The organism is Sporofaciens sp. SGI.106, from assembly GCF_050314255.1.
In the GTDB taxonomy this organism is placed as follows: domain Bacteria; phylum Bacillota; class Clostridia; order Lachnospirales; family Lachnospiraceae; genus Claveliimonas.
This window is the reverse complement of record NZ_JBNPMZ010000003.1, coordinates 173,015-230,685: the sequence shown is the minus strand read 5'-3', so window position 1 is coordinate 230,685 and position 57,671 is coordinate 173,015. Positions and strand designations below refer to the sequence as shown.

The following is a 57,671-nucleotide window of genomic DNA, read 5'->3' as shown; positions in this document are numbered from 1 at the left end:
CAGAGCTGAAGAGATAGATGATTCGAACACAGATAGTTCTGAAGAAACAGTGTATGATGTGAATCTTCCGGAAGAGAATGCTGATGAAGAAGAGGATTTTTCGATAGGGGAAGGATTAACTGATATTCAGGAAGAGGGAGACGATTCAGATGTTTTGAATTATCTGGCTGAGGATAATGACGCTCCGACAAAATTAAGGATTAATTTGCTGAGTACACCTCATGGAGTGGAAAAGAGTGCGCTTTCCTTTTCATGGAGTAATAGTATGGAAAATGGTATGGAGAGCCAGAAGGCGTACCGTATCAGAATTTTTTTAAGAACAGAGAATCTGACACAGGGGACATTTGTATATGATTCTGAATGGGTAGACAGTTCGGATAATACATCTGTGTTATATGATCTTTCACAGGAACTTGCTGATAATGAGTTGTACTATTGGCAGGTTCAGACGATGAATGAGGATGGTAAAGAGAGCTCTTTCTCAGAGCCACAGGCATTTTCAACTGCGGTCGGGTCAGAATGGGCTGGCAGAAACGGAATCTGGGGGAGCGATGGACAGAAGACGGTTTTTTTACGTCGTAAGCTGCAAAGACCTGACAATCTTGAAAGGGCAGTGTTAAGTGTGACTGCCACGTCTGCTGACGAAACAAAGCAATATGTATATAATTTATATGTAAACGGAGAGGAGATCGGACTGGGTCCGGTAAGAACGAATGGAAAAACAGCGTATTATCATACCTATGATATTACGGATTTACTGACAGAGGAAGAGAATATAATTGGTTCAATCTGTTATTCGGAAAAAAAGGCATCTTTTTTGTCTCAGATTACTTTTTTCTATTCAGACGGAACCAAAGAAATCATAGATAATACGGCGCGAGATACGGGTGCGTGGAAGGTGAAAAATGCTGATAATGTTTTCGTTGGAAATAATAACAGTTCCATCGGAACAAATTATTATACAGCAAGACAGGATAATCTGAACGTATCACAATATCCTTTTGACTGGTGTACTGCAGGATATGCGGATGGAGGCTGGTCAGTGCCGGTGGTGAAGGATTATTTAAGTAATTATGAATTAAAACCATCCGGGCTGGCAGGTATGAAGCGATATCCGGTGACTCCTCAGTCTGTGGAAAAGCAGGCAGATGGCTCCTGGCTTGTTGATTTCGGGAGCGAGATTGTTGGAGGAATAGAACTGAATATTTCTTCAGGCGGAGGTGCGATAACGCTGGAATACGGAGAAGAGCTGGATGAATCCGGTAATGCTAAATATAAGCTGAGCACGGGTAATGTGTATCAGGAGACATGGACTCTGAGAAGTGGATGGCAGAAAGTATCCGGTATCGGCATGAAGACTTTTCGTTATGTAACAGTCAGAAACTGTGCAGATAATATCGGAACAGATAATATAATGGGACTGACAATACGTCAGGAATTTGAAGATGAAGCCTCCTCTTTTTCTTCGTCAAACAATCTGTTGAATGAACTGTATAACATGATGAAATACACCAGCAAGATTACGGCCCAGGACTTATATGTGGATACACAGAACAGGGAGAGGAATCCTTACGAGGGTGATGCACTGATCACTACAATGAACAGTTACAGTTTTTCGGAAGCTTCGCCTTCTGCGAAGTTTACAGCAGAATATTTATTGGATAATACGACATGGCCTGCCGAGTATTCACTTTATAATATTATGCTAATATATGAGAATTACATGTATACCGGTGATATGCGTAATCTGGAACAGTCCTATCAGAAGTTGAAAGAAAAAAGTCTTGAGGAATATTTTGATTCTTCGGTGGGACTGATGGGAGATATTACATCTCCGAGGGTTTCGAATCAGAAAATCATGGTGGATTGGCCATCAACAGAAACCGATGGATATAATAAAGAAGAATCCTATTATAATACAGTATTCAACGCTGTGTGTGCAGGCGGATATGCTGATATGGCATCCATTGCAGAAGCTCTGGGTCACACGGAGGAGAGTGAGTATTATAAAGGTCTTTCTGATACGATACGCCAGAATATGATTAAAAAGCTGTATAATTCAGAAACAGGAGAGTATTATGACGGGCTGGATGTTAATGGAAAACAGGTGAAGCATTCATCGCAGCATGCCACAGCCTATGCACTGGCATTTGGAATCTATGAGAGTCAGAGCATGGCGGATCGTATGGCCGGGGTCATTGAACAGGATCAGGAAGTGAAAATGAGTGTGTATGGAACGTATTTCCTGCTTCAGGGATTGTATCAGAGTAACCACGGTGATCTGGCGAGAAAAATTATGAGCAATCCGGATGATATTCTGGGTGTAAAAAGCTGGGCATATATGATGTATGGACTGGGTGCTACAGTGACCTCAGAAGCGTGGAACAGCGATCTGAAGTCAAATATCAGTCTGTGTCATCCATGGGGAACTGCTCCCGGAAGCATGCTGTCCAGAGGTCTGTTTGGAATCAGACCCACGGAAGCAGGATTTGATTCTTTTCAGATTAAGCTGCAGCCGGGAGGAGTCAGCCAGGCTTCCATTAAGCAGCCAACATTAAAAGGTACCATAGAAATCTCGTATACGATGGATGGCAAAGGCGGAATTTCCTGTGATGTAACAGTACCATCAAATTCAAAAGCTGATATATATATTCCTGTTTCTAAAAACAACGCTGTACTTACTGTGGATGGAAAGCGAGTTTCCGCTTCGAGGGAGGATGGATATCTGGTATATACTTTGTCGGCGGGAAGCCATACGGTGACCGCAGATGCGGGAATATATGAAGATGCATCAGAACTTGCAATGACCGATGTTGTATATGATGTATATTCCGGGCAAAAATGGAATGGAGAAGCGACAAACGGTGTGAGAGTCGGAAAAACATCCGGAGAAAAAGTAGAAGCTGTAACGTTCCGCCTGATGAATCAGCAGAATGCGGGAAATGTCGAGTATTCCGCATATATGCAGAGCTACGGCTGGCAGGACTGGGTTTCTGAAGGAGCTGCAGGAAAACCTGGGGAAGGGAAGCGTCTGGAAGCAGTTCGTCTTAGATTAACAGGAGAACTGGCTCAGCAGTTTGATGTGTATTATCGTGTGTATGTGGAAGGTTATGGCTGGCTTGACTGGGCAGAAAACGGAGAACCGGCAGGGACTTCCGGATATGCAAAAGAAGTGCGTTCTCTTCAGGCTAAGATTGTTAAAAAGAATGATGAAGCGCCGGGGACAACTGAATGCCCATATAAATCCACCAGAAAACAGATAGAATACCGTACCCATGTTCAGAGCTATGGCTGGCAGGAAAAATGTGGTGACGGCGAAGTGTCCGGTACAGTAGGAAGCGCAAAACGTTTAGAGGCAATAAAAATCAATCTGGACGATACAGAGTATTCCGGAGGTGTCACCTATTGTACCCATGTCCAGAGTTATGGCTGGCAGAACTGGAAGCAGGATGGTGAGGAGTCCGGAACAAGCGGTCAGTCTAAGCGCCTGGAAGCAATCAAAATTAAATTAACAGGTCAGATAGAAGAATATTATGACGTATATTACAGAGTGCATGTCCAGAGTTACGGGTGGCTTGACTGGGCAAAAAATGGAGAACCGGCCGGTACGGAAGGATATGCAAAACGTTTAGAAGCAATACAGATTAAGCTAGTAAAAAAAGGAAATCAGGCACCCGGAAGTACGGAAAACTGTTTCCGAAAAGCCGGGATAGCATACCGGACTCATGTTCAGAGTTATGGCTGGCAGTCGTTTGTGTTTGATGGAGACTTATCCGGAACAGAAGGAGAAGCAAAACGTCTGGAAGCCATTTCCATAGTAAATAAAGATGCACAGACTTCCGGAGATGTCGAATACCGTACCCATGTCCAGACCTATGGCTGGGAAACGTCATGGAAACGTAATGGTGAGGTATCCGGAACGGAAGGGGAAGCAAAGCGTCTGGAGGCTATTCAGATCAGGCTGACCGATGAGCTGAAACAGAAGTATGATGTATATTACAGAGTACATGTCCAGAGTTACGGGTGGCTTGACTGGGCAAAAAATGGGGAACCGGCAGGTACAGAGGGGCTTGCAAAACGCCTGGAAGCTATTGAAATCCGATATGTGGCAAAAGGGGAAGCGGCACCCGGAAAAACGGCAACACCATATATTGATGGCAGAAATGAATCAAAAGCGGAATAGAAGTGATTAAATGGAAAAGAATAAAACAAAACAAAAATCAATAACAGTGAATCTGATAGCAAATGGAATTAAGACACTGATGAGTGTACTTTTTCCACTGATTACATTTCCGTATGCTTCCAGAGTATTGGGGGCATCGGGAATAGGAAAGGTGAATTATGCTAATTCTATTATCTCTTATTTTTCTTTGTTTGCCGCACTGGGAATCAGCACATATGCTGTCCGTGAAGGCGCAAGAATCAGAGATAATCAGGATAAATTTAACAAATTTTCAAAAGAAATGCTCCGGATTAATCTGTGTACAACATTTGCGGCGTATGTTGCGTTTGCAGTGTTTTTGTGTTTTCCTGTGCTTAGAGGATACAAACCGCTTTTAATCATTTTCAGTGCAGGAATTATATTTGCTACTATCGGTATGGAATGGCTGTTTATTATTAATGAGGAGTATGCATATATTACCAAAAGAGCCGTTCTGTTTCAGCTGGTCTCATTGGTTCTGCTTTTTCTTCTGGTGAGAAGTAAAGAAGATTACTGCTGGTATGCAGCTTTAACAGTCATCTCTTCGGGAGGATCGGCAATATTAAATTTGTGGCATTCCAGAAAGTTTATTGATTGGAAGAAGAAATATGATTATGAATACCGAAGACATCTCAGACCGATTCTTCTGATTTTCGGAACCAGTGTTGCTTCCAGTATTTATATGACGATGGATACAACTATGCTTGGGGCAATGAAGGGGGATACGGCAACCGGTATCTATACGGCGGCGGTGAAAATTAATCTGGTAGTCAGTACCCTGATTGGAACCGTTTCTTCGACGATCCTTCCAAGAGTGTCATATTATATAGGAAATGGTCTGAAAAAGGAATATGAACAGTTGATGAAAACATCCGTCAACATGCTGCTGATGATAGCAATTCCGGCATCTATTGGTATGATGTGCACCAGTGATATCCTGATCCTGTTGTTCAGCGGGGCAGAATTCATAGGGGGAAGCCTGGCAGCAAAGATATTGTCAGCAAAAGTAGTGGTTGCAGCTATTAACCGGATTCTGGCTTATCAGGTGTGTACACCTTATAAAAAAGACAAAGAGGTCCTGGTCTCAACTATTTTAGGAGCGGTATTTAATCTGATTGCCAATGCGGTGCTGATACCGTTATTTGGAGTCAATGGTGCGGCGATAGCGACTCTTGGATCAGAGGTTGTGGTATTTATCGTTCTTTCATGGTATTCCCGTCAGGTGTTTGAAATGAAAAGCCTGTATAGTTGTCTTCCAATATATTTGGTTTTGAGTGCTGGTTTTTTTGCAGTACGGGCTGCAGTTGATCATCTGGTCATTGGAACTCTGTTTCGGCTTACAGCGACGGTAGGTATCAGTGCTTTGGGATATTTCGGTATACTGCTGTTAATGAAAGACCCGTATTTATGTACATTTATGAAAGGATTTATTGAGCGATTCAAAAGAAAGATAAAGCGGGGTTAATGATAAGTTTATTGTACATGTTTCCTGTTATGTGGTATCATAACATCGAGTGAATGAAAGAACTGTGAGGAAAAAGCTATGGATGCATTCAATTATAAATATATGGACGAGCTGTTTTTGGAAAATTATAAAGCTATGGATCAGATGACAATCTGCGAAGACAGGGAGTTAAGGGTTGAAATCGTTGAAAATGGCACTGTTCTGCCGTATAAAGTTGTGAATGGCGAGAAAAGAGCAGGTGTTGTAAACGAAAATGGTGAGTATATAGAATTATCAGGTTTTGATGCCATTTCTCCGGTTGACCAGTGGGGGGGCTCCTATGAACCGGAGGAGAAGCCTGCAATGATTGATGAAGAAGTAGTATATTTTGGAAGATTCTGGAAACACTGGGGTCACTTTCTGATGGATATGGTATCAAGAATGTGGTATGTTATGGACAAAGAGACCTCCTGCAGAATTGTGTATGATTCTCAGATGGAGATGGAAGGAGTTTACCTGGAATTCCTTCATTTGCTGGGAATTAAAACAGAACAGCTGATCAGAGTGGATAAGCCGACAAGGTTCAGGAAGGTGATTATTCCGGAGTGTTCTCATAAGCCGGGAATAAGCTGTAATCAGAAATATAAAGAAATATTTGACAGGGTAGCGGAGAATGCACTGGTGAATTTTGAAAAGCCGGATCTGTATAAAGGCAGGAAAATCTATTTTACCAGGCGGCAGTTGAATCTTCGCGTGCCTCTGGAGATTGGTGAGGGAGAAATTGAAGAATTATTTCAAAGAAATAATTATTTAATCGTAGCTCCGGAGAAGCACTCCTTGTCAGAGCAGATAGCAATGCTAAGACAGGCGGATACAATTGCGTGCATTGCCGGTACTCTGCCACATAATATGATGTTTGCAAAGGATGGAACCAGGCTTGTAATTATCAGGAAAACGAATAAACCGAATTATCGGCAGGTGGATGTCAATGCAATCCGAAGTTTGAATGTGACGAATGTAGATGCACATATTTCATTGAAGGCTGTCGGACCCGCAGGTCCGTTTATTGTGGATTACAACCGGAATGTTATGAATTATTTCAGGGATAACCACATGGTCTGCGATTCCATAGGGATTAAGCAGCATTTGAGAAGACTTAAAAAACTGCTCTGGTATATACCGGTTTATATTCTGAGAAACAGAAATGCGAAGAGAGAAGTTCCCTTGTATGATGGCAGGGGCTTTTCAACTACAGAGACGGCAAAGAAGGAATTATTCCGCTTTTATATAAAAAGACTATAGTTCTTTGGTGAAGGGGATGAAATTTTGAGTGAATCAATAGGATTTGTAATACTTCATTATAATACGATAAAAGAAACCATAGACTGTGCAGAATCAATCAGACACAATATAGATACGGAAAAATATCATATCGTTATTGTTGACAATGCTTCACCGAACGGCACCGGCAGGAAACTGGCAGAAAAATATAAGAATTCTGACAGGATAACGGTTATCAGGAATAAAGAGAACCTGGGATTTGCAAATGGAAATAATATTGGATACCGTTACTGTAAAGAGGTATTGAACTGCAGTTTTGTATGTGTACTTAACAATGATACCCTGGTGATTCAGAAAGATTTTTTTGCAGTAGTTAAAAAGGAATATGCACGAAGCAGCTTCAGCATCATGGGACCTCAGATTATTTTAAAAAATGGAAAGATTAATTTATTGTATTATCGCTTTCCGGATGCGGAGCATTTTCGAAATGAGTTAAAGATGCATAAAAAGGATTATCTGGCTATGAAGTGGCATCTGAATTATCCTTATGTTGCATTTAAGCTTCTGAGAAATCAGGTGCGCAGAATATTTGGAAAAGAAAAAAAATCCCCATACAGACAGTATCAGTTATTCGAACATCTGGATCAGAGAAGAGAAGATGTTGTGCTTCATGGATGCTGCATTATTTTCTCACCGCAGTATGCACAGCATTATGAGGAAGCTTTTGATCCGCGCACTTTTTTGTATAAAGAAGAAGAGCTGCTGTATCTGAGATGCCGGAAAAGAAATTTAAAAATCGTATATAATCCGGAGTTAATGATAAAGCATCTGGAGGATGTGGCTACAAATTCAATTAATAGAAAAAGAAGAAATAAAATTATGTTCTGGCTGGAAAACCAGATTCGTTCTCTGGAAATCCTGATAAATGAATTAGAAGAAGGAGTGTAAAGGTATGCTGGTATCTATTATTATTCCAATGTATAACAGAGAGAAAACAATAAAGATGGCTGTGGAAAGTATTCTGGAACAGACCTGTCAGGATTTCGAGCTTATCATTGTGGATGACTGCTCTACCGATCGCTCGGTGGAGATTGTAAAAAATATAGATGATGACAGGATTCGTCTGATTATCTGTGAGAAGAATGGAGGAGCGTGTGCTGCCAGAAATATCGGTATAGAGAATGCGCAGGGTGAATTTATTGCCTTTCAGGACAGTGACGATTTCTGGCATGCGGATAAACTGGAAAAGTCGCTTTATTATTTGAAGAGAGAGGATGCCGATATGGTATTTTCTGCTCTTATGAGAGAAGAAGAAAAAAAAGGAAAGATCATCAGAAGTCGTCTGCCGGTATATAATCTGAATCAGGAGAGCGACAAGCTTGGACGGGTTATGTGGCAGAATTGTGTAAGTACACAGACAATCGTTGCGAAAAAAAGTTTATTTCAGGATGTATGTTTTGATCCTGTGTTTCCACGGTTTCAGGATTGGGATTTTATCATTCAGGTTTTACTGAAGCAAAAAAAAGTCTATTTTATCGATGAAGCACTTGTAGACTGCTATGTTGTTGAGAACAGCATAACATCTGACGGAAGAAAAGCTGTTAAGGCATTGAGATTGATGGAAAAAAAATATATGCATGAGTTTGGAAAAAGGCCGGATATTTACGGGAAATTCTGTGCAAAAGCGGGATATCTGATAGAAATGTCTGGTGGCAATGGCAGTTACTATTTTAAAAAGGAGTACAGCCTTAAAAAGTCACCGGGGAAAATAGTAAAAGTAATCCTGACTTCCATGAGATTGTATCGGCCAATTAACAGCTGTTTTGGCAGTCTGATTGAGAAAATATATAAGAAAAGACGTTAAGATAAAGATAGGAGAAATATATTGTGGATAACAGACGAAAAGTCAGTATAATAATGCCGGTTTACAATTCGGAAAAATATCTGAAAAAGGCAGTAGACAGTGTGTTGAATCAGGATTTTGAAGATTTTGAACTGATTATGGTGGATGATGGAAGTCCGGATAACAGTGGAACTATCTGTGATGAATATGCAAAGAAGTACCCAAATGTAAAAGTTGTGCATAAATCAAACGGAGGCATTTGCTCTGCAAGAAATGCAGGCCTGGAGGTGGCAGAAGGAGAGTATGTCGGCTTTTGCGACAATGATGACATTTATCTGCCGCATTTGATCCGGGATAATTATGAACTGGCAAAGAAGCATAATGTGGATTTGATGAGATATGCCAAGATCAAGCGTCTGGAAAAAGATGACGGGCGTATATGGGAGATACATACCCGTATTCAGGATATGTTTATTGAAAGAAAAGATTTTTATAAATTCTATCGAAATATCAGGCGGGAAGATACGATCTGGACAGCATTTTATCGTCGGGAAATAATTGAAAAAAATCATATTCGATTCGATGAACGTTTTAAGTACGGTTCAGAGGATCTGAATTTTAATCTGCAGTTTCTGATGCATTGTGAGAAACTTGGATTTAATTCCAAAGAGTATTATTCGTGGACACAGAGGGAAAGCCGCAGTACGTCCAGAAATTTTCAGAGGGATTATCTGGAAAAAAATATGATCAACATGAATCTGGAGTATAAATTTTATTCTGAGATCTGCCATAAAAAAGTAACAAACAGAATGAAAAATGAATTTCTGATCAATTCATATGTGTATCCGATCATTGATTATATGTGTATTCAAACATGTGATATGACTTTGAGTGAAAAAGCATCATATCTCAATCGAATGAGGAATCATCCTGTTTTTGATAAAAATATTCCGAAGAAAACATTAGCGTCAGTCCGGAAGGATAATCTTCGGGTATATATTACGATGAAGTATTTTTATGAGAGAAAATATAAAAGGCTGATTATTCTTATTGATAAGGGTACCGGCCTGCTGGCAAAATTTCGTTTTAAAAAAGTGTAAGAATGCGGCAGTACTGCATCGGATTAAAAGGAGTAATTATGTACGGAGAGTATGAACCAGAGGTTTTGGAACAGCTTCATCAGGCAGAACTGAATATGCTTAAAGATTTTATGGAACTGTGTGACAGGAACGGAATTGAGTATTTTGCAATAGCAGGAACAGCAATAGGTGCTGTCAGACATCAGGGATTTATCCCGTGGGATGATGATATTGATATTGCGCTTCTGAGAGAGGATTATCATCGATTTGTAAGAGCTATGAAAAAGGATAAAGTGTTCTCTGAAAAGTATGAATTATGGGGACCGGATCAGCCACACAAATACTATAATCTGCAGCCGACACTGATGCGCCGCGGTACAGTGTTTGTGAATGAATATGCAGCAGCAGCAGGCTTCAGACCAGGCATTTTGATGGATTTATTTATATATGACAGCATTCCGCAGGAACAGAAAAAAGCGGATAAAATTATAAAAAAATGCCGGCGGTATACAGTGCTCTACAGAATTCGGAATATTAACTTTTTCAGGCTTCTGCATGGACAGCCGATGAAGCAGAAAATAAAAAATATTATCTGTGGATTTATGCGCATCGGGCTCAGGCTTCTTCCAAAGAGCGATGAAATTCTTTATCGGAGATTTCTCCACTGTGCTACTTCCTGGCGTGGCAGGTCGGATAAGTATACCTGTTTGTTTGACCCGGGATCACATATTATGGATATCCAAAAAAGTAATGCATATCCAACAGTCAGGTATCCGTTTGAAGATACGGAAATCAGGCTTCTTAAGAACTACGATGAACAATTGAGGCAGCATATGGGTGATTATATGAAGCTCCCTCCGGTAGAGAAACGTACAAATCATTGCCCGGTAGAGCTTGAGTTTGGAGAGATAGAATAAGATGAAAAAGAAAAAGCAGTACAGAGAATATGATGAAAAAACATTACGCAGGATTCAGAAAACAGAATTGGGTATCCTGAAGGATTTTATTGATATTTGTGAACGTCATAATCTGACCTATTTTGGAATTGCAGGCACGGGTATCGGAGCTCTTCGTCACCAGGGATTTATTCCATGGGATGACGATATTGATATTGCTCTTCCAAGAGAAGATTTTGAAAAGCTCATCACCTATGTGGAAGAAGAGATGGGAGATAAATATCTGATCATGAATACGGAGCGCTATCCGAATTATCCGTTGATGACAACAAGAATGACACTTCGGGGAACCCGGTTTAAAGAGGAAGCACTCAAAAACATTAAGGCTCCAATGGGTATTTTCCTTGATATATATCCTTATGATAAGGTGAGCGATAACCCGAAAGAGGCGAAAAAGCAGGCGCGGGATGCATGGTTTTGGAGTAAACTGCTTATTCTTCGCAGCATTCCGTTTCCGATGCTGGGATTTTCCGGATGGAAAGCAAAAGCAGTACATGCAGTTTGTGGGATGATACATCTGGTTTTATCCGTGTGCCATGTGCCGAAACTTTGGATTTATAAGAAAGCCTATGAGGCGGAAACAAGATTTAATCATTATAAAACAACAAAGAAATTGAATTTTTTATGTGATACAAGTCCATATATGAACACGTATTATGTGAAAGATATTTTCCCACTGCAGAAATTGCCGTATGAAGACATTATGCTGAATTTCCCACATAATCTTCACGATAATCTGACGGGAATGTATGGGGATTATATGAAACTTCCGCCGGAAGAAAAAAGAAAAAATCATTATCCATATGAATTGAAGTTTCCAAAAAGGGAGAATTGATATGAAGTATTACGTGAATGAACATATAAAAAACACACAAAGAGTTTTTCCGGGACAGGGCAGATATGATTATTATCGTTATGATATGAATGAAAATCCGGAAGGGTTGCCAAAAGAATTCGTGGATTCTGTGTTAAAAGAAATCACACCGGAGTTTTTGTCAGTTTACCCGGAACCGGACCGGTTTCTTCAAAAATATGCTGACTATATTGGGGCAGAGTACGAAAACGTGCTCACTACCAATGGATCTGATATGGCAATTCGTTATTTGCTGGAAACTTTTGGTGAAGTTGGAAAAGAAGTGGTTACGGTATCGCCATCCTTTGAAATGTACTGGGTGAATTGCAGTATCCTTGGTCTGAAACATGTCCCGGTATCCTATGAAGAAGATCTGACAATCTGCATAGATAAAATTCTTGCGGCAATTACTTCGGATACCAGAATCATAGTATTGCTGAACCCCAATAATCCGGTCGGAAATGTTTATTCAGAGGAAGAGCTGGAACAGGTAATAGAACGGGCAAAAGAAGTTGGTGCCATTGTTATTATTGATGAAGCATATCACTATTTTTACCCAAATACTTTTCTCAGATATGCATTGAATGAAGAAAATGTAGTTGTTCTGAGGACATTTTCGAAATTAATGTCTTTAGCAGCATGCAGATTGGGAGTTATCATCAGTAATCCGGAGATTATAAACTATGTAAAAAAAGGAAGACTGACTTTTGATGCAAATTCCATTGCACTTTTGTTTGCCGAAAGATTAATCGATAATCCGGATATTATTGAACAGATGATCGATATTGAAAACAGGGGAAAAAAGTATACACTGGACAGCCTCAGGGAACATGGTTATGAGTGTCGTGACTGCAGAGGGAATTTTATTTTTGTGAAGCCAAATCATGACGCAAAAGAAGTTTCCGACAGACTGGCTGACAAGAAGAAAGTTCTTGTGCACCCCTATGGGAACCCGTTGTTGAAGAAATATATACGTGTCTCAATTGGTTCATGTGAAGCAATGAAGATTTTCTTAGATGCATTTTATGAAATCGATGCTTAGGAGAGTTATATGAAGAAAGTAATTACTTACGGTACCTACGATTTACTGCATTACGGACATATACGACTGTTGGAAAGAGCCAGGGCACTGGGAGATTATTTAATCGTCGGCGTTACGGCAGATGATTTTGATAAGACCCGTGGAAAGATTAATGGAAAGCAGTCTCTGATTGAAAGAATAGAAGCAGTGCGTGAGACCGGGCTTGCAGATGAGATTATTGTCGAAGAGTATCAGGGGCAGAAAATTGATGACATCAGAAGATATGGAGTGGATATTTTTGCTATCGGTTCAGACTGGGAAGGGAAATTTGATTATCTGAAGGAATACTGCCAGGTCGTATATCTTCCGCGTACAGAAGGAGTATCCAGTTCTGAACTGCGCAGCCGCAATCATGTTTTTCGTATAGGAATTGTCGGAGAATCGGCAATGGTGGACAAGTTTGTCGCAGAGGTCCGGTATGTAAATGGTGCAGAGGTCACAGGTGTATGCAATGGTTATGAGAAAACTGAGTATGAAGAACTGTTGAATAAATCAGATGCAGTATATGTGGTTTCAAATCCAAAGGAGCGTGCAGGCTTAGTGAAGCGAGCACTGCTGAAAGGAAAGCATGTGCTGTGTGAATCACCGGTCGCAGAGACGGAAAGTGATTGCAGATACCTTATGAATCTGGCTGAAGAGAAAAAACTAATTTTAATGGAAGCAATAAAGACAGCTTACGCTACGGCATATCACAGACTTTGCCTTCTTGCGAAAGGCGGAGTAATCGGCAAAGTTGTTTCTGTCGAGGCAACCTGTACAAGTATGCGGGAACAGGATACAGAATACAGCAGGGCAGAGCAGAGATGGGGAAGTCTGTCTGATTGGGGACCGATTGCACTTTTACCGGTTTTTCAGATGCTGGGAACAAACTATCTGAATAAGAGGATCGTTTCCTGGATCGAATCAAAGGCTGAAAGGTATGATGCATTTACAAAAATTGATTTTTTATATCAGAATGCCGTGGGTTCAATTAAAGTCGGAAAAGGTGTTAAATCAGAAGGAATACTTGTAATTACAGGAACAAAAGGATATATTTATGTTCCGGCACCATGGTGGAAAACAGATTATTTTGAAGTAAGGTATGAAAATCCGGAACAGAATAAGAGATATTTTTATCAGTTGGATGGTGAAGGAATCCGTTATGAGATTCTGGAATTCCTGCGTTCGGTTGAAACGGGCGTAAAAGGAACCTATCTGGACGATGAAATTGCACTGGCAATCAGTTCAGTGATTGAAGCGTATAACAGCAATGAAGATGTACTGACTATTGAAAATGCCTGATGGGATGGAGGATGGAGTATGAATGTTGCATTGATTTTTGCCGGAGGTTCCGGCAAAAGAATGAATTCAAAATCAAGACCAAAACAATTTCTGGAGCTCCACGGTAAGGAGATTATCATTTATACAATCGAACATTTTGAAAAACATCCGGAGATTGATGCCATTGCGGTTGTCTGTATTGAAGAATGGATAGATTATCTGAAATTGATTTTGAAGAAAAACTGTATTGAGAAAGTGAAATGGATTGTTCCGGGAGGCGCTACGGGACAGGATTCAATTTATAACGGGCTTCAGGTGATACATGAAAACTGTCCGGAAGATTCAGTCGTACTGATACATGACGGAGTAAGGCCGCTGATCAACGAGGAACTTATCACAGCCAATATCAGATGTGTGGAGGAGCATGGATCTGCAGTGACGGTTGCCCCGGTTACGGAAACAGTAATGCTTACAGCGGATGATAATCAGGTTTATACAAGTGTGGAACGAAGCAGATGCCGTATGGCGAAGGCGCCTCAGGGTTATTTTTTAAAGGATATCTATGCGGCACACAGGAAAGCAATTGCTGATAACATTCATGATAAGATTGATTCTGCAACGATGATGAGTGACTATGGGTATTCTCTTTATACAGTAGAGGGGGGACCGGAGAATATCAAGATTACGACCCCTTCAGATTTTTACATTTTCAGGGCATTAATTGATGCCATGGAAAATTCACAGATATTTGGCATTTAGAATGGAGAAAAAATGGATCACATTTTATTGGAAGATATAGAATATATTGCAAATTCAGCTGACATTGCCTGGGACAGGCTTCGGAATAAGGCAGTACTGATTACCGGGGCATCGGGTCTTATCGGTTCACAGATTGTATTTGCACTGGATAAATATAACCAGCTGTATGATGGAGAAATCCGCATATATGCATTGGTGCGGAATATAGGAAAAGCGGAAAAATTATTTAGAGACTGTACAGGTTTTGTGCATACAGTAACAGGGGATATTCAGGCGGATATTGATATCGAAGATGATATAGACTATATTATACATGGAGCCAGTATGACCAGCTCCAGGGATTTCGTAGATTATCCCGTAGAAACAATACTGACGGGAATGAACGGAACGGATAATGTGCTGAAATTTGCAAGGAACAAAAAAGTAGAAAGTATGGTATACCTCTCATCACTGGAAGTGTATGGCGTTACAGATCCGGATAAAATGAGTATCCGGGAGGATGAGTACGGTTATATTGACCAGCTTGTTCCGAGAAGCAGCTATTCTGAGGGAAAGCGGATGGCAGAGTGTCTCTGTATATCCTATGGAAATGAGTATAATGTTCCTGTAAAGATAGCGAGATTGTCCCAGACTTTCGGACCGGGAGTGTCCTATGGGGATAACAGGGTATTTGCACAGTTTGCAAGATGTGCAATAGAAGAAAAAGACATCGTGTTGAAAACAAAGGGGGAAACATACAGAAATTACTGTTACATCAGAGATGCAGTTATGGGAATTCTGTGCGTTCTCCTGAAAGGCAGAGACTGTGAAGCTTATAATATTGCAAACAAAGCAACAGGAATCAGTATTTGTGAAATGGCAAAGCTGGTTGCTCATGATATTGCAAAGGATAAGATTAAAGTTGTTTTTGATATTGCAGAAGATGTGTCAAAGCTGGGTTACGGACCGACGATTAAAATTGCTCTGGATACTGCGAAAATAGAAGAACTCGGCTGGAAAGCGGAAGTAGATTTGCGGGATTCGTTTGAACGCATGATTCAGAGCATGAAGAGTTTTGATTGACTAAATTAAAGAAATGGATGGAAAAATGCATAAACATACTTTTGTGATCTGCGCATACAAGGAAAGTCCATATTTGGAGGAATGCGTGAATTCACTGATTCGACAAACAAAAAAAGAGAATATTCTGATCATTACATCAACACCTAATCCCTACATTGAAGGAATTGCAGAGAAATATCAGATTCGGTACTTTGTAAATGAGGGAAAGGGAGGAATAACAGAGGATTGGAATTTCGGTTATAAGTGTGCAAAGGAAAAGTGTCACAGTGATTATATCACCATCGCACACCAGGATGATGTATATGAAAAAGGCTATCTTTCGGCGGTCCTCAGATCAGCGAAGCAGGCAGAACATCCTCTTATAATATTTGGTGATTATTATGAAATACGGGATGGGCAGAGAATTCTGAAAAATAAAATATTGAATATAAAAAGGCTGATGCTTCTTCCGCTTCGCATCAGAGGACTTCAGAGATCCAGGTGGGTAAGACGAAGAATTCTTTCATTTGGGTCACCAATCTGTTGTCCATCGGTTACTTTTGTGACGAATAATCTTCCGGAAGTTATTTTCGAGAATCATTACCGGGCATGTGAAGACTGGGAAGCATGGGAAAAGCTGTCCGGATTAAAAGGCGAGTTCGTATATATTCCCAGGCTGATAATGGGACACAGGATTCATGAGGATTCGGAGACTACGGCGGCAATCGGTGATAATAAAAGAACGGCGGAAGAGTTGGAGATGTTCTGTAAATTCTGGCCGGAGTGGTTTGCGCGGTTATTACTAAGACAGTATTCGAAAGGACAGCAGTCTAACGAATTGGAACAGACTGCAAAATAATATAGGTTATGAAAAAATTAATTATTATTCCCGCATATAATGAGGAAAGCAATATAGAAAAGACAGTAACGGCTATTCAGAAGAACGCAGCAGGATTTGACTATGTGATCATCAATGACTGTTCGGTAGACCATACAAGGGAGATCTGTGAGGAAAAAGGATATAATATCGTAAATCTTCCCATTAATCTCGGTATTGGGGGGGCTGTTCAGACCGGATATAAATATGCGTTAGAATATGGATACGACGTTGCGGTGCAGGTGGACGGTGATGGACAGCATGATCCGGAATTTCTGGATACGATGGCAAAGCATTTGATGGATAATCATTTGGACATGGTCATTGGTTCCCGGTTTATTGAAAAACAGGGATTTCAATCATCAAGGCTTCGGCGGGTTGGAATTGTTTTCTTTTCAAAATTAATTTTCCTTCTTACCGGACATAAAATTACAGATCCCACATCAGGGCTCAGAATGATAGGAAGAAATGTCATGCAGGTATTTGCAGCCGATTATCCAAGAGACTATCCGGAACCGGAGACAGTTGTGGCGGTTTTGAGAAGAGGGATGAAGATTGAGGAAATTCCCGTGATCATGAAAGAGAGAGAAGGAGGAGTCTCATCAATTTCATTGAAGAAATCGGTTTATTATATGATAAAAGTTACATTGGCCATTCTTATAGAAAGAATCAGAAAATATTAGAGGTGCGAGTATGATGAAGATAAGAATACAGATCATTGTTGCGGTAATCATAATTACTGCATTGTGCGTGATCATAAATATGATAAGAAGAAAAAGGCTTGAGCTCAGATATGCTTTGGCCTGGCTGATCGTAGGAGTAGGTATATTGATTCTGGACATCTTCCCGAATCTTATGAAATGGCTTGCAGTACAAGTTGGAATTGCCAGTCCGGTCAATATGCTCTTCTTTTTTGGATTCTGCTTTTCGCTGATGATCATATTCGTGTTGACGGTGGCAATTTCCAGAATGTCAATTCGTATCAAACAGCTTGCGCAGGAGCTGGCTCTTTACGAAAAAAAGGAAGCAGATAAGAAGAATGATGAGAAGTTCTGATATTTTTGGTTGAAATGGGAGTTCTTGATAGTTATAATATTCAATGTTATAATGATAGAGAAAATGTATTTAGGTCTGGAGGATTATTGTGTCAACTTATATTCAAAATTTTTTGCGGTTTATACCACTTTTGCAGGAATTGGTGGCGAGAGATATTAAAATCAAATACAGAAAGTCGATTTTAGGGGTTTTGTGGACGTTGCTGAACCCTTTATTTATGATGATAGTTCTGTCGGTTGTATTTTCTAATATTTTTAGATTTGATGTAGAAAATTTTCCGTTGTATCTCTTGAGTGGACAGGTTATTTTTAACTTTTTTGTGGATTGTACTACCAGTTCTATGACATCGATTATCGGAAGTGCTGCTTTGATTAAAAAGATATATATTCCCAAATATCTTTTTGTTATTTCAAAGGTGCTCTCCTGTTCCATTAATCTGATGGCATCATTTACAGCCCTGATCTGTGTGACACTTGTTATGAGAATGGAGTTACATGTGACTTTGCTCCTTGTAATCGTACCATTGATTTTCCTGGTTATGTTCTCACTGGGAGTAAGCATGATTCTTGCGTCTATGGCGGTGAAATTCAGGGATATTATTCATCTTTATTCTGTTTTCACAACGGCACTTTTGTATTTAACACCGGTTATTTATCCGATGTCCATACTGCCGGAGAAGATTAAAATGCTGGTAATGCTGAACCCTATTACAAATATTGTAATGATGTTCCGTAATTTGTATATGTATAATACGCTTCCAAGCTTTGGTTCATTTTTTGTTGCAGCAGCCGAATCTATATTGATTTGTGTGCTTGGAGCTTATGTATTCTGGAAGAAACAGGATGAGTTTATTTTGAATTTGTAGGAGTATATCATGAAAGATGTAATTATTAGTGTGGAAGATGTTTCAATACGTTTTAATCTTGCACGGGAAAAAGTGGATAATTTAAAGGATTTTTTAATTAGAAAGGCAAAAGGCAAGATTGCCTACGATGAGTTCTGGGCATTGCAGCATATTAATCTGGAGATTGAGCGCGGAAGTTCGGTAGGACTGATCGGTCTGAACGGATGCGGTAAAAGTACACTGCTGAAGACGATTGCGGGCGTTTTAAAGCCTACGACCGGAAAGGTTACCGTAAAGGGCAGTATGGCTCCGCTGATTGAACTGGGAGCCGGCTTCGATATGGATCTTACAGCGAGAGAGAATGTTTTCCTGAATGGAGCGATACTGGGTTATTCCAGAAAAGAAATGGAGCAGTACTATGATGATATTGTTGCGTTTTCTGAACTTCAGGATTTTATGGATGTACCAATTAAGAATTTTTCATCCGGTATGATCTCACGTATAGCATTTGCTATTGCTACAATTGGTAAACCGGATGTGCTGATCGTGGATGAAGTACTGGCAGTAGGAGATTTCCGTTTTCAGCAGAAATGTGAAGAACGAATTAAGAAGATGATGACACAGGATACGACGGTTCTTTTTGTATCTCACAGTATTGAACAGGTGAAAATGATCTGTGAGAAGGCAGCATGGATTGAGGCCGGACATTTGAAAATGTACGGGGATGTGCAGGAAATTTGTGATTTGTATCAGCAGTCGTAGTAAGAGGTGTGCAGATGGGTAAGAAAGTGAAATATGGTGTGAGCATAATCATAATGCTCATTTTGATAATTTTATACTCTTTTGTTGATAAGAAGTATCCGGTTTATGACGAGGATATACCGATAGAAGAGTATGTTTTGAGTGAAGAGCTGACGGACGGCGACAGTATTTCCCAGACTTTCCGCGCAGAGACAGAAAGTATAAAGGCAGTCAGCTTGAAATGTACTGTTAATGGAGATGCATCCAGTGGAGATTTTCTGTATACATTATATGATGAGAGTGGAAATGAGGCGGGAACAGGCCAAATTGCACTTTCTGATTTGAAAAGCGGAAAATTTAATATGTTTGAATTTGATACGATAGAGAATTGTCAGGGAAAAGATTATACATTTGAAGCAAAAGCAGAAAATGTCGGTGAAAACAGTATTTCCCTGTATAAGACTGTTTCAACGGAAGAGAATACGACCATGGAGCAGAATGGTGTTAAAACAGAAGGAACCCTTGTGATGCGAGAGGTGACACATGTGTTTGACTGGGAGACCTTCGTTGTGGTGTTCTGCTTTGCAATTTATATTATAGTGTTTATTAAGATGTTGTACAAATTCTTTAGTTAGGATAAAAGGAGGACAGGTATGAATTCTAAGAAAATTTTGGTAACAGGTGCAGGTGGTTATATTGGAAGATATGTGGTATCAACATTACTGGATTTTGGAATGAGTGTTACAGCGGTCGATATCCGTACAGAGGGGATCGATGAAAGAGCAGAATCACTGCAGTATGACATATTCAATGGAAAAGAATCCATTTATACGGATCTTGGAGAACCGGATGTATGTCTTCATCTGGCATGGAGAGATGGTTTTGTTCATAACAGCAATGCACATATGGAATATCTCTATGATCATTATGTGTTTGCGAAAAATATGGTGGAGGGCGGTCTGCGTCAGTTTGCCGCTTTGGGATCCATGCATGAGGTTGGATATCATGAGGGAGCAATTGATGAGAATACAGGCTGTAATCCCAAGAGTCTGTATGGTATTGCGAAGAATGCCCTGCGTCAGTCTCTTCAGCTTTTAAGTGAGCAGGAAAAGTTCTGTTTCCAGTGGCTGCGGGGATACTATATCATGGGAGATGATTTGAAAAATCACTCTATCTTTACCAAAATCCTGGAAGCAGAGAAGGAAGGAAAAGAGTTTTTCCCTCTGAATCTGGGAACAAACCAGTATGATTTTATTACGATTGAAAATATGGCAAGAGAGATTGCCTTAACAGTGATACAGGATGAAGTATCCGGTGTGATTAATTGCTGTACAGGAAATCCGGTATCTCTTAAGAACAAGGTGGAAGAGTTTATTGCGGAACGTAATCTTGCAATACGTCCGCAGTATGGTGTATTTCCGGAGAGAAGCTATGATTCCCCGATCGTCTATGGAGATACAAAAAAGATTTCTGCTATTATCATGAATGCGAAGGGCAATCAGGAAGTTGAACATGCAGTTTCCGTTCTGAAGGAAATTGTTGCAAAATAGGAGAGAAAAATGGAAAAGATCAGTATACAGATACAGTCAGTTTTATATCATAATGATCCGGAAGCAATTGAGAAAGCCATTGCAAACGTGGCTAATGCAATATCCGTTTATCAGAAAAAACAGGGACCGCTGGAGTGTGAATTCTATTATGGTGATGCTTCCAGGGAACCGGTATTTTCAGATGACGAGATGAGTAAGCTCAAAGAAAAGTATCCACAGTTAAATGATATCAGGTGTAATTTTTTTCATGAAAATACAGGAACGGCAAAAGGTCATAACCGTCTGGCAAAAGAGTGCAAAATGGACTATATTATGGTCATGAATCCGGATGTTCTGGTAACACCAAGATTCTTTATTGAGATGTTAAAGCCTTTTGAAGATAAAAAAGTAGGACTTACAGAAGCGAGACAGACACCGATCGAGCATCCGAAGGAGTACAGTGTACATTCTTTTCATACCAGCTGGTCAACAACTGCCTGTGTGATCTTCCCTACACATGTTTACAGAGAGGTACACGGATTTGATGAGGCATCATTTTTTATGTACTGTGATGACGTGGATTTTTCATGGAGAATCAGAATGGCGGGTTACAGGCTTTGTTACAGACCGAATGCTGTGGTATATCATGCAAAACGTCTGTCTGTAAGCGGAGCATGGCAGCCGACAGCGGCAGAGAGATATTATTCGGCAGAGGCTGCCTTGATGATGGCATATAAATGGTCACAGGAGGACAGACTCAAAAAACTGCTCTGGGATTTTAAGCGCAGTAAAGATGAAGTGTTTAATAAGGCAGCACAGGAATTTAGGAACCGTCAGAAATCGGGAAGATTACCAGAGAAGCTGGATAAGGATCATAAGATAGCGACATTCATAGACGGAGAATATGCAAAGCATCGCTTTGTTATGTAGAATTATCAGAGGAAGAAATTATGGAAAATGTGATGAAGAATATTCAGAGTGTTTTAAAAACACTGGGAATAGAAGAAGGGACAATAATAAATATTGCTGATCTTCCGGAGGATGGTTTTGGTGATTCCATCAGGACTGAGAAGCTTTGCTTTAATGATGTGGAAAGCTTTCTGGAAAATCATTCCGGGGTGAAAGGCATTATAGCAGATAAAAAGATTCTGGAAGAACAGGAGAAATTTATGTCTCAGAGTCTGCGTCAGAAAATGGCGGAGATGGATGTGGCATTGATTATTTGTGTGGAAAATCCGGTGGACAGACAGACTGTTTTCAAACTGCTGTCCGGTCAGGAAACTTCTCATTTGGATATTCACGGATATACAGGTGCAGGGGTTTCTGAGCTTATGCAGAAATCCGGATTTACGCTGGTTGCAGAAGAAAGTCTGCTGTCAGAGGTCAAAGATGAAAAAAGTGGGCATTCATTTCTGGCAGAAGGCAGTATGATACATCACTACCTGACGTGGCTGGATGAGTATGTAGGGGCAAAACTGGATGCAAAGTATCTGGTGCAGGCATATAGGGCGGAAAAAACAGATATTGTGGCGGACAGTACAAAAGAACATCCTTTCTTATCTATTATAACGAGAACACAGGGACGCAGACCGGAGGCACTCAGCGAGACATTTCTCTCACTGAATGGACAATCCTGTATGGACTTTGAAGTTCTGGTGATGGGACATAATCTGAACAGCGAAGAACGCGGTACTGTTGAAGAAATAATCGAAGAAACACCGGATTATCTGAGAGAAAAAATAAGATTTATTCCGGTAGAAGGCGGCAACAGATCCACTCCGATAAACCGTGGATTTGAAGCGGCTTTAGGAGAATATGCAGTTATTCTGGATGATGATGATATCGTGTTTGATAACTGGGTATCTTCTTTTAAAGAAAAGGCAGAGGAATGTCCGGGAAGTGTGCTCCATGCTTATGTGATTGCACAGGATTGGGCTTCTATCCAGATGCCGACCGGAGAAAATGTGCTGCGGGCATGCGGTTCACCGCAGAGTCAATTCTGTAAGGATTTCAACTGGATCAGTGAATTGAATGGAAATTACTGCCCGGTACTGGGACTCGCATTCCCACTGTATCCTTTTAGAAAAATGCATTTCAGATTTGATGAGACTCTGGATACGACAGAGGACTGGGATTTCCTGATGCGTGTTGCAAGTATCTGCGGAGTTGCAGATATAAAGGAGCCTACCAGTATTTATCGTCTCTGGAAGAATTCGGAAAATTCTCATTCTCTGCACACGCAGAAGGAGTGGGATGATAATCGGAAGAAGATTCAGAACAGATTCCGGAAGAAGCCGTTATTGCTGCCGGAGCGCTATGCGGATGAGCTGATCCGTCTTCAGGACAAGCAGCCGGGATTGTTTGGCGGAAAGAAGAATATAAAGGGTGTGATGACTCCTCTCTATTATGATAATGGATATGGATATACAGAAAAATGTGTTTCCAGAACCGGCAGCCGTGTGGAACTACCAAGTCTTCATTATGAATTCCTCGATTTTGAATCTTTAGGAGAAATATCCAGCATCCGCTGGGATCCGTATGAATTTGGAAATATTTACCTGGAAAACCTGAGAATTGAGATTTATACGGCAGATGGCAGAGTGATCGTAAAGAGGACAAATGGTGTCAGCACAAATGGTTTTAAAGCTGGGAACAGGATCTTCTTCTTCCATCCGGATCCGCAGGTCATTATTCGTTTCCGGAAAAAGCAGGTGATTAAAAAAGTGGTCATCACAGGAATGTTCAGTGATGAGATCACCGAAGATATGCACAATTATCTGGCAATGCAGTATGATGCCAATGTAGTTCAAAAGACGAAGAAGGCGGTTAAGATCGTCGGCAAGAAGATATTACGAAAATAAGAGATGGAGGAGTCAATAATGGGGATGATCTGGTTTTGCTTATGCTTTCTGGCACTTTACAGCTCTATTATTTGTGTAAATAAAACAGAAGAAAAACAAAATGGGGTAGTCTGGGGGATCATGTCCTTTATTGTTGTGTTGTGTTTTCATGGTTTTGCGGGGGCTATTCTGAATATGGTCAGAATTCCCCTCAATATCTGGAGTATCGGGGCAGCAGATATCCTGTCGGGTGGATTTATTTGGTTTCGGATTATCAGATCTGGAAAACGTCAGCAATATTCCTGGCGGAAACGGGACGGGATCGCGCTGATTATACTCATGGTTCCGGTCATCTATGCGGCTTTGTGTCAGTTTGGTCCCGGGTTGAATATGAATTATATAGCGTCAGACGGCTGTACACATTACCGTATGGCGTTGGAGGTTGTGAAATCACAGTCGGTCAAGAGCATGTTTTTTGCACCGTTGAACAATGCGCTGTTTTTGGAGATTTTTGAAAATTTCTTTAAGGCAACACAGCTTTATCGTGTATTTATCCTTTCGGATATTCTGATGTTCTACCTTGCAGGTGCTGTTTTTTATGCATTGCTGGCAGATAAGGCGAATACCAGGGGAAAGTGGGGACTGGCTGTCGGTATAACGATTATTTATATGATGGGATATCCGCATAACAATCTGGTGTATGGATTTAACTATCTGGGGATATCCATTATCCTGATCATCTATCTTGCATGGGTGATTCAGTTCTACTTTAGGAATGATATGGATAAAAACCTGTCCATTCTTTTGCTCTCACTGGGATGCTATGGAGTTGGAATCTGTTACAGCATGTTTGCACCGGTAGTGTTTATGGCAGTGTGTCTGGCAGTTTCATCCGGAATCTGGAAAAACCGCAGAGAGAACAGTAAATGGTTTGTGACTTTTATTGTGGATAACCTGAAAATATTTTTGATCCCATGTATTCTGGTGATTATTTACAGTCTGATTGCTCAGTTTGGATCCACCAATGTTGGTCAGTCCATAGGAGGCGGACTGGCAATGGAAGGTGGAATATACAGAGATTTATTTTCGAATTTTATTTTCTGGCTTCCCTTTGCTCTGTTTGGAATCTATCTGATCGTGAAAAACAGAGAAGATAATCTGATGATAAGCTATTCCATATTTCTGATTGGCTTCATGCTGATTCTGGGATACGGGGGCTTGAAGGGAGAGGTATCTTCCTATTATTATTTTAAAAATTACTTTTTTGCTTCCGCAATCGTTTTTTATCTTGCGTTTTGCGGAATTGCAGAATTGCTTGAGAAACACTGGCAGTACGTAGCAATGCAGTTGGCTGTGTACGGACTTCTGGCTTTCATGACCATTTTCCATGTGGAAGAAAAAATCCAGGCAAAAAATATATTATTTGCGCCGGTAAGTAAGAGCCAGTACTATTTTGATATTTACGTTACGAATCAGCAGCTGGCCGGGGGTGTGACGGATTATTCCCGGGATAAGCTGGACCTGTATGAGTATTGTTATGACGAGTTTCAGGATGAAAAAGCAATAATCGTATGTGGACAGGATTATGACGTGAATGTTTTCAGGGCTGTTACCCAGCGTATCAGTGGCAGTGATTTTGTAGCATGGATAACTTTGTCGGATCAGGAGAAAAAAGATCTGCCATTATATTCTGAGTCTGCAAAAAAGAAATTGAAAATAAAGGGAGACAGCGTGGATCTGGAAGCATACTATGAATCTATGCTGGAGACCCGGGATGATCTGGAGAAGGAGATTCCTTTTGTGTATCTATACAATCAGGAAGAGGATCTGGATAATCTTATGGCATTCAAGGGAGATGACATTGAAATCCTGTATGAGAATTCAGCCGGATTTGTTGCAATTATGAAAAACTGCAGTGAATAGAAAAGGGATAAAGAAAGGATAATAGAGTGATAGCAGATAGCAGAAAAAATAACTTTAATATTATACGGTTTGTGGCAGCTATGATGGTTGTACTGGGTCATATGTGTCATTTGATTGCCGTAGATGTAAGCCTGTTTTTAGGACAGGCTGTTTCTACAATAGGAGTGAAAATATTTTTCCTGATCAGTGGTTATCTGATTGCACAGAGCTTTTTAAATGACAGTAATATTTTCAGATATGCTGTGCGTCGGATCTTCCGTATTATTCCCGGATTAATAGGAGTGGTACTCTTTGCGGTATTTGTGGTGGGTCCGGTATTCACCGTTCTGCCGGTATCCGAGTATTTTGCAAACGGTATGACATGGTCATATTTGAAAAATATTGCATTGTACGTGCAGTACTTTTTACCGGGAGTATTTGAGGCAAACCCTTATCCGAATGCGATTAATGGTTCCCTGTGGACCCTTCCGGTCGAGGTGATGATGTATGTAGCGGTGCCGGTTATTTTTCTTTTGTTTAGGAAGGGGAACAAAGTGGTGATAGCGGGAGTGCTTGCGGTTGTTCTGGAGATTGCGAATCTGGCGATTGGTAAGTTCCGTCCGGATGCCTTTTATGTGATTTACGGGACAGATATGGTATCTGCACTGTCCATTATCCCATATTTTTTCCTGGGAATTGTATTTCTGTCTTCCAAAGTGAAGAAGTATCTGAATCTACAGCTTGCAATTGGAATTCTGTGTATAGCGGAGATGATGAATTTTTCAAGTCTGAAGTCAGAGATTATGGTGTTTGTGGTGCTGCCATATTTCATTTTTTCTTTTGCTTTTGCGGAGGAACCGAAGTTTGTGAAGTGTTTTTCAAAAAATGATTTTTCATATGGATTGTACCTGTACGGATTTGTCATTCAGCAGGTTATTGTGAAGATTTTGTGGGAATATCAGCTTACTTTGAATGTGTATTTTGTAATCTGTGCCTGTGCTACCACTGTATTTGGAATGTTGTCGTGGTTCCTGGTTGAAAGACCGGCGCAGCGTCTTGCTAAGAAGATATTAAAAAGCGAAAGGGTAGCAAAGCTTGGAAAATTTGATATAACGAAGATCGAGTAAAGGATAAAACAAAATGGGTAATCGGGCTATAGAGTATTACAGGCAATACGGATTGAAGTATTTCATTAAACATAGTGTAAAAAAAATCATGCGCTGTGAACAGAGAAGTTATGACCGGTTCCGTCGTCATACAGAACCATTGAAGGAAGAATTGAGTCGGCAGAAGGAAAAAATTTTTTCACTTATGCCCAAAATATCAATTGTTGTTCCGCTTTACAGGACACCGGAACCGTATTTTCGAAGTATGGTAGAGTCGGTACGTGCTCAGACTTATCAGAATTGGGAGCTATGTCTGTCTGACGGCAGCGGAAAAGACTCGCCGCTGCAGGGATTAATAGAGGAATACTGCAGAAAAGATGCGAGGATCAAAGTGGTGACCAGCTTTGACAGATTGAATATTTCCCGGAATACGAATCAGGCGCTTCGGATTTGTACCGGTGATTACATTGCGTTTATGGATCACGATGATCTGCTGTCCAGGGAGGCTTTGTTCAGAGTTGTTGAGTATCTGAATGCAGATCCGGATGCGGAGCTCCTCTATTCCGATGAGGACAAGGTGTCGGCAGATGGGAAGAAGTTCTTCCAGCCCCATTTCAAATCAGATTATAATAAAGATCTGTTGTTATCCATGAACTATATCTGTCACCTTGTTGTGGTGAAAAAGACACTTCTGAATCAGGTTGGAGAGATTCGTTCCGAATACGATGGGGCACAGGATTATGATTTCCTTCTGAGATGTGTTTCTGTTACCGATAAGATTGTTCATATACCGTATGTATTGTATCACTGGAGATCACATGAGAATTCAACCGCCCAGGGGCTGGACAAGAAAGATTACGCTTCTGATGCGGGGGAGAGAGCCCTTCGGGATTATTATCAGAATCAGCACATTGATGCGGTTGTGAAAAAGACAAAGTATCCGGGGATATACCGGACAAAATACAGATTATTGCAAAAGCCGGAGGTTACGATTATTATTCCGAATAAGGATCATGTGGAGGACCTGCGAAAATGTCTGGAAGCAATCAGGGAAAAAGCAGGATACGATTATTATGAAATTCTGATTATTGAGAATAACAGTGTACAGAATGAGACATTCTTATATTATCAGGAGCTTGAGAAAACATGTGAAAATATTCGTGTACTGTACTGGAAAGATAAATTTAATTATGCTGCTATTAATAACTGGGGAGCAGTTCATGCCAGAGGAGAGTATCTGTTGTTCCTGAACAATGATATTGAGTGGATCAGTAAGAACTTTTTAAGAGAAATGCTCTCTGTATGTCAAAGAGACGATGTGGGTATCGTGGGCAGCCTGCTTTATTTCCCGGATCATACGGTTCAGCATGCCGGTGTGATCATGGGATATTCCGGAATTGCCGGGCATGCATTTATCGGACAGCCAAGAGGACAGCAGGGTTATTTTTCAAGAATTGTCTGTATGCAGGATTACAGTGCTGTAACGGCAGCATGCATGATGGTGAAAAAGGAAGTATTCCAGGCTGTTAATGGCTTTGATGAGATGTTTGAAGTCGCATTTAATGATGTTGATCTGTGTCTGCGGGTGAGAGAAAACGGTAAACTGGTAGTGTATGACCCGTATACATGTGCTTATCATCATGAATCTAAGACCCGGGGCTCAGATGAAACACCGGAGAATAAAGGGCGGTTTGAAAGGGAAAAGTTATTGTTAAGGAAAAGATGGAAGAAATATATTGTTGACGGAGATCCTTACTATAACAGAAACCTGACACTTGACAGACCTGATTTTTCAGTGCGGGAGATCAGATAATGAAAAAAGAAGGTTATTATTCTTCAGGGGAGTTTGCGCGCATGGCCCATGTGACCCTGAGGACAGTTCGATATTATGATAAACAGAATATATTGAAGCCCTCGCTGGTTACGGAAGCGGGGGCTCGTTTTTATACGGATGAGGATTTTGCGAAACTTCAGCAGATTTTACTCCTGAAGTATCTGGGATTTTCGCTGGATGATATCCGGGAAATGACAATAGCAGGTGCAGACTGCCATTTTATGCTGAGTTCATTGAATATGCAGCTGAAGCTTGTGAAAGACCGGATTGAACAGATGCAGCTGGTAGAACAGGCAATTCAGAATACAGTCAAAGCGATTCAGACGGAAAAGACGATTGACTGGAGCAATATGCTGGATCTGATTCATCTGACCGGAATGGAAAAAAGTCTGAAGAATCAATATCAGGATGCATCGAATATTTCTGCAAGAATCAATCTTCACAGCCTGTATTCCAGAAATAAAAAAGGCTGGTTTCCATGGATTTATGAGAAAATGGATGTCCGTCCCGGGATGAAAATCATTGAGATTGGGTGTGGTGACGGGGAATTGTGGAAAGTAAATTTGAAAAAAGTTCCGGAAAGTGTTAGTATTATTCTGTCGGATATTTCAGAGGGGATCGTGCGAGATGCAAGGCGTGAAATCGGGACTGGAGATCGGAGATTTCAATTTCAGGTTTTTGATTGTCATAAAATTCCCTTTGAAAATGATACTTTTGATATGGTCGTGGCAAATCATGTGCTGTTTTATTGTGATCATATTGAACAGGTGTCGCAGGAAGTAAAAAGGGTGTTAAAACCGGGAGGTCAGTTTCTGTGCAGTACATACGGCAGCAGCCATATGAGAGAAGTCAGCCAGCTGGTTCAGAAATTTGACGACAGAATTGTTTTGTCTGCGGAGCGTCTGTATGAACGTTTCGGAAGAGAAAATGGGTCTCAGATTCTGGAAGCCTGTTTTGAAGAAGTCCGGTGGGAATCTTACGAGGACGAGCTGACGGTTACGGAACCGGAACCATTGATTGCATATGTACTTTCCTGCCACGGTAATCAGGGACAGTATCTTTCTAACAGATACAGTGAATTCAGAAATTTTGTCAAAAAAAAGACTGAGGGTGGATTTCATATTACAAAAGATGCAGGATTTTTTATTTCGTCGAAGAGGATTTAGATTAGGAGTGATGCACAAGATGAAGAAGAAAATATTGGCAGTTATGCTGGCATTTACGATGGTGGCAGGCTCAACCGGGACAGTCTGGGCAGCGGAAGAGAAAGAGGATGCTGTTGGGACGGAGGAAACAGCAGTTGAAGGCGTAGAAGAAGAGAGCTCTGCTCGGGATGATATTGCTCGGGATGATACTGTTCAGGGTGATACGGCTCAGGATAATATAGTCCAGGGTGATACATTAACGGAGACACCAGAAAACCTGGAGAGTGATTTGGCTTCGGTCAGTACTGCGGCACCGGATGTTACATACAGAGTACATGTACAGAGCTATGGCTGGCAGTCTACAAAGAAAAATGGAGAGAGTGCCGGTACGACAGGCGAGGCAAAGCGATTAGAAGCGATTGAATTAAATATTTCTAATTCCACATACGCGGGGGGAATCGAATATCGTACCCATGTACAAAGCTATGGCTGGCAGGATTGGGTTTCCGACGGAGCTTTAAGCGGAACGACCGGTGAGGCAAAGCGTCTGGAAGCAATCCAGATCCGTTTGACGGGAGAACTAAAGAATCAGTATGATATCTATTATCGGGTTCATGCGCAGAGCTACGGCTGGCTTGGATGGGCAAAGAATGGTGAAAAAGCAGGAACTGCGTCATATGCGAAGAGACTGGAATGTATAGAGGTTGTACTGGTAGAGAAAAATGGTCAGGCACCGGGAGAAACGGGAGGATCATACATCTGCCCGGGTGTTCAGTATCAGACCCATGTGCAGGAATATGGCTGGCAGGACTGGGTATCTGACGGAGAGATGAGCGGTACATCCGGTGAGGCAAAGCGTCTGGAAGGTATACGTATCCATTTGTACGATACAGATAGATGGGGATATGACGGTGGGATTGAATATCAGACCCATGTGCAGAGCTATGGCTGGCAGGATTGGGTAAGTGATGGAGAGATGAGCGGTACGAGCGGCGAATCGAAACGTTTAGAGGCAATTCGAATCCGTCTGACAGGGGAACTGGCAGAGCATTATAGTGTATATTACAGGGTACATAGTCAGAGCCTTGGATGGCTGGACTGGGCAAAAGATGGTGAGGCTTCCGGAACAGAGGGGTTTTCAAAGCGTCTGGAAGCAATTGAAATTAAAGTAATCAGCAAGGATTCACAGGAAAATGATATGGAAGGCGGCGAATCTTTTGTTTCTTTGATTCCTGACGAAAATGTCACTTTATTTGGAACAATCCTGATAGAAGATTCCGAGGATAATGTTATCGAAAATAATGAATTGTGCGTAACTGGAAATGGGCAGGTACTGGGAGATGCGGAAGGAAATCATAAGCTGGAGAGCTTTGGCATTGATCTGAGTACGGATGGCGGCAGCGTTCCGTCCGGTACAATTCTGTACCGGGTAAAACCTTACAATGGTGACTGGACGGCTTGGACCGAACAGGGCGGTTATGCAGGAGATTCTGATGATGAAAAGTATCTTCAGGTGATTGAGGTCGAACTTGCCGGTAATCTGGAAAAGCTATATCATGTATATTACCGGGTTTGCATGGAAACCTTTGGCTGGCTTGGCTGGACTGCAGATGGAGAACCGGCGGGAATGACAGGAAAGAAAAAAGGAATCAGTGCAATCCAGGTTCAATTAGTACCAAGAAATCAGAGTGGTCCGGGGATGGAAGAAAATGCATATCGGGAAGAGTCTGAGGCGGCTGCTTTATGTAACCCGTGTCCGGATGGAATCGTTACAAGTGAATTTGGCGGAAGGGATGCACCGACGGATGGCGCATCCACTAATCACAAAGGGCGCGATTATGCGGCACCGGAAGGAACTCCAATCTATGCTGCGGCGACAGGAGTAGTGATTGAGGTTGCTGAGAATGATGCCAGAGGAAAATATTTGAAAATTGACCATCAGAACGGATTAATAACCTTATATCAGCATTGCAGTGTAATAAATGTTGAAAAAGGTGATACTGTATTTGTTGGCGCCAAAATTGCCGAAGTCGGTTCCACCGGTATTGTAACAGGAGCTCATCTTCATTTTGAAGTGTGGGAGGATGGAACACCGGTAGATCCAAGATTATACCTCAGTGAATAAAAAAATTGAAAAAAAGGCTTGAAGGTGACCTAAGGTCACCTTTTATAATGTGGCTAAAGTGATAATCTATAGTTGTTTTGAATTTTACTAGGAGGTTTCAAATGAAAGGTATTATTTTAGCAGGAGGTTCCGGCACACGTCTGTATCCTCTTACCATGGTAACATCCAAACAGTTATTGCCAATTTATGACAAGCCGATGATCTATTATCCGATGTCCGTGCTTATGAGTGCGGGAATCCGGGATATTTTAATTATTTCTACTCCACAGGATACGCCGAGATTTAAAGAGTTGTTAGGAGACGGACATCAGTTTGGTGTCAATCTGACTTATGCGGTTCAGCCAAGCCCGGATGGACTGGCTCAGGCTTTCATTATCGGTGAAGAGTTTATTGGAGATGATACAGTGGCAATGGTGCTCGGAGATAATATTTTTGCCGGTCACGGCCTGAAAAAACGATTGAGAGCCGCAGTGAAGAATGCGGAATCCGGCAAGGGTGCAACTGTATTTGGATACTATGTAGATGATCCGGAACGCTTCGGTATTGTGGAATTTGACCGTGATGGAAAGGCTATCTCTATTGAAGAAAAACCGGAACATCCGAAGAGCAATTACTGTGTAACGGGACTTTATTTCTATGACAATAAGGTAGTAGAGTATGCGAAAGGGCTGAAGCCCGGTAAGCGTGGTGAATTGGAGATTACGGATCTGAACCGTATTTATCTGGAAGATAATCAGTTGAATGTGGAACTCCTGGGACAGGGATTTACCTGGCTGGATACAGGAACACATGAGAGTCTGGTAGATGCTACCAATTTTGTAAAAACGGTAGAATCCCACCAGCATCGTAAAATTGCCTGCCTGGAAGAGATTGCATATCTGAATGGCTGGATTACCAGGGAAGACGTTCTGGAAGTGTATGAAGTCCTGAAAAAGAATCAGTACGGACAGTATTTAAAAGATGTCCTGGATGGTAAATATCAGGAAAATCTGTACTAGGCTGGATATTTTTACTAAAAAAGTAGATTATAACGAAGAGGAGACGAAAAAATGACAATTATTGTAACCGGCGGAGCCGGATTTATTGGAAGTAACTTTATATTTCATATGCTGGATAAGTATCCGGATTATAGAATCGTATGTCTGGACTGTCTGACTTATGCAGGCAATTTATCAACACTGGCACCGGTAATGGATAATCCGAATTTCCGGTTTGTAAAAGAAAGCATTACAGACCGCGAAGCTGTATACAGATTATTTGAGGAAGAGCATCCGGACATCGTTGTCAACTTTGCTGCGGAAAGTCATGTTGACCGTTCTATCGAGAATCCGGAGGTATTTCTGGATACTAATATTAAGGGAACTGCAGTGCTTATGGATGCCTGCAGAAAGTATGGAATTACCCGTTATCATCAGGTATCTACTGATGAAGTGTATGGTGACCTGCCTCTTGACAGACCGGATCTTTTCTTTACAGAGGAAACACCGATTCACACCAGCAGTCCATACAGCTCATCCAAAGCAGCAGCAGACTTATTAGTTCTGGCATATCACAGAACTTACGGTCTTCCTGTGACCATCAGCAGATGTTCCAATAATTATGGACCATATCATTTCCCGGAAAAACTGATTCCGCTTATGATCGCAAATGCATTGAATGACAAACCGCTCCCGGTATACGGTAAGGGAGAAAATGTCCGAGACTGGCTGTATGTAGAAGATCACTGTAAGGCAATTGACCTGATTATTCATAAAGGCCGTGTGGGAGAAGTTTATAATATTGGCGGACACAATGAGATGAAAAACATTGATATTGTTAAGATTATCTGCAAGGAACTTGGCAAACCGGAGAGTCTGATTACTTATGTGACAGACCGTAAAGGACATGATATGCGTTATGCTATCGATCCGACCAAGATTCACAATGAGCTTGGCTGGCTGCCGGAGACAATGTTTGCAGATGGTATTAAAAAGACAATTCAGTGGTATCTGGATAATAAAGAATGGTGGGAGACCATTATCTCAGGAGAATACCAGAATTATTATGAAAAAATGTATGCAAACCGTTAAGCCGGTTAGAGAGGGGCAGATAGAATGACAGCTTTAGTGACAGGAGTAGGTGGACAGCTGGGCCATGACGTGATGAATGAGCTTGCCAGACGCGGCTATGAGGGAATCGGAAGTGATATTGCTCCGGAGTACAGCGGCGTGGCGGACGGTTCGGCAGTAACCACGATGCCTTATGTGCAGATGGATATTACGGATGCTGAGGCGGTGGAAAGAATTATTAAAGAGGCGGCTCCGGATGTAGTCGTTCACTGTGCGGCCTGGACTGCAGTGGATATGGCAGAAGATGATGACAAGGTAGAAAAAGTGCGTGCGATTAACGCAGGCGGAACCGCTAATATTGCTAAGGTCTGTAAAGAACTGGACTGTAAGATGGTATATATCAGTACAGATTATGTGTTTGATGGTCAGGGGGAAGAACCCTGGCAGCCGGACTGTAAGGATTATAAACCTCTGAATATTTATGGACAGACAAAGCTGGAGGGCGAACTTGCAGTATCAGAAACTCTGGAAAAGTATTTTATTGTCCGTATTGCATGGGTATTTGGTAAAAATGGAAAGAATTTTATAAAGACTATGCTGAATGTGGCAAAAACCCATGATAAGCTGAAGGTTGTTAATGATCAGATCGGAACACCGACCTATACTTTTGATCTGGCAAGGCTTCTGGTAGATATGATTGAGACGGAAAAATACGGCTATTATCATGCGACTAATGAGGGCGGATATATCAGCTGGTATGATTTTACAAAAGAGATCTTCCGTCAGGCAGTGGAACTGGGACATACAGAATATGGAGAAGAACATGTGAGTATCACACCGGTGACAACGGAAGAATATGGGATTTCCAAGGCAGCCAGACCTTTTAACAGCAGACTGGATAAGAGCAAGCTGGCAGAAAATGGATTCACACCACTTCCTACCTGGCAGGATGCGCTTGGAAGATATTTAAAAGAGATAGAATTTTAGGAGTGACAGATTATGGGACAGATTAAAGTAGAGAAAAATGTCGGAGGTATTCAGGGACTCTGTGTAATTGAGCCTGCAGTCCATGGTGATGCCAGAGGATATTTTATGGAGACTTACAATCAGAGAGATATGGAAGAAGCGGGACTTAACATGGTTTTCGTGCAGGATAACCAGTCCTGCTCTACGAAAGGAGTTCTCCGTGGACTTCATTTCCAGAAAGAATTTCCACAGGGTAAACTTGTAAGAGTCATTAAGGGATCCGTGTTTGATGTGGCAGTGGATCTTCGAAGTGAGAGCGAAACTTACGGAAAGTGGTACGGTATCGAATTGACAGAAGATAATAAGAAGCAGTTCTACATTCCGGAAGGATTTGCCCATGGATTTCTGGTGTTGAGTGATGTTGCAGAGTTCTGTTATAAATGTACAGATTTCTATCATCCGGGAGATGAGGGAGGTCTTGCATGGAATGACCCGGAAATCGGTATTACCTGGCCGACTCTTACCGGAGAATATCAGGGGAGTGCGTTGGCAGAAGGATACCAGCTGGAAGACGGGACTCCTCTTAACTTAAGTGACAAAGATCAGAAGTGGGTTGGATTAAAAGATACTTTTCATTTTTAAATTTTTGCAGAAATAATGATGGCGCTGTTTGTAGAAGAACAGCGCCATTTATGATGTCTGTTATTTTTTTAAAAGCTTTCTTCTGAACCAGTCTTTGACATAGGAGAAGGTATTGATGATCAGTTCTGCTTCAATACGTATATAATTTGGAAGATGGCGAAGCTGGAATCTGACCTTTTTCTGTGCTCTTGCAGTGCGCAGTCCCTCCAGGATACCTTCTTTGTAATCTTTTCCAAATCCGATTTTGATAAAGAACAGATATTTTACAAGATAACCGGCAGTTAGAGGAAACAGATTGATGAGCAGCTGAAAGACCGGCATATTTTTGTAATTTAAATAGATGTTATTTCTTGCGGATAACTTTACCTTGAAGGAATTATATTTGGAACCGCTGGTTCCGCTTCCTACATGGTATACGAGCGCCGTCGGACAGTAGATATTCCGATAGCCATAGATCTTTGCCCGATATCCTACATCAATATCCTCCAGATAGGCAAAATGGTTTTCGTCGAAATATCCGATTTTTTTGAAAACAGAGCGTCGGTAAATTGCGGCACCGGCACAGGCGGTAAAGATATCATCCTGTCTGGTATAATTGCTGACCGGCCGTCCCGTACCCCGGCAGATGCCCCATCCTACAAGTGTGTATAAATCTCCGGCACTGTCAATTAATTCCGGATGATACATTTGAATCATTTTACTGCTGACAGAAAAAATCCGTTTTGAGGATTTTATCGCTTTTACCATTTCTTCCACAAAATGGGGATCGACAGTCGTGTCATTGTTCAGCAACAGAACATAGGGGGTGGTGGAATTTTGAATACCGATATTTACCGCTTTGCTGAATCCGTAATTTTGATCGAGCGCAATCACTTCGATTTCCGGATAATTCTCTTCCATATAAGCAAGCGTTCCATCGGTAGAAGCATTGTCAACAACTAATATTCTGAAATCTGAGCAGGTCTGATGAGTAAGGGATTCCAGACAGGGTTCCATAAAATGTTTTCCGTTATAGTTGGGAATAATAATTGTTACTTCCATAAATATATGTCCTCAATATTTTCTAAAGTCTTATAACATGACAGTATTATAGCAGAAAATAAGGAAATAAGCTATTATTTGTTTGAAATGTTGCAAAAGTATTAATAAAATGTTAAGGAAAAGTACTCCTGTAAGGGTTGTCGAGTTATAAAAAATAGTGTAATATAAAAAAAGATATGCCTATATAAGGGACAAAAGTATAAAAAACGGGTGAAGAAAGTGATTAAAGATAATCAGAAAATATTAAACAGGATTCATGTTGTTATTGATGCACTGGTAATAGCTCTGTCTTATGGACTGGCATGGTATTTGAGGTTCAAGAGTGGAATTTTTGAACTGGATCCATGGTTTTTGTCTTTGCAGGAGTATATGCGGGCAATTTTTTATATTGTGCCGGGATATTTGATTTTATATTATATTTTTCAGTTATATACGCCGAAGCGGGTGCAGGGTCGGCGGCTGGAGGCCTGGCATGTCGTTCAGGCTAACACGATCGGTCTGATGGCTTTTATTCTTGTGCTTTATTTGATGAAGCAGGCAGATTTTTCACGAATGATGATTTTCATCTTTTTCTGTGTCAATGTATTTCTCGAGATTCTGACCAGAAATCTGATTCGTTATGCACTTAGAGGTATTCGAAGTAAGGGATATAATCAGAAGCATATTCTGCTGATCGGATACAGCCGTGCGGCAGAGCAGTATATTGACCGTATTCTTGCCAATCCTTCCTGGGGATATACCATTCGTGGCATTTTAGCTGATAATGTGCAGCGTGGCACGGAGTACAAGGGAGTTAAGGTGCTTGGCAGAATTGATAATCTCACAATTGTGCTTCCGGAAAACAAACTGGATGAGATTGCTATTACGCTTGGACTTGCAGAGTATGATAAGCTCGAAAAAATCGTAGGTATGTGTGAGAAGTCCGGTGTGCATACCAAATTTATTCCGGATTATAATAATATCATTCCGACAAAGCCATATACAGAAGATCTTCTGGGGCTTCCGGTTGTAAATATCAGACATGTGCCGCTGAATAATGCATTGAATGCATTTGCCAAGAGAACGATAGATATTTTTGGTGCGACGGTTGCATTGATTTTGTTTTCTCCTGTCATGATAACAGTTGCGGTCATTATCAAAATTACGTCTCCGGGACCGTTGATATTTAAACAGGAGAGAATCGGTCGCCAGAATAAGCCTTTTAATATGTATAAATTCCGGTCTATGGTGGTGCAGGATGCATCTTCTGAGAAAGCGAAATGGACTACACAGAATGACCCGAGAGTAACTCCGGTGGGTAAATTTATCCGCAGAACAAGTATTGATGAGCTGCCGCAGCTTTTTAATATACTGATGGGAGACATGAGTCTGGTGGGTCCGAGACCGGAGCGCCCACAGTTTGTTGATAAATTCAAGGAAGAGATTCCGAGATACATGATCAAGCATCAGGTACGACCGGGACTTACAGGATGGGCTCAGGTAAATGGATACCGTGGAGATACATCTATTCAGAAAAGAATAGAATATGATCTTTATTATATAGAGAACTGGACCTTGGGATTTGATTTTAAAATCATTATCCTGACGTTTATTAAGGGATTCATTAATAAGAACGCTTATTAAATAGGAGATGGCAGATGGTAAAAAAGAGAATGTCGAAGGCGGAACGTCTTAGAGCGAAGAAAAAGAGGAGAAGAAAGAGAGCAGCAGTTCTGATAGTGGAACTGTTGCTTCTGTGCGTGCTGGGGGCTGTGGCTTATGGAATGTTCAAGATTGATAAGCTGGATTATACGACGTTGAACCAGGAGAAACTGGATGTCTATCGTGATACGGGACCCTATACCAATATTGCTTTATTTGGATTAGATTCCAGAGAAGGTGAAATTAATGGCGGAGTACAGAGTGACTGTATTATGATTGCAAGTATTAATAATGAGACGGATGATGTGAAGCTGGTATCTGTGTACAGAGATACTTTGCTTCAGCAGGCGGATGAGACCTACGAAAAGGCAAATTCTGCGTATAACCGTGGCGGTCCGGAGGAGGCGATCAGCCTTTTGAACCGTAATCTGGATCTGGACATTCAAAATTATGTCAGCGTTAATTTTAATGCTCTGGTGGATACGATTGATCTTCTTGGAGGACTGGAGGTTGAACTGACGGCAGAAGAAGCATTCTGGTGCAATGGCTACTCGGCTGAGACTGCGCAGGTAGTAGGGCAGGAGATGATTCCGATTAAGGAGGAAGCCGGAGTACAATTACTGGATGGTGTACATGCGGTATCCTATGCAAGAATCCGATATACAGAAGGTGATGACTTTAAGCGGGCAGAGCGGCAGCGGTTTATTCTGAATGAGACTGCCAAGAAAGCTAAGAAGGCAAGCTTTTCGACATTGAATAAAATTCTTGATAAAGTATTTCCGCAGATTTCTACCAGCTTTTCTGCAAATGAACTTCTGGGATTTGCTGCGAATGCACTGAATTATAATATTGTAGAAACGACAGGTTTTCCGTTTCAGGTCACTACATCGGAGAATGTAATGAATCATTACGGGTCTTATGTGGTGCCGATTGAATTTAAGCAAAATGTGATAGAACTTCATAAGCTTCTGTTTGGTGAAGAAGATTATGAACCTTCGGAAACGGTACAGTTGATCAATGATGAAATCATATATCTGACTGGAGTTACCGGAGAAAGTGAAGCTCTGAATACGGAGTTTACAAGAGAAACAACAGAGGAAGAATAATGATGGAGAAAGAGAAAAAAGAATACCGGGAACTGGCATGGCAATATGGGGGATATACACTGGCATATCTTTTCAGTATGTTTTGTTCCAGAATGGGATGGTATCCTGCATCGGGAATCGTATTGATTGTAACGGCTGTTCTTATATACCTGTGGCTGTTTCGAAAAAGCGGTAATCTTGTGGAATTAAGAGGATTATTTACCCTGTCCTGGGTTGGTGGTCAGGGACTTGCCTGCTTTCAGCTCAGCAGACTGCAGACGGATTGGAATACGATTACGTGGTTGTGCTTCTTTCTTGCATATCTGGGGTTTGGAATCGGTTATGAGTGGAAATCGCATACCGGGAGAGAAAAGGTATGTGAGAAAGAGAAAAATTCCGTTTTCGCCGGCAGATTATTAATCTGCATTGGATTGCTGGCTGCAGTATCGGTCATTTGTTTTATTATTGAATGGATGGTAGTGGGGTTTATACCGGTGTTTTCAGATCTGCCCCATGCGTATTCGTATTTTCATGTATCCGGAGTTCATTATTTTACGATAAGCTGTATTCTGATTCCTGCAATCAGTGTACTGTATCTGAATGTATGTGAAAGACTTAAGACATGGACAATTTTGATTTTACTGATATGTAACGGGATAGCTGTGGCAATACCAATTCTGTGTGTGTCCAGATTCCAGTTGCTTTTTGCGGTTGGATTTGCGGTTGTAACTTATATTATTGTATATCGTAAAATTAAATTTCGAACTATTATGATACTGTTGTGCATTATGGTTCCTGTTTATGTATTGTTGACAGTCGCCAGAAATCATGATGTAGAGTATCTGAATGGGATTTTTGAGATGAAAAACAGCGGAACGCCGATTTTTGTTACCCAGCCCTATATTTATGTGGCAAATAATTTTGAAAATTTTAACTGTATGGTAGAACAGCTGGTATCCCATTCCTGGGGAATCAGGATGTTGTTCCCGGTATTTGCACTGACGGGACTTAAGTTTGTATTTCCACAGTTGACGGCTTATCCGTTATATATTACGAAGCCGGAGCTGACGACACTCACGGTGTTTTATGATGCATATTATGATTTTGGTATTGTGGGAATCCTGATTTTTTCTCTGGTTTTGGGAATGGTGGCTAAATACATATGGAACGCAACAGATAAGACAGATAATCCGGTGGTGTATCTGTTTTACGGACAGACAGCGATTTATCTGGGGCTTTCCTTTTTTACTACCTGGTTCAGCAATCCTACCACATGGTTCTGGTATGCGTTGACGGCAATGATGTATTTTTTTGTGGGATTTCAGAGGAAAAGTGGCAGATAAGATGAAAATAATAGATGTTGTAATTCCGGTCTACCGGCCGGGAAAAGAATTTACGGAATTAATAAAACGTTTAAAGAAACAGAGTTATCCAATCCATGAAATTCATGTGATTCATACTATGGGCGGGGAGTTCCCGGAAGAATTCTGCAGGGAACATCATGTGAGAGTAACGCACATTGCAAAGGAAGAATTTGATCATGGCGGAACAAGGCACATGGGGGCTGAATTGTCCGAAGCAGATATTCTGTTATTTATGACACAGGATGCAATGCCAAAGAATACGGAGCTGATAGCGAAAATGGCAGATGCATTTGAGATAGAAAATGTTGGAGCTGCTTATGCAAGGCAGCTTCCTGCAAAGGATTGTGATGTAATAGAACGGTATACGAGAGATTTTAATTATCCGGAGAGGAGTCGTCTGAAAGGAAAAGAGGATATACCTGAATTGGGAATTAAAACCTTTTTCTGTTCAAATGTCTGTGCGGCGTATCGTAAATCAGTATATCAGAAAATGGGTGGGTTTGAAAAAAAGACTATTTTCAATGAGGATATGATTCTGGCAGGACGCATGGTGAAGGCGGGATATCAGATTGCCTATGTGGCGGAAGCACAGGTCGTTCACTCGCATAACTACAGCGGAGTTCAGCAATTTCACCGTAATTTTGATCTTGCAGTATCACAGGCGGATCATCCGGAGGTGTTTTCAGGAATACGTTCGGAAAGCGAGGGTATTCGTCTTGTAATACAGACTGCAAAGTATTTGCTGAGAATCGGAAAACCGCATTTGATTCCTGTGTTGATCTACAAGAGCGGATGCAAATATCTGGGCTATAAGATGGGGCAGAATTATAGCAGATTACCGCTATGGTTAGTGCAAAAATGCACGATGAATGCCACATATTGGGAGAAAAACGAGAAAAGCTAAAATATAATTGCAGTTTTGAGTAAAATATTGTAGTATAATATAGATGTAGATGATAAATTGGATAAAGTACAGGAAGGATATAGAAGTAATGGCGAAGAGAAGAGCACGTTATAGACGCGGACGCAGAGGGAAAAAACATGGTTTTGCATCCTGGTCTATCTGGAAAAAAATGGCAGCAATTCTTGGGGGGACCTTTACTTTGGTGTTGGCGGCCGGAGCTGTTCTGGTGGCAAGTAAGCTGTCTAAGATCGAGACGGTGAAGCTTGATGCAGATAAATTGAATATTTCGGAGGCACCAGCAGAAGAGAGGGGAACAGGATATTTGAATGTTGCCCTGTTTGGTCTTGATTCAAGAGATAATCAGCTGGGTAAGGGGAACAGGACAGATACGATTATCATTGCGAGTCTGAACCGGGAGACTCTGGAGGTGAAGCTTTCATCAGTATACCGTGATACCCTGCTTCAGCTGCCGGATGGATCTCTGAATAAGGCGAACGCAGCATATTCCTTTGGCGGGCCGGAAGATGCGATTGCCATGCTGAACAAGAATCTTGATATGGATATTCAGCACTATGTAGCGGTGAATTTTAATGCAATGGTAGAAGTCATTGATGCTCTCGGTGGTTTGGATCTGGACATCACAGAGGAAGAAATTCCGTATGTGAATGGATATGCGACAGAGATCATTAAGGTAACAGGTAAAGATTCGGCAGGTGTATTAGAGCCGGGACTTCAGCATGTCAGTGGAACAGTGGCTACTGCTTATGCCAGAATCCGTTACACAGCAGGCGGAGATTTTAAGCGCGCAGAAAGACAGAGACTGGTTTTGAGCAAGATTGTTGAGAAGGCTCAAAGTGCAAGTCTGTCACAGATCAATAAGATTATTGACAAGGTTTTTCCGATGATTTCCACTAACTTTACTTTGACAGAAGTCCTCACCTATGCGAAAGATGCTATGGGATATAAACTGACGGAGATGAGTGGTTTCCCGGAGGATAATACGACAGATATGCTGAACAATGTGGGAAGTGTGGTAATTCCCGTAACTCTTGAGACCAACGTAGTAAAACTCCATCAGTTCCTGTTTGGTGCAGATGTTGTTTATACGCCATCATCAGACGTTTATACGATTGGAAATGCTATTGCTGAAAAGGCGGGAGATCGGTCATCAGGAACAGATAACAGTTCGGATTATGATGAAGAAGAGTCATATAATTATGATGATTATAGTGATAATTACGATGATTATGATTCTGGTTACAATTCGGATGATTATTATGATTCCGATTATTCGTATGAAGAAGAATATGATGACAGTGGATATTAAATAAAATAAAGGGGATAGAAAGATGAAGAAACTTAAAAGAGTTATAACGACATTACTGATTACAAGTCTGTTGTGTTCATGCTTTTCGATGGTTGCGTTTGCCGCGTCGGCACAGTTCCGTTTTTCTGATCCATCGACAACGGTAGGAGCAGAAGTGGAGGTTACAGCAACTTTTACGTCAGAGTCCAGTGTTCAGTCCATGGATGCAACTCTGACATTTGATACGAATATGCTTCGTTTTATTGAAGGGGGTAATGCAAGAGTTGAGGGTGGCACCATTACTCTGTCCGGTGCAGGAGATGGAATGTCAACCGAGATTTCTCATACATTAAAATTTCAGGCTTTGGCAGAAGGTACTACTGTAATTGAAGTTGCAAGTTCCACGGGTGTGACTACTTCCGGAACAGAGATTGAGGTTATAAACGGAAGTTCTACAATTACGATCGGCCCTGGTGATCCGTCGCTGATTAAAAGTGATGCAGAGGGGGATGGACCTCAGGTAGAAGTGAATGGTATAAAATACACAATTTCCAGTGATTTTTCAGAAGCATTGATTCCGGAGGGATTTGTGAAATCTGAGACTCAGTATGAAGGTACAGCCTGTTCTGTTGTGACACAGGAGAGCAGCGGAACAATGGCAATGTATTTGAAATCTGATGATGGAGATGAAGATTTCTTTTTGTATGATCCGGATAAAGGAGGTTTCTCCCCGTTTGAAGAAGTGGAGATTGCAAAAGGACGTTATCTTATCTTCCTTGAGGATGATGGGACAGTTTCTGTTCCGAGCGGATACGAGAAAACTTCTATTACCATTGAAGGATCCGGTAAAGAATTTCCGGCATGGCAGAATACTAAGAATGCAGAATATTATCTCGTGTATTGTCTTAACAGTGATGGAACAAAGACCCTTTATCTGCATGATACAGTAGACGGAACATATCAGAGATATCTGAAGAGTACGGCGGTAGATGTGAGCAATGGTGCAGAACCGGAGGGCCTGCTTGGAAAAGCTCTTCAGTTTGTTGGGGATAATCTGAAACTTTGTGTACTGATGGTATGTGCTGCAATACTGCTTCTGCTTCTCATACTGATTGTTGTTGCAATCAAGCTTCGTCATCGTAATCTGGAGCTGGATGATCTGTATGATGAGTATGGTATTGATCTGGATGATGAAGAAGATGTCAAGCCATCAAAGAAAGACAAAAAGGATAAGAAATCAAAAGCTGTTTCAAAAAAGAAAAAGAAAGATGAAGATGATTTCTATGATTTTGATGATGAAGACAGCGAATATGACGATGATTATGAGGATGACGATGACGCGTATGACGATGATGATTATGAATTAGATGATTATGATGATGAGTCAGATGACGATGCGTTTGAGGCATATGATTATGATATGACGGATTATTCAGGCGATGACAGTGATATTGAAGATCTGGACGCTCTTCTGAATGCACGTGTCAGAGAACCGGCAAAACGTCCAAATAAGACTGCACCGAGTCGTGTCGGACACAGTGATCCGGATGATACATTCAAGATGGATATTATTGATTTGGATTAGGCATAGTATGGACAAAGGAGGATACTTGAAACGGTGTCCTCTTTTTTTCTTTACATGTTCTCTTAAATTTGATACAATGTTAATCGAAAATGCAAAAAAAATGGACATTAATGCAAAGTTACCGGGGTTAATCAGGGATGCTTTGCGGATAGGAGTAAAAAATGTGTGGAATAGTTGGATATATTGGTAATCAGCAGGCAGCACCGATTCTGTTAGATGGTCTTGGAAAACTGGAATATCGAGGATATGATTCTGCAGGGGTTGCTGTGTTTGATGGTACAGATATTAATATGGTGAAAGCTCAGGGAAGACTGAAGGTTCTGGACGAGCTGACACATGGCGGTGAGACTCTTCCGGGAACACTGGGAATCGGTCATACCCGCTGGGCTACTCATGGAGCACCGTCTGATACTAATGCGCATCCTCATTTTAATAAAGATAAGAGTATCGTTGTAGTACATAACGGAATTATCGAAAATTATCTGAAGCTTAAGAAAAAGCTTACGGCAAGAGGCTATGAGTTCGTGTCTGAGACAGATACAGAGGTAATTGTACATTTGCTGGATCGCTATTATACAGGAAACCCTTTACAGGCAATTACCAAGGTTATGCATCGTATGGAAGGATCTTATGCTTTGGGAATTATTTTTAAGGATCATCCAAACGAGCTCTATGCAGTGCGTAAGGACAGTCCGCTTATCGTGGGACATACAAAGGGTGGTAATATTATTGCTTCCGATGTGCCTGCAGTTCTTAAGTACACCAGAGATGTGTTTTTTATAGAGAATGAAGAAATTGTCCGTATGACAGAGGACAGTATGGAATTCTTTAATGTGGATGAGGAGCCGATTGAAAAAGAGGCAACCCATATTGAATGGGACGTAAACGCAGCAGAAAAAGGCGGTTATGAGCATTTTATGCTGAAGGAAATGTATGAGCAGCCAAAGGCAATCCTGGATACATTCTCGCCGAGGATCAAAGATGGAAATATTGTGATTGATGAGCTGGGAATGTCGGATGAGGACATTCAGGCAATACGGAAGATTATGATCGTTGCCTGTGGTTCCGCTTATCATGTGGGTATGTCCAGTAAATACATTTTTGAAGGTCTTGCGAGAATACCGGTTGAAGTGGATACTGCTTCTGAATTCCGCTACAGGAATCCGATTCTGGAGGAGGGTACACTTTTGATTGTTATCAGTCAGTCCGGAGAGACGGCAGACTCTCTGGCAGCCCTTCGGGAAGCACACAATCAGGGAACGAAGGTTCTTGGAATTGTGAATGTAGTGGGAAGTTCCATTGCCCGTGAGGCGGATAATGTCATGTATACGTGGGCAGGACCTGAGATTGCGGTTGCGACTACAAAAGCGTATTCCGCTCAGTTAATAGCCATGTATCTGCTTGCTATGAAGTTTGCCCATGTGAGAGGAAAACTGGACGATCAGGGTATGGCGCAGATGATTGAGGAAATGAAAGAACTGCCGACACAGGTAGAGATGCTTCTGAATAATAAGAACCGGATTCAGAAATTTGCAAACCGTTATCTGGCTGCAAGGGATATATTCTTCATTGGACGTGGTATTGATTATGCCATTTCACTGGAAGGCTCCCTGAAGCTGAAGGAAGTGTCCTATATCCATTCAGAGGCGTATGCAGCCGGTGAATTGAAACATGGAACAATTTCTCTGATTGAGGAAGGAACCCTGGTATCTGCGGTTCTTACCCAGGAAGAACTGTATAAGAAGATGATCAGCAATATGGTGGAAGTAAGAACCAGAGGAGCGTTTGTTATGGCAGTGACCAATGTGGATAATACGGAGGTAGAGCGTGCGGCGGATTATGTTGTTTATATTCCAAAGACGAACAAATACTTTACCAATTCCCTGGCAATCATTCCGCTTCAGTTATTTGGATACTATGTAGCTGTAGGACGTGGCTGTGATGTGGATAAACCGAGAAATCTGGCCAAGTCTGTAACGGTAGAATAGGAGAGTGTAATGAAGTACGATTATCTGATAGTGGGAGCCGGTCTTTTCGGATCTGTTTTTGCTCATGAGGCAAAGAAGAAAGGAAAGAAATGTCTGGTTCTTGAAAGACGGAATCATATAGGCGGCAATATTTACACAGAAGAGATAGAGGGAATTCAGGTGCATCGGTACGGTGCACATATTTTCCATACGTCCGATAAGAAGGTATGGGATTACATCAACCAGTTTGCAGAGTTTAATAACTATGTGAATGCTCCGGTTGCGGTCTATAAGGATGAACTTTACAATCTTCCATTTAACATGAATACTTTCAGTAAGATGTGGAATATCCGGACTCCGAAGGAAGCGAAGGAGATTATCAGGGCGCAGATTGAGGAACTCGGGATTACGGAACCGGCGAATCTGGAGGAACAGGCTCTTTCTCTGGTGGGCAAAGATGTTTATGAGAAGCTGATAAAGGGATATACAGAAAAGCAGTGGGGAAGGGACTGTAAAGAATTGCCGGCTTTCATCATTCGCAGGCTGCCTCTTCGATTTACTTATGATAATAATTATTTTAATGATCGTTACCAGGGTATCCCCATCGGAGGCTACACGGCAGTGATTGAGGAGCTTCTGGAAGGAACGGAAGTCCGCACTGGCATAGATTATCTGAAAGAAAAGTGTTCCTATGAGAAAATAGCGGATAAGATTATCTTCACCGGTATGATTGATGAGTATTATGATTATTGTCTGGGAGCTCTTCAGTATCGGAGTGTACGATTTGAGACGGAAGTGCTGGATGAGGAAAACTATCAGGGAAATGCAGTGGTGAATTATACAGAAAGAGAGGTTCCATATACCCGTATTATAGAGCACAAGCATTTTGAATTTGGAAAACAGGATAAAACGGTGATTTCCAGAGAATATTCTTCCGAGTGGAAAGTGGGAGATGAACCATATTATCCCGTTAATGATAAGAAAAACAGTGAATTGTATGAGAAGTATCGTGAATTGGCTGAAAAAGAAGGTAATATTATTTTTGGAGGTCGGCTGGGTGCATACCAGTATTATGATATGGACAAAGTCATTGCCAGTGCACTGGAGCTTGCAAGTCAGGAACTGATATAGGTAAGAAAAAATGTTGGGATATTTCGGTATTTCAACATTTTTTAATGCTTTTATCACAATTTCAACACAATTATACGGTAGACTACCATCATAAAGAAAAGAGATAAGCCAACAGGATTTATCATATTCAGGAAAGGAGTTTTTATTATGGATAACCAGTATAATTATTACAATCCAAATTCAGAAGACAATAATAATATATTTGATGAGGCACCGAGACAGGGGCAGTCACCAAGACCAAAGACGGAGAAAAAGAAATTCCCGAAGGTGATTGGAGTAATCGGTCTGGCCATTGTTTTTGGTCTGGTTGCAAGCCTTACTTTCCAGGCGGGAAATCTTCTGGCAGGTAAGCTTCTCGGAACGAATGATTCAGCCAAGACAGCGAAGCAGACTGCAACTGTGAATAATACTCAGCTTTCCAAGACATCAAGCACGGTTACGTCAGATGTGTCCGGTATTGTTGACAGTGCGATGCCATCTGTTGTATCCATTACTAATATGAGTGTACAGCAGGTACAGAGCTTCTTTGGTGGTGTACAGCAGCAGGAAAGCCAGAGCTGTGGTTCCGGTATCATTATCGGACAGAATGACACAGAGCTTCTGATTGTAACGAATAATCATGTAGTTGAAGGTTCACAGACTCTGACCGTATCCTTTATTGATGAAGAGAGTGTGGAGGCAAATATCAAAGGAACCGATTCCACCAAGGATCTGGCAGTAGTTGCAGTACCGCTGGAATCTATAAAAGATGAGACGATGGATAAGATTGCAGTAGCTCAGATGGGCGACTCTGACAGCCTGAAGGTAGGAGAACCGGTGATCGCAATCGGAAATGCTCTTGGTTATGGACAGTCCGTTACAACAGGAATCGTGTCTGCAAAGGACAGAGATATTCAGATGGAAGGATTTGACAGCAAACTTATCCAGACGGATGCAGCTATTAACCCGGGTAACAGCGGTGGAGCACTTCTGAATGTCAATGGTGAAGTAATTGGAATTAATACGGTAAAAGTGAATGCCAATGCAGTTGAAGGCATGGGCTATGCAATTCCGATTTCTGATGCCAGCGAAGTTATTACAACTCTTATGAATCGTGAGACCCGTACAAAGGTATCTGATGCTGAGAAAGGTTATCTTGGTATTCAGGGAGTAGATGTATCCTCCGACAGCGCTCAGATGTACAATATGCCGACAGGTGTATATATTTCTGAAGTAGTAAAAGGCGGCGGAGCAGAGAAAGCCGGACTTACAAAAGGAATGATCATTACCGGTCTGGATGGAATCAGCATTGACGGTATGACGACGCTGAAGGAACAGCTTCAGTATTATAAGGCTGGTGAAGATGTAGAAGTGAAGGTTCAGGTTCCGTCATCAAATGGTGAATATGAAGAAAAAACAGTGAACGTTACTTTGGGAGAAGCATCATAATCAGTGTTAAAGTAAACAGGCTGGAAAAAAGATGTCTTAAAAAGGCATCTTTTTTTCTTGGGAGAAATGTGTTAGAATGATACGCAATAGCACAAATGAACATATAGAAGACAGTGATACAGACAGGAGGATGATATTATGTACGCATTTGATGAAATTATGAATGTTGATTCAGAAATAGCACAGGCGATTACAGATGAGATGGAACGTCAGAATTCCCACATTGAATTGATTGCTTCTGAAAACTGGGTGAGCAAAGCGGTAATGGCAGCAATGGGAAGTCCCCTTACTAATAAATATGCAGAAGGATATCCGGGGCGGAGATATTATGGCGGATGTCAGTGTGTAGATGTGGTAGAGAACCTGGCAAGAGACAGGGCAAAAGAGTTATTCGGATGTGAGTATGCCAATGTACAGCCTCATTCAGGAGCTCAGGCAAACATGGCAGTATTTTTTGCGATGCTGAATCCGGGCGATAAGATTCTGGGAATGAACCTGGATCACGGTGGTCATCTGACCCATGGTTCTCCGGTAAACATGTCCGGAAAATATTTTGAAACTTCTTTTTACGGTGTAAATGACGAAGGAGTTATTGATTATGAAAAGGTAAGGGAGATTGCTCTTGCAGAGAAACCGAAATTAATCGTGGCTGGTGCAAGTGCATATGCGCGGATTATTGATTTTGCAAAATTCCGTGAGATTGCGGATGAGGTCGGTGCATATCTTATGGTAGATATGGCTCATATTGCCGGTCTGGTGGCAGCAGGTCTTCATCCTAGTCCGATTCCTTATGCAGATGTGGTAACTACTACAACACACAAGACACTGCGTGGACCAAGAGGGGGTATGATTCTCTGTAATCAGGAAGCAGCAGAGAAGTTTAATTTTAATAAAGCAGTATTTCCGGGAATTCAGGGGGGACCGTTGGAACATGTAATCGCAGGAAAGGCAGTATGTTTCAAAGAAGCGCTTCAACCGGAGTTTAAGGAATATCAGAAGCAGATTCTGGCAAATGCCCAGGCACTGGCTAATGGTCTTATGAAACGTGGTGTAAATATCGTATCCGGCGGAACCGATAATCATCTTATGCTGGTGGATCTGAGTCAGGAGGATGTGACCGGCAAGGAACTGGAAAAGAGACTGGATATGGCACATATCACCTGTAATAAAAACACGATTCCGAATGATCCACGTTCTCCGTTTGTGACAAGCGGTGTGCGTCTGGGAACACCTGCTGTGACAACAAGAGGAATGAAGGAAGAGGATATGGAGGTCATTGCAGAAGCAATTGTTCTGGTTCTGAAGGACGAGGCAAATATTGAAAAATCAAAAGGGCTTGTAGAGGAACTGACCAGAAAGTATCCGTTGATTTAACAGAAAGCAGGAACGCCGAATGGCGTTCCTGAACTTATTTATTGCATGGTTTCGGGTCGAATTCCGGATTAAATGCATAGAAATTTCTGCTGTCCAGATGATCCTGAACGACACGAAGACATTCACCGAAACGCTGATAGTGGACGATTTCACGTTCTCTCAAAAAGCGGATGGGATCGCAGACATCAGGATCTTTGACCAGACGAAGAATATTGTCATAGGTGGTTCTGGCTTTCTGTTCTGCAGCCATATCTTCATGGATATCGGTGATGGGGTCTCCCTTGGACTGTAAATAGGTCGCGGTCCATGGAGTCCCGGAAGCTGCCTGGGGCCACAGTGCGAGGGTGTGGTCCACGTAGTATTTGTCGAAGCCGGATTTTGCAATTTCTTCAGGAGTCAGGTTTCTTGTGAGTTGATGGACGATGGCACAGATCATTTCCATGTGAGCCAGTTCTTCAGTACCAATATCTGTCAGCATGCCGGTAACCTCTTTATATGGCATGGTATATCTTTGGGACAGATAGCGCATGGATGCCGCCAATTCTCCGTCGGGGCCACCGAATTGACTAATTATTACCTGAGCAATTTTCGGATTCGGATTGGTAATCTTAACCGGATACTGAAGTCTCTTTTCATAATTCCACATATACTAGCATCCTCCTTCCTGCCATGGCCACGGCTCATTGATCCAGTTCCAACGGTCAGTTGCTGATGCATTTACGGTATCGATGGTGAGAGGACCATAATATTTTGCATATTCTTTCAGAGCACAGTTTCGTTCTTTTTGATATTTTTCGAAAAATTCCAAAGCATCCTGGTCACAGGGGTGGGAATCCAGAAAAAGTTTTACATCGTCAACGGCAAAGCTTACTATATTGATCCAGTGAAGCAAATCTTTGCGACAGGGTTTTTGTTCAGCCATCAGCAGCAACCTCCTGTTCCCCGGAATGGTTTATTTAGCTCCTCAAATATGGTGCCGCAGTGGAATCCTTTTTCAACATCGTATATTGCCCGCCAGTTCTGCCACGGCACGAATGCCATGGCGAGGGGCATACCGGATAATGGATCGCGGTCGCTGTGGTCTTCGCAGCAGGGAGTACGGCGTGGGGCTGTGGTGTCGGTGCGCGGTGGGCAGCAGCCGCCTGTACGGGAATAGTCCTGCATCGGATAGCGATAATTTGGCATAAGCAAGATGCTCCTTCCATAGTTTTTTGCATTACCATTTTATGACACAAGTGTCAAAAGGTGAAAATGAAGCATAAAAAATACAGGACTCATCGTCCTGTAATAAATAACGCAGCAGGAGGGATTTGAACCCCCGGAGCCTTTCGGCTCTTCTGCTTTCGAGGCAGATGCCATCAGCCGCTCGACCACTGCTGCATAATATAAACATTATCTGTTGTGTATAAAAAGATATAGAAAAAAGCGGGTGATGGGAATCGAACCCACGTATCCAGCTTGGAAGGCTGGTGTTCTACCATTGAACTACACCCGCGAACAAAATGTATAATAACACCTTTTAGAAAAAAATGCAAGAGGGAAAATGAAAAAAATAAAAAATATTGTTTTTTCCTTCACGTCTCGTTATAATAAGGTGGATTGGAGGGCGTAAGTGGAGTATGGATAATATTAGACAGATGCCTCAGCATCGGCGCAGGAAACAGATGACCGGGGTAAAAAAGAAAACAAAGGTACAGTATTTTGATTATAGTCTTCTGGCAGTCATGATTTTTCTGGTCTGTTTTGGACTGGTTATGCTTTACAGCACCAGTGCTTACAGCGCAATGATTAAGCATGATGGGGACAGTATGTACTATTTTAAGAGGCAGGTCATATTCTGTGCAATGGGATTTTTAGAAATATATGTAATTTCCCGAATTGATTATCATATCTATTCGGTGTTTGCTAAACGCATATATGGGCTGTCAATTTTTTTAATGGCTTTGGTTCAGACACCTCTTGGAATTGAGGTAAATGGAGCCAAGAGATGGATCCGGCTTCCTTTCGGGCAGCAGTTTCAGCCGTCGGAGGTGGCCAAAATTGCGGTTATTCTCTTTATACCGGTGATTATCTGTCAGATGGGAAAAGAAATAAACAGTCTGTATGGTGTGATTAAGGTGATGGTGTGGGGTGGAATTTCTGCTGCATGCGTATACTTTTTGACAGACAACCTCAGTACGGCAATTATCGTTTTTGGAATTTCCTTTGCTTTGGTATTTGTGGTGCATCCTAAGACGGCTCCGTTTGTTGCGGTGGTAGCGGCAGGACTTGTTGCGCTTATAATTATGGCTGTGGTTCTGGGAAATATTATTCAGACGACAAATCTTGGTGAAAATTTCCGCCTTCGAAGGATTGTAGTATGGCTGGCACCGGAGCAGTACGCTTCTGACTGGGGGTATCAGACTCTGCAGGGACTTTATGCCATTGGCTCGGGAGGTTTCTTTGGAAAGGGTTTGGGAAACAGTGCACAGAAAATGATTATCCCGGAAGTTCAGAACGATATGATTCTATCTATTATATGTGAGGAACTGGGTGTTTTTGGTGCGATTATTGTATTGGTACTCTTTGGTCTTCTTCTTTACAGGCTGATGTTCATTGCCCAGAACGCGCCTGATATTTATGGATCTCTGGTGGCAATCGGAATATTTGCCCATATTGCACTTCAGGTAGTGCTGAATGTGGCAGTTGTGATCAAGCTGATTCCGACAACGGGAATTACCCTTCCTTTTATCAGTTACGGAGGCACGTCCATTTTGTTCCTGATGGCAGAAATGGGGATTGCACTGGGAATTTCGCGAACCATCAGGTTTGAGGAGTAAAAAGAATGAATTAGTTGAGAAGAACCTCTTTTCATTATCAAAAAAATATGCTATCCTTATAGAAAGTGGTTTTAAATACTACATAAGATGGAAGCGAATGACACACGTAGGGGTGTGCGGGAGGAAATGAAATGAGTTACAGGATTATTGTAGATAGCTGTGGAGAATTAACGGAAGAGATGAAAGCGTCTGGACATTATCAGACAGCCTGCCTTAGTATAGATGTAGACGATTATCATATTGTAGACGATGAGACATTTGATCAGAAAGAATTTTTGCGTATTGTGGCGGAAAGCCCGAATTGTCCGAAATCATCCTGTCCGTCTCCGGAGTCTTATATGGAGGGATACCATTGTGATGAGGAGCATGTTTATGCGGTAACACTGTCGGCAGAGCTGAGTGGTTCTTACAATAGTGCTGTGCTTGGTAAAGAGCTGTATCATGAAGAATATGGAGAGAAGGATATTTACGTGTTTAATTCCCGGTCTGCGTCTGTAGGAGAGACTGTAATTGCACTGCGGATTGCAGAGTGCGAGGAAAAGGGAATGTCTTTTCAGGAGACAGTAGCTGCTGTGGAAGATTATATTGAGAAGATGGATACTTTTTTTGTCCTTGAAACACTGGAAACACTTCGAAAAAATGGGCGCCTTACCGGACTCAAAGCTGTGGTGGCAACAGCACTTAATATTAAACCGGTCATGGGGGCAACACCTGAAGGAACGATCTGCCAGCTTGGACAGGCCAGAGGAATTAAGAAGGCACTTGTGAAGATGGTGGAAGAAATAGTTTCTAAAGTAAAGAATCCGGAAGAGAAAATACTTGCAATCAGTCACTGCAACTGTCGGGATAGAGCGGAACGTGTAAAAGAGATGATACTGGAGCATATTTCACCGAAGCAGGTGATCATACTGGATACTGCCGGAATCAGCAGTATGTATGCGGCTGATGGCGGAGTAATTGTGGTTGTATAAAAAGCAGAACTGTGGTAAAATATGACTGTTCGGGAAGTTGGAAGAAGAGTAGAGTCCCGGACAGTCATTTTTGTGAGAAGGAGCATTGGAAGATGAGTCAGGAAAAGGTAGATAAATATAAAAAAGAAAAGGCAAATCGTAAGGAACATATGCGCCGTGAGAAGATCAAACATATGATGCGGCGGTGTGTGGTAGGAGTTCTTGGCCTTGCACTTGTCGGCTGGATCGGATATTCTGCTTACAATGTATATGATGCGAATAAGCCGAAACAGGAAGCACAGGTGGATTATTCTGCAATCACAGATTATCAGCAGCAGCTGAATACGCTTGGTGAGGCGGCAGAATAAGGCGGGGTGTGCTTGAATTTGTCTGTTAAATAGTATGAAAAGAGAAAAGGATGTAAAAAATGGAATTGAATCCGTTTTTTACATCCTTTTTTTGAGTCTTTATGGAAAATGGAAAAAGGGGGTTGAAATCGGGGAAAAAGTGGTTTACAATGTATTCAAGTGGTAGAAAGTGGTGAAAAGTGGTATAAAGTGGATTGAATGTGGAAGAACGCTTTATACATTTCAGGAAGGGGGCCGACGGGCACCCGAATGAAAGAGGGTGAGTTCTGATGTTGAAAGGAGAATACAGTCATAATATTGACCCGAAGGGGCGATTGATCATTCCTGCAAAGTTTCGTGACGATTTAGGGGAGCATTTCGTCATAACGAAAGGAATGGAAAACTGTCTGTATGTATATCCTGAGACTGAATGGACTGCTTTTGAAGAAAAACTTAACGCCCTGCCCACGACCACAGATAAAAAAGCCAGAGCTTTTGCTTACTTCTTTCAGGGAAGTGCAACTGACGGTGACCTTGATAAACAAGGAAGAACATTGATCCCTTCTGTACTTAGAACATATGCACATCTGGATAAAGAGGTTGTGTTTATCGGTATGGGGAAGCGTGCCGAGATTTGGGACAAGGCAAGATGGGAAGAAAAGAATGCTGAAGTGGAACTCAACATTGAAGAGATTGCATCTGATATGGAAGAGAGCGGATTCAGTATCTAAGAGGGAGAAGATATGGAATTCAAACACAAATCAGTATTACTTGAAGAAACAGTAAATGGATTAAACATCAGGCCGGACGGAATATATGTGGACGGAACGCTTGGTGGCGGCGGACATGCCTATGAGGTGTGCCGGCGTTTAGGTGAAAAGGGGAGTATTATAGGAATAGACCAGGATGAAGCAGCAATCGAGGCTGCAGGCATCCGCTTAAAAGACTTCGGGGAGAAAGTTACAATAGTCCGGAGCAACTATTGTGATATGAAGTCGCGGCTCCATGAATTAGGCATTGACAAGGTCGATGGGATCGTGCTTGACCTGGGCGTATCCTCCTATCAGTTGGATACGGCAGAGCGGGGATTCTCCTATCGCGAGGATGCACCTCTGGATATGCGGATGGATAGACGTCAGGAGATGACGGCCAGAGACATCGTCAATGGCTACAGTGAGATGGACCTCTATCGCGTGATTCGTGACTATGGCGAGGATAAGTTCGCTAAGAACATTGCCCGTCACATTGTCGCGGAACGCGAGCGGAGGTCTATTGATACTACAGGACAATTAACAGAGATTATAAAGCATGCCATACCGATGAAATTTCAGAAAAAATCGGGACATCCGGCTAAGAGAACCTTTCAGGCACTCCGTATTGAGCTGAACAGAGAGCTGGATGTATTAAGAGATTCACTGGATGACATGATAGAGATATTAAATCCGGGTGGGAGATTATGTATTATTACCTTCCATTCGCTGGAGGACAGGATTGTAAAAAGTGCATTCAGGAAAAATGAGAATCCATGTACCTGTCCGAGTCATTTTCCGGTATGTGTATGCGGAAATGTCTCAAAGGGAAGTGTTATAACCAGAAAACCAATTTTACCAAGCGAGGAGGAGCTGGAAGAAAATAGTCGTTCTAAGAGTGCTAAGCTTCGAATCTTTGAGAGAAAATAGGCAGTGTTTTAAATTATTTTTCAGAAAGGGGAGAGCGATATGGCAACAGGGAATCGAACTGTAAGAAGACAGACCTATAGACAGAATCCTTCAAATGTACGCCAGATGTACGTGTATGGAAATACCGTGACAAAGCCGGCATATGAGCCCAAGCGGCATGCGCCGGAAACGCAGCGTCCCCAACGTGCCAGTAGACAGGTACGTAAAAATCGCAGACAGGCTATGCATATCAGTAAGGCATATGTGGTCTTTATGGCAGCGGCAGCTATCTTAATGCTGGTGGTATGTGTGAATTATGTACAGCTTCGTTCTGAGATTACCAGTCGTTCTAAAAATATTTCTGCAATGCAGACAGAGCTTGCGCAGATGCGGGAAGAAAACAATACCAGGTATAATGTAATCATGGACTCTGTGAATCTGGATGAAATTCGTACGAAAGCAATGAATGAGCTTGGCATGGTATATGCGAATAAAGATCAGATTGTAGAATATGATAATCCTGCCGGAGACTATGTAAAACAGTATGAAAACATCCCGGAGGATGGTGTGCTGGCAAGCTCAAAGAAAGTACAGGAGTAAGGTGATAATATGGGCTTAAGGGTAAAAAAATACCTGAAAAAAAAGTTTCCCAAATTTATGCAGAAAAAGCTAGTATTGCTCTATGTAGCGATTATACTAGCTTTTGTTATTCTGATAGGGCGGATTACATATATAAATGCGTCCAGTGGAGACAAATATACAAAACTGGTTCTGGATCAGCAGCAGTATGACAGCAGAACTATCCCCTACAAGAGGGGAGATATTGTAGACCGTAATGGAACAAAGCTGGCGACCAGTGAAAGAGTGTACAATGTGATTCTGGATGTTAAGGCTATGCTCAGTAAGGATGACTATGTGGATCCTACGATCAATGTGTTGAAGGAATGCTTTGATATTCAGGAAGAAGATGTAAGGAAAGTAATGGAAGACAATCCGGACAGCCGCTATACGATATTAAAGAAAGGCGTATCATACGCAGATGCAAAAGCATTTGAAGCAGTTGACGAGGATAACGAGAACTATCCAAACGTATGCGGAATCTGGCTGGAGGAAGACTATGTCAGAACTTATCCATACAACACGCTTGCCTGTGATGTCATAGGCTTTACTGTAGATGGCAACGTGGGAAATAATGGAATAGAAGGTTATTATAATTCTGTTCTGAATGGAACGGATGGCAGAGAGTATGGATATCTGGATACAGATTCTTCTGTAGAGTGGACGGTAAAGGAGCCTAATAATGGCGAGACAGTGGTGTCTACCATCGATGTTCAGGTACAGAGTATTGTAGAAAAGCATATCCTGGCATTTAATGAGGCTCATAAGAATCTGGCAACACCAGGAGAAGGAAGTAAGAATACGGCTGTAATCGTGATGAACCCTCAGAACGGAGAAATACTTGCAGAAGCTTCTTATCCTAATTATGATTTGAATTCTCCAAGAGACCTGACTAATTATTATACGGAAGAACAGTTGAAGGCAATGTCGGATGATGAAAAACTGGATGCAATGAATTCTCTGTGGAAGAATTTCTGTATCAGTGATACTTATGAGCCGG

The 57,671-nt window shown here is 41.6% G+C and carries 51 protein-coding genes and 2 tRNA genes (2 of these 53 running past the window's edge); 47 read left to right on the top strand and 6 right to left on the bottom strand.

Annotation, left to right across the window (positions count from 1 at the left end; genetic code table 11):
* The 30 genes from ACQRCC_RS04130 to rfbC form a co-directional block, all read left to right on the top strand.
* Window positions 1-4,183 carry the 3' portion of a family 78 glycoside hydrolase catalytic domain gene (locus ACQRCC_RS04130; protein ID WP_427849530.1) on the top strand. Its footprint begins 74 nt before the window's first position, so 4,183 of the gene's 4,257 nt are visible here — the last part of the coding sequence; its start codon lies off the left edge, out of view; it ends in the stop codon at window positions 4,181-4,183.
* 10 nt (window positions 4,184-4,193) lie between these two features.
* Window positions 4,194-5,666 carry a flippase gene (locus ACQRCC_RS04125; protein WP_427849529.1) on the top strand — a complete coding sequence of 491 codons (1,473 nt, stop codon included), beginning with the start codon at window positions 4,194-4,196 and terminating at the stop codon, window positions 5,664-5,666.
* A gap of 78 nt (window positions 5,667-5,744) precedes the next feature.
* On the top strand, window positions 5,745-6,947 hold the full coding sequence (locus ACQRCC_RS04120; RefSeq protein ID WP_427849528.1) for a glycosyltransferase family 61 protein: 1,203 nt from the start codon (window positions 5,745-5,747) through the stop codon (window positions 6,945-6,947).
* A gap of 24 nt (window positions 6,948-6,971) precedes the next feature.
* Entirely contained in the window at window positions 6,972-7,874 is a 903-nt protein-coding gene (locus ACQRCC_RS04115) for a glycosyltransferase family 2 protein (protein WP_427849527.1), read from the top strand.
* Between the two features lie 4 nt (window positions 7,875-7,878).
* Window positions 7,879-8,790, top strand: a complete 912-nt coding sequence (locus tag ACQRCC_RS04110; protein WP_427849526.1) for a glycosyltransferase family 2 protein — start codon at window positions 7,879-7,881, stop codon at window positions 8,788-8,790.
* Window positions 8,791-8,813: 23 nt separating this feature from the next.
* Window positions 8,814-9,869 carry a glycosyltransferase family 2 protein gene (locus tag ACQRCC_RS04105; RefSeq protein ID WP_427849525.1) on the top strand — a complete coding sequence of 352 codons (1,056 nt, stop codon included), beginning with the start codon at window positions 8,814-8,816 and terminating at the stop codon, window positions 9,867-9,869.
* Window positions 9,870-9,907: 38 nt separating this feature from the next.
* Window positions 9,908-10,765 (top strand): LicD family protein, encoded by an 858-nt coding sequence (locus ACQRCC_RS04100; protein ID WP_427849524.1) that lies wholly within the window; start codon window positions 9,908-9,910, stop codon window positions 10,763-10,765.
* 1 nt (window position 10,766) lies between these two features.
* Window positions 10,767-11,639, top strand: a complete 873-nt coding sequence (locus ACQRCC_RS04095; protein WP_427849523.1) for a LicD family protein — start codon at window positions 10,767-10,769, stop codon at window positions 11,637-11,639.
* Window position 11,640: 1 nt separating this feature from the next.
* On the top strand, window positions 11,641-12,699 hold the full coding sequence (locus ACQRCC_RS04090) for a pyridoxal phosphate-dependent aminotransferase (RefSeq protein ID WP_427849522.1): 1,059 nt from the start codon (window positions 11,641-11,643) through the stop codon (window positions 12,697-12,699).
* Window positions 12,700-12,708: 9 nt separating this feature from the next.
* Window positions 12,709-14,019, top strand: a complete 1,311-nt coding sequence (locus ACQRCC_RS04085) for an adenylyltransferase/cytidyltransferase family protein (protein WP_427849521.1) — start codon at window positions 12,709-12,711, stop codon at window positions 14,017-14,019.
* 18 nt (window positions 14,020-14,037) lie between these two features.
* Complete coding sequence (locus ACQRCC_RS04080) at window positions 14,038-14,757, top strand: IspD/TarI family cytidylyltransferase (RefSeq protein WP_427849520.1); 720 nt, start codon at window positions 14,038-14,040, stop codon at window positions 14,755-14,757.
* Window positions 14,758-14,769: 12 nt separating this feature from the next.
* Entirely contained in the window at window positions 14,770-15,819 is a 1,050-nt protein-coding gene (locus tag ACQRCC_RS04075; protein WP_427849519.1) for an NAD-dependent epimerase/dehydratase family protein, read from the top strand.
* A 13-nt stretch (window positions 15,820-15,832) separates the two neighbouring features.
* The gene (locus ACQRCC_RS04070) at window positions 15,833-16,657 is read left to right on the top strand and encodes a glycosyltransferase family 2 protein (protein WP_427849518.1); all 825 of its coding nucleotides are present in this window, start codon (window positions 15,833-15,835) and stop codon (window positions 16,655-16,657) included.
* An 8-nt stretch (window positions 16,658-16,665) separates the two neighbouring features.
* Complete coding sequence (locus ACQRCC_RS04065) at window positions 16,666-17,358, top strand: glycosyltransferase family 2 protein (protein ID WP_427849517.1); 693 nt, start codon at window positions 16,666-16,668, stop codon at window positions 17,356-17,358.
* 10 nt (window positions 17,359-17,368) lie between these two features.
* Window positions 17,369-17,731 (top strand): DUF2304 domain-containing protein, encoded by a 363-nt coding sequence (locus ACQRCC_RS04060; protein WP_427849516.1) that lies wholly within the window; start codon window positions 17,369-17,371, stop codon window positions 17,729-17,731.
* An 88-nt stretch (window positions 17,732-17,819) separates the two neighbouring features.
* Window positions 17,820-18,596 (top strand): ABC transporter permease, encoded by a 777-nt coding sequence (locus ACQRCC_RS04055; protein WP_427849515.1) that lies wholly within the window; start codon window positions 17,820-17,822, stop codon window positions 18,594-18,596.
* A 6-nt stretch (window positions 18,597-18,602) separates the two neighbouring features.
* Window positions 18,603-19,337, top strand: a complete 735-nt coding sequence (locus ACQRCC_RS04050; protein ID WP_427849564.1) for an ABC transporter ATP-binding protein — start codon at window positions 18,603-18,605, stop codon at window positions 19,335-19,337.
* Window positions 19,338-19,351: 14 nt separating this feature from the next.
* The gene (locus ACQRCC_RS04045; RefSeq protein WP_427849514.1) at window positions 19,352-19,951 is read left to right on the top strand and encodes a hypothetical protein; all 600 of its coding nucleotides are present in this window, start codon (window positions 19,352-19,354) and stop codon (window positions 19,949-19,951) included.
* 18 nt (window positions 19,952-19,969) lie between these two features.
* Complete coding sequence (locus tag ACQRCC_RS04040) at window positions 19,970-20,866, top strand: NAD-dependent epimerase/dehydratase family protein (protein WP_427849513.1); 897 nt, start codon at window positions 19,970-19,972, stop codon at window positions 20,864-20,866.
* Between the two features lie 9 nt (window positions 20,867-20,875).
* The gene (locus ACQRCC_RS04035) at window positions 20,876-21,775 is read left to right on the top strand and encodes a glycosyltransferase (RefSeq protein WP_427849512.1); all 900 of its coding nucleotides are present in this window, start codon (window positions 20,876-20,878) and stop codon (window positions 21,773-21,775) included.
* Window positions 21,776-21,795: 20 nt separating this feature from the next.
* Entirely contained in the window at window positions 21,796-23,706 is a 1,911-nt protein-coding gene (locus ACQRCC_RS04030; protein ID WP_427849511.1) for a glycosyltransferase family 2 protein, read from the top strand.
* Window positions 23,707-23,724: 18 nt separating this feature from the next.
* On the top strand, window positions 23,725-25,608 hold the full coding sequence (locus ACQRCC_RS04025) for a hypothetical protein (protein WP_427849510.1): 1,884 nt from the start codon (window positions 23,725-23,727) through the stop codon (window positions 25,606-25,608).
* A gap of 26 nt (window positions 25,609-25,634) precedes the next feature.
* Entirely contained in the window at window positions 25,635-26,714 is a 1,080-nt protein-coding gene (locus tag ACQRCC_RS04020) for an acyltransferase family protein (RefSeq protein ID WP_427849509.1), read from the top strand.
* Window positions 26,715-26,727: 13 nt separating this feature from the next.
* Window positions 26,728-28,506, top strand: coding sequence for a glycosyltransferase family 2 protein (locus tag ACQRCC_RS04015; RefSeq protein WP_427849508.1), 1,779 nt, complete (start codon window positions 26,728-26,730; stop codon window positions 28,504-28,506).
* Window positions 28,506-29,693, top strand: coding sequence for a MerR family transcriptional regulator (locus tag ACQRCC_RS04010; protein WP_427849507.1), 1,188 nt, complete (start codon window positions 28,506-28,508; stop codon window positions 29,691-29,693). Before ACQRCC_RS04015 ends, ACQRCC_RS04010 begins: the two co-directional genes overlap by 1 nt.
* 19 nt (window positions 29,694-29,712) lie before the next feature.
* Window positions 29,713-31,797: a peptidoglycan DD-metalloendopeptidase family protein gene (locus tag ACQRCC_RS04005; protein ID WP_427849506.1), complete on the top strand. Its 2,085-nt coding sequence runs from the start codon at window positions 29,713-29,715 to the stop codon at window positions 31,795-31,797.
* Between the two features lie 101 nt (window positions 31,798-31,898).
* Window positions 31,899-32,795: a glucose-1-phosphate thymidylyltransferase RfbA gene (gene rfbA, locus ACQRCC_RS04000; protein WP_427849505.1), complete on the top strand. Its 897-nt coding sequence runs from the start codon at window positions 31,899-31,901 to the stop codon at window positions 32,793-32,795.
* 51 nt (window positions 32,796-32,846) lie between these two features.
* A complete protein-coding gene (gene rfbB / locus ACQRCC_RS03995; RefSeq protein ID WP_427849504.1) occupies window positions 32,847-33,866 on the top strand; it encodes a dTDP-glucose 4,6-dehydratase in 1,020 nt (339 codons plus the stop codon).
* Window positions 33,867-33,890: 24 nt separating this feature from the next.
* On the top strand, window positions 33,891-34,832 hold the full coding sequence (rfbD, locus tag ACQRCC_RS03990; protein ID WP_427849503.1) for a dTDP-4-dehydrorhamnose reductase: 942 nt from the start codon (window positions 33,891-33,893) through the stop codon (window positions 34,830-34,832).
* Window positions 34,833-34,844: 12 nt separating this feature from the next.
* Complete coding sequence (rfbC, locus tag ACQRCC_RS03985) at window positions 34,845-35,453, top strand: dTDP-4-dehydrorhamnose 3,5-epimerase (protein ID WP_427849502.1); 609 nt, start codon at window positions 34,845-34,847, stop codon at window positions 35,451-35,453.
* 60 nt (window positions 35,454-35,513) lie between these two features.
* Here rfbC and ACQRCC_RS03980 read toward each other — a convergent pair whose 3' ends face one another.
* Window positions 35,514-36,494: a glycosyltransferase family 2 protein gene (locus tag ACQRCC_RS03980; protein WP_427849501.1), complete on the bottom strand. Its 981-nt coding sequence runs from the start codon at window positions 36,492-36,494 to the stop codon at window positions 35,514-35,516.
* Between the two features lie 219 nt (window positions 36,495-36,713).
* Between ACQRCC_RS03980 and ACQRCC_RS03975 the strand changes: the two genes are divergently transcribed.
* The 10 genes from ACQRCC_RS03975 to glyA all read left to right on the top strand — a co-directional run bounded on the left by ACQRCC_RS03975 (window position 36,714) and on the right by glyA (window position 50,279).
* Window positions 36,714-38,117 carry an undecaprenyl-phosphate glucose phosphotransferase gene (locus tag ACQRCC_RS03975; RefSeq protein WP_427849500.1) on the top strand — a complete coding sequence of 468 codons (1,404 nt, stop codon included), beginning with the start codon at window positions 36,714-36,716 and terminating at the stop codon, window positions 38,115-38,117.
* Between the two features lie 14 nt (window positions 38,118-38,131).
* Window positions 38,132-39,241, top strand: a complete 1,110-nt coding sequence (locus ACQRCC_RS03970) for an LCP family protein (RefSeq protein WP_427849499.1) — start codon at window positions 38,132-38,134, stop codon at window positions 39,239-39,241.
* The gene (locus ACQRCC_RS03965; RefSeq protein ID WP_427849498.1) at window positions 39,241-40,563 is read left to right on the top strand and encodes an O-antigen polymerase; all 1,323 of its coding nucleotides are present in this window, start codon (window positions 39,241-39,243) and stop codon (window positions 40,561-40,563) included. Before ACQRCC_RS03970 ends, ACQRCC_RS03965 begins: the two co-directional genes overlap by 1 nt.
* 1 nt (window position 40,564) lies before the next feature.
* Window positions 40,565-41,488 carry a glycosyltransferase family 2 protein gene (locus ACQRCC_RS03960; protein ID WP_427849497.1) on the top strand — a complete coding sequence of 308 codons (924 nt, stop codon included), beginning with the start codon at window positions 40,565-40,567 and terminating at the stop codon, window positions 41,486-41,488.
* A gap of 88 nt (window positions 41,489-41,576) precedes the next feature.
* Window positions 41,577-42,815 (top strand): LCP family protein, encoded by a 1,239-nt coding sequence (locus ACQRCC_RS03955; protein WP_427849496.1) that lies wholly within the window; start codon window positions 41,577-41,579, stop codon window positions 42,813-42,815.
* Window positions 42,816-42,837: 22 nt separating this feature from the next.
* Window positions 42,838-44,379 carry a cohesin domain-containing protein gene (locus ACQRCC_RS03950; protein WP_427849495.1) on the top strand — a complete coding sequence of 514 codons (1,542 nt, stop codon included), beginning with the start codon at window positions 42,838-42,840 and terminating at the stop codon, window positions 44,377-44,379.
* Window positions 44,380-44,540: 161 nt separating this feature from the next.
* A complete protein-coding gene (glmS, locus tag ACQRCC_RS03945; protein ID WP_427849494.1) occupies window positions 44,541-46,367 on the top strand; it encodes a glutamine--fructose-6-phosphate transaminase (isomerizing) in 1,827 nt (608 codons plus the stop codon).
* Window positions 46,368-46,376: 9 nt separating this feature from the next.
* On the top strand, window positions 46,377-47,477 hold the full coding sequence (gene glf / locus ACQRCC_RS03940) for a UDP-galactopyranose mutase (RefSeq protein WP_427849493.1): 1,101 nt from the start codon (window positions 46,377-46,379) through the stop codon (window positions 47,475-47,477).
* A 147-nt stretch (window positions 47,478-47,624) separates the two neighbouring features.
* Window positions 47,625-48,905: a S1C family serine protease gene (locus ACQRCC_RS03935; protein ID WP_427849492.1), complete on the top strand. Its 1,281-nt coding sequence runs from the start codon at window positions 47,625-47,627 to the stop codon at window positions 48,903-48,905.
* A 138-nt stretch (window positions 48,906-49,043) separates the two neighbouring features.
* On the top strand, window positions 49,044-50,279 hold the full coding sequence (glyA, locus tag ACQRCC_RS03930; RefSeq protein ID WP_427849491.1) for a serine hydroxymethyltransferase: 1,236 nt from the start codon (window positions 49,044-49,046) through the stop codon (window positions 50,277-50,279).
* Between the two features lie 34 nt (window positions 50,280-50,313).
* Here glyA and ACQRCC_RS03925 read toward each other — a convergent pair whose 3' ends face one another.
* The 5 genes from ACQRCC_RS03925 to ACQRCC_RS03905 form a co-directional block, all read right to left on the bottom strand.
* On the bottom strand, window positions 50,314-50,925 hold the full coding sequence (locus tag ACQRCC_RS03925) for a manganese catalase family protein (protein ID WP_427849490.1): 612 nt from the start codon (window positions 50,923-50,925) through the stop codon (window positions 50,314-50,316).
* Between the two features lie 3 nt (window positions 50,926-50,928).
* Window positions 50,929-51,201: a spore coat protein CotJB gene (locus tag ACQRCC_RS03920; RefSeq protein ID WP_427849489.1), complete on the bottom strand. Its 273-nt coding sequence runs from the start codon at window positions 51,199-51,201 to the stop codon at window positions 50,929-50,931.
* On the bottom strand, window positions 51,201-51,320 hold the full coding sequence (locus ACQRCC_RS03915; protein ID WP_427849563.1) for a spore coat associated protein CotJA: 120 nt from the start codon (window positions 51,318-51,320) through the stop codon (window positions 51,201-51,203). The genes ACQRCC_RS03920 and ACQRCC_RS03915 overlap by 1 nt, the downstream gene beginning before the upstream one ends.
* A 254-nt stretch (window positions 51,321-51,574) precedes the next feature.
* Window positions 51,575-51,659 (bottom strand) — tRNA-Ser (locus ACQRCC_RS03910).
* A gap of 44 nt (window positions 51,660-51,703) precedes the next feature.
* A tRNA-Gly gene (locus tag ACQRCC_RS03905) sits at window positions 51,704-51,774 on the bottom strand.
* A gap of 124 nt (window positions 51,775-51,898) precedes the next feature.
* On the opposite strand from ACQRCC_RS03905, the gene ACQRCC_RS03900 reads away from it, so the two are divergent.
* The 7 genes from ACQRCC_RS03900 to ACQRCC_RS03870 all read left to right on the top strand — a co-directional run.
* Entirely contained in the window at window positions 51,899-53,098 is a 1,200-nt protein-coding gene (locus ACQRCC_RS03900) for an FtsW/RodA/SpoVE family cell cycle protein (protein ID WP_427849488.1), read from the top strand.
* Between the two features lie 131 nt (window positions 53,099-53,229).
* Window positions 53,230-54,069 (top strand): DegV family protein, encoded by an 840-nt coding sequence (locus ACQRCC_RS03895; protein WP_427849487.1) that lies wholly within the window; start codon window positions 53,230-53,232, stop codon window positions 54,067-54,069.
* Window positions 54,070-54,161: 92 nt separating this feature from the next.
* Window positions 54,162-54,416, top strand: a complete 255-nt coding sequence (locus ACQRCC_RS03890) for a hypothetical protein (RefSeq protein ID WP_427849486.1) — start codon at window positions 54,162-54,164, stop codon at window positions 54,414-54,416.
* Window positions 54,417-54,685: 269 nt separating this feature from the next.
* Window positions 54,686-55,126 (top strand): division/cell wall cluster transcriptional repressor MraZ, encoded by a 441-nt coding sequence (gene mraZ, locus ACQRCC_RS03885; RefSeq protein WP_427849485.1) that lies wholly within the window; start codon window positions 54,686-54,688, stop codon window positions 55,124-55,126.
* Window positions 55,127-55,138: 12 nt separating this feature from the next.
* On the top strand, window positions 55,139-56,074 hold the full coding sequence (gene rsmH / locus ACQRCC_RS03880; RefSeq protein WP_427849484.1) for a 16S rRNA (cytosine(1402)-N(4))-methyltransferase RsmH: 936 nt from the start codon (window positions 55,139-55,141) through the stop codon (window positions 56,072-56,074).
* 39 nt (window positions 56,075-56,113) lie between these two features.
* Window positions 56,114-56,653, top strand: coding sequence for a hypothetical protein (locus ACQRCC_RS03875; protein ID WP_427849483.1), 540 nt, complete (start codon window positions 56,114-56,116; stop codon window positions 56,651-56,653).
* A gap of 57 nt (window positions 56,654-56,710) precedes the next feature.
* Window positions 56,711-57,671, top strand: partial view of a peptidoglycan D,D-transpeptidase FtsI family protein gene (locus ACQRCC_RS03870; protein WP_427849482.1) — the 5' portion only. It continues 884 nt past the right edge of the window; 961 of the gene's 1,845 nt are visible here — the first part of the coding sequence; it begins with the start codon at window positions 56,711-56,713; the stop codon falls past the right edge of the window.

What these genes read in the sequence shown, in the direction of transcription:
- ACQRCC_RS04125 (WP_427849529.1), top strand. Translation starts at nt 4,194, where the DNA reads ATGGAAAAGAATAAAACAAAACAAAAATCAATAACAGTGAATCTGATA.
- ACQRCC_RS04120 (WP_427849528.1), top strand. Translation starts at nt 5,745, where the DNA reads ATGGATGCATTCAATTATAAATATATGGACGAGCTGTTTTTGGAAAAT.
- ACQRCC_RS04110 (WP_427849526.1), top strand. Translation starts at nt 7,879, where the DNA reads ATGCTGGTATCTATTATTATTCCAATGTATAACAGAGAGAAAACAATA.
- ACQRCC_RS04100 (WP_427849524.1), top strand. Translation starts at nt 9,908, where the DNA reads ATGTACGGAGAGTATGAACCAGAGGTTTTGGAACAGCTTCATCAGGCA.
- ACQRCC_RS04095 (WP_427849523.1), top strand. Translation starts at nt 10,767, where the DNA reads ATGAAAAAGAAAAAGCAGTACAGAGAATATGATGAAAAAACATTACGC.
- ACQRCC_RS04090 (WP_427849522.1), top strand. Translation starts at nt 11,641, where the DNA reads ATGAAGTATTACGTGAATGAACATATAAAAAACACACAAAGAGTTTTT.
- ACQRCC_RS04085 (WP_427849521.1), top strand. Translation starts at nt 12,709, where the DNA reads ATGAAGAAAGTAATTACTTACGGTACCTACGATTTACTGCATTACGGA.
- ACQRCC_RS04080 (WP_427849520.1), top strand. Translation starts at nt 14,038, where the DNA reads ATGAATGTTGCATTGATTTTTGCCGGAGGTTCCGGCAAAAGAATGAAT.
- ACQRCC_RS04075 (WP_427849519.1), top strand. Translation starts at nt 14,770, where the DNA reads ATGGATCACATTTTATTGGAAGATATAGAATATATTGCAAATTCAGCT.
- ACQRCC_RS04070 (WP_427849518.1), top strand. Translation starts at nt 15,833, where the DNA reads ATGGATGGAAAAATGCATAAACATACTTTTGTGATCTGCGCATACAAG.
- ACQRCC_RS04065 (WP_427849517.1), top strand. Translation starts at nt 16,666, where the DNA reads ATGAAAAAATTAATTATTATTCCCGCATATAATGAGGAAAGCAATATA.
- ACQRCC_RS04060 (WP_427849516.1), top strand. Translation starts at nt 17,369, where the DNA reads ATGATGAAGATAAGAATACAGATCATTGTTGCGGTAATCATAATTACT.
- ACQRCC_RS04045 (WP_427849514.1), top strand. Translation starts at nt 19,352, where the DNA reads ATGGGTAAGAAAGTGAAATATGGTGTGAGCATAATCATAATGCTCATT.
- ACQRCC_RS04040 (WP_427849513.1), top strand. Translation starts at nt 19,970, where the DNA reads ATGAATTCTAAGAAAATTTTGGTAACAGGTGCAGGTGGTTATATTGGA.
- ACQRCC_RS04035 (WP_427849512.1), top strand. Translation starts at nt 20,876, where the DNA reads ATGGAAAAGATCAGTATACAGATACAGTCAGTTTTATATCATAATGAT.
- ACQRCC_RS04030 (WP_427849511.1), top strand. Translation starts at nt 21,796, where the DNA reads ATGGAAAATGTGATGAAGAATATTCAGAGTGTTTTAAAAACACTGGGA.
- ACQRCC_RS04025 (WP_427849510.1), top strand. Translation starts at nt 23,725, where the DNA reads ATGGGGATGATCTGGTTTTGCTTATGCTTTCTGGCACTTTACAGCTCT.
- ACQRCC_RS04015 (WP_427849508.1), top strand. Translation starts at nt 26,728, where the DNA reads ATGGGTAATCGGGCTATAGAGTATTACAGGCAATACGGATTGAAGTAT.
- ACQRCC_RS04010 (WP_427849507.1), top strand. Translation starts at nt 28,506, where the DNA reads ATGAAAAAAGAAGGTTATTATTCTTCAGGGGAGTTTGCGCGCATGGCC.
- ACQRCC_RS04005 (WP_427849506.1), top strand. Translation starts at nt 29,713, where the DNA reads ATGAAGAAGAAAATATTGGCAGTTATGCTGGCATTTACGATGGTGGCA.
- rfbA (WP_427849505.1), top strand. Translation starts at nt 31,899, where the DNA reads ATGAAAGGTATTATTTTAGCAGGAGGTTCCGGCACACGTCTGTATCCT.
- rfbB (WP_427849504.1), top strand. Translation starts at nt 32,847, where the DNA reads ATGACAATTATTGTAACCGGCGGAGCCGGATTTATTGGAAGTAACTTT.
- rfbD (WP_427849503.1), top strand. Translation starts at nt 33,891, where the DNA reads ATGACAGCTTTAGTGACAGGAGTAGGTGGACAGCTGGGCCATGACGTG.
- rfbC (WP_427849502.1), top strand. Translation starts at nt 34,845, where the DNA reads ATGGGACAGATTAAAGTAGAGAAAAATGTCGGAGGTATTCAGGGACTC.
- ACQRCC_RS03980 (WP_427849501.1), bottom strand. Translation starts at nt 36,494, where the DNA reads ATGGAAGTAACAATTATTATTCCCAACTATAACGGAAAACATTTTATG.
- ACQRCC_RS03970 (WP_427849499.1), top strand. Translation starts at nt 38,132, where the DNA reads ATGGTAAAAAAGAGAATGTCGAAGGCGGAACGTCTTAGAGCGAAGAAA.
- ACQRCC_RS03965 (WP_427849498.1), top strand. Translation starts at nt 39,241, where the DNA reads ATGATGGAGAAAGAGAAAAAAGAATACCGGGAACTGGCATGGCAATAT.
- ACQRCC_RS03960 (WP_427849497.1), top strand. Translation starts at nt 40,565, where the DNA reads ATGAAAATAATAGATGTTGTAATTCCGGTCTACCGGCCGGGAAAAGAA.
- ACQRCC_RS03955 (WP_427849496.1), top strand. Translation starts at nt 41,577, where the DNA reads ATGGCGAAGAGAAGAGCACGTTATAGACGCGGACGCAGAGGGAAAAAA.
- ACQRCC_RS03950 (WP_427849495.1), top strand. Translation starts at nt 42,838, where the DNA reads ATGAAGAAACTTAAAAGAGTTATAACGACATTACTGATTACAAGTCTG.
- glmS (WP_427849494.1), top strand. Translation starts at nt 44,541, where the DNA reads ATGTGTGGAATAGTTGGATATATTGGTAATCAGCAGGCAGCACCGATT.
- glf (WP_427849493.1), top strand. Translation starts at nt 46,377, where the DNA reads ATGAAGTACGATTATCTGATAGTGGGAGCCGGTCTTTTCGGATCTGTT.
- ACQRCC_RS03935 (WP_427849492.1), top strand. Translation starts at nt 47,625, where the DNA reads ATGGATAACCAGTATAATTATTACAATCCAAATTCAGAAGACAATAAT.
- glyA (WP_427849491.1), top strand. Translation starts at nt 49,044, where the DNA reads ATGTACGCATTTGATGAAATTATGAATGTTGATTCAGAAATAGCACAG.
- ACQRCC_RS03925 (WP_427849490.1), bottom strand. Translation starts at nt 50,925, where the DNA reads ATGTGGAATTATGAAAAGAGACTTCAGTATCCGGTTAAGATTACCAAT.
- ACQRCC_RS03920 (WP_427849489.1), bottom strand. Translation starts at nt 51,201, where the DNA reads ATGGCTGAACAAAAACCCTGTCGCAAAGATTTGCTTCACTGGATCAAT.
- ACQRCC_RS03915 (WP_427849563.1), bottom strand. Translation starts at nt 51,320, where the DNA reads ATGGCATTCGTGCCGTGGCAGAACTGGCGGGCAATATACGATGTTGAA.
- ACQRCC_RS03900 (WP_427849488.1), top strand. Translation starts at nt 51,899, where the DNA reads ATGGATAATATTAGACAGATGCCTCAGCATCGGCGCAGGAAACAGATG.
- ACQRCC_RS03895 (WP_427849487.1), top strand. Translation starts at nt 53,230, where the DNA reads ATGAGTTACAGGATTATTGTAGATAGCTGTGGAGAATTAACGGAAGAG.
- ACQRCC_RS03890 (WP_427849486.1), top strand. Translation starts at nt 54,162, where the DNA reads ATGAGTCAGGAAAAGGTAGATAAATATAAAAAAGAAAAGGCAAATCGT.
- mraZ (WP_427849485.1), top strand. Translation starts at nt 54,686, where the DNA reads ATGTTGAAAGGAGAATACAGTCATAATATTGACCCGAAGGGGCGATTG.
- rsmH (WP_427849484.1), top strand. Translation starts at nt 55,139, where the DNA reads ATGGAATTCAAACACAAATCAGTATTACTTGAAGAAACAGTAAATGGA.
- ACQRCC_RS03875 (WP_427849483.1), top strand. Translation starts at nt 56,114, where the DNA reads ATGGCAACAGGGAATCGAACTGTAAGAAGACAGACCTATAGACAGAAT.